Here is a 51,281-nt window from a genome sequence, read left to right as displayed (position 1 = left end):
CGTCGGTGTGCAGGCTGCCCTTCATCACCGCTTCGGCCTCGCCGGTGCGGGCCAGCGCCACGGCGGCGGCGGCGGCCGCACGGCTGTGGGCAGCGTCGACGATGCGGTAGCGAGCGATGTCGAGGCCGTTGGCGGCCGCGACCTTGCGGATGACCGCTTCCGGCCCGACCAGGATCGGGTCGATCAGGCCGGCCTGGGCGGCCTCGACCGCTCCCTGGAGCGAGCTGGCGTCACAGGGATAGGCCACGGCGGTGACGACCGGCGGCAGCTCGTCGCATTTGGCGAGCAGGGCGTCGTGCTTGTCGTGGCGGATCATCTGGATCTGCGGCAGCTCATGCGCCGGACGGATGACCTTCTGAGTGGGAGCGATCACCTCGGCCGTGCCGAGGACGACCACCTCGCCGTCCTGGTTGGTGCAGACGCAGTCGAAGACGACCACGTTCTTCGCCGGGCGCTTTTCAACCACGGTCACGGTGGCTGTGACGATGTCGCCGAGACCGACCGGGCGGCGGAACTGCAGGCTCTGGCCGGCATAGAGCGACCCGGCGCCGGGCAGATAGGTGCCGAGCACGCCGGAGATCAGCGAGCCCGACCACATGCCGGGACCGATCACCTTCTGGAAGCGGCTGTCAGCCGCGAATTTCGGGTCGAGATGGGCCGGGTTGATGTTGCCCGACACGGTCGCGAACAGCTCCACATCCATCAGCGTCAGCTGACGGGAAAGGCTGGCTGTCTGGCCGATCTGAATCTCGTCGAAGGTCACATTCTCGACCACGGCGCCGATGCCGTTGCCGAACGCTTCACCACTGGCACGCATTTTTTGAACACTCCGGTTGACCGGGTCGATCGAGCGGCCCGTTTTGGGGTCCGACAGGGCAGCGCCTGGAAAATCGGAGACGTTCCGCTGCCAGCTTGTGCCGGCTTTCTGCGCCGCGCGGGAACCTTAGATATATTAATATATTAAATGTGCATCGCAACATGGAACCAGCGGAAATCCCCGTCCTTGACACTATGCCGCAGGTCTGCGGTGCGGTTCGGCGGGGATCCCCCCTTCCCCCGGGGAGAGAGTCGGGGGAAGGGGGCACAAGGGCGAGCAATCTCAGCGATCACGACGGCTCGCCGCCCGTCCTGGAAGTCCCTTTGGGCGCGGCCCTTCCGGCCCTTGTCACTTCTCCGGGGGCGGGAGAGAGCGGGGTGGAACGGCCGCGGGGCAGGGGGCCTCCGGATCTCAGGAAATCAGGCCTTCAGAATGCCGCGGCCGGCGAAGCGGGCTGCGACGCCGAGCTGCTCCTCGATGCGGATCAGCTGGTTGTACTTGGCCAGACGGTCCGAGCGGCTCAGCGAGCCGGTCTTGATCTGGCCGCAGTTGGTGGCGACGGCGAGGTCGGCGATGGTGCTGTCCTCGGTCTCGCCCGAACGGTGCGACAGCACGGCGGTGTAGCCGGCCTTGTGCGCCATGTCGACCGCTTCCAGCGTCTCCGACAGCGTGCCGATCTGGTTCACCTTCACCAGGATCGAGTTGGCGACACCTTGGCGGATGCCCTGGGCCAGACGCTTGGGGTTGGTGACGAACAGGTCGTCGCCGACCAGCTGCACCTTGTTGCCGATGGCGTCGGTCAGCGCCTTCCAGCCCTCCCAATCGTCCTCGGCCATGCCGTCCTCGATCGAGATGATCGGGAAGCGGTCGACCAGATCGGACCAGTAGGCGACCATCTGCTCCGGCGACAGCGACTTGCCCTCGCCGGCCAGCTCATACTTGCCGTTCTTGAAGAACTCGGTCGAGGCGGCGTCGAGCGCCAGCATGACGTCGTCGCCCGGCTTGTAGCCGGCGGCCTCGATCGCCTTCATGACGAAGCCGAGCGCCTCGTCGGTCGAGCCGATGTTGGGAGCGAAGCCGCCCTCGTCGCCGACATTGGTGTTGTGGCCGGCGTCCTTCAGCTTCTTCTTCAGCGACTGGAAGATCTCGGAGCCCATGCGGATGGCGTCGGCGCCGGTCTCGGCGCCCACCGGCATGATCATGAATTCCTGGATGTCGATGGGGTTGTCGGCATGGGCGCCGCCGTTGATGATGTTCATCATCGGCACCGGCAGCAGCGAGGCGAAGGCGCCGCCGACATAGCGGTAGAGCGGCAGGCCGGCATCCTCGGCCGCGGCGCGGGCGACCGCCAGCGACACGCCCAGGATGGCGTTGGCGCCGAGGCGGCTCTTGTTCTCGGTGCCGTCCAGGTCGATCATCGCAAGGTCGATGCCGCGCTGGTCGTCGGCGTCGAGGCCGGCCAGCGCGTCATAGATCTCGCCGTTGACGGACTCGACCGCCTTCAGCACGCCCTTGCCGCCGAAGCGGCTCTTGTCGCCATCGCGCAGCTCGACCGCCTCGTGGGCGCCGGTGGAGGCGCCCGACGGAACCGCGGCGCGGCCGAAGGCGCCGCTGTCCAGCGCAACGTCGACTTCAACGGTCGGGTTGCCGCGGCTGTCCAGGATTTCGCGGGCGTGAATCTCGGTGATGACGCTCATGGGAAGGGATATCCCGTGTGTGGAGGGGTTGTTCGGTAAGCAGACGGCCGCTTCGACAGGGCTGCTTCGATTTCGGCCGTCATTCCTGCGGAAAGGGAACTCCAGGGCATGCGGAGGGAAGCCGGCGAGGCTGCCTGGAGCCCCCCGCCTTGGCGGGGATGACGGATTGAGAATGGGATGGGTGGGAAGACGATCTAGGCCCCGCTCAGCGCAGCTTGGGGCGGCGGTAGATGAACCAGTAGACGGCGCCCACCATGACCGCACCGCCGATCCAGTTGCCGATGGTGACGGCGGCGAGATTGACGAAGTAGTGGCCGACAGGGATCGAGGGCGCGGCGCGGCCGAGGTCGGCCCAGAAGCTGTCCGGCGCACCCCATTCGATCAGCAGGCCGAGCGGGACGAAATACATGTTGGCGACGCAGTGCTCGAACCCGGCGGCGACGAAGGCGGCGACCGGGAAGGTGATCGCCAGGATCTTGTCGCCGACGCTGCGCGCACCCAGCGCCAACCAGACGGCGAGACAGACCAGCACGTTGCAGAGGATGCCGAGGAAGAAGGCCTGGCTTGTCGGCAGCGAGCTTTTGGCCACCGCGAAATACAGCGCCGATGCGCCGACCGCGCCGTGCCCGAAGGTGTATTGCCCGGACAGGAAGACCAGCAGCGCCGTGCCGGCGGCGCCGACGAAGTTGCCGATCCACACCGTGGTCCACACCCGCATCATCTCGCGGGCATGCAGCCGGCCGCTGGCCCAGGCCATCACCATCAGCGCGTCGCCGGTGAACAGCTGTGCGCCGCCGACGATCACCAGGATCAGCCCCATGGAGAAGACCAGCCCGCCCAGCAGCCGGGTCAGGCCGTAGGGGAGCATGCCCTCCGCCCCCGACATGGTGACAGTGGCGAACAGGCCCCCCAGCGCGATGAAGGCGCCGGCCAGCACGGCCAGGGCGAACAGGGTGGGGGTGTCGTAATGTGCCTTCTTGACGCCGAGATTCTCGGCGGCAAGCGCGATGGCGTCGGGCATCAGCGCGTCGAGAGTCTGCGGAGTCGGCTGGCTCCAGCCCCCCACGTCCTTGCTGTCCATGTTCATCGGTCGATGTCCTTGCTGCCGCGCATCGGTGCCGGCCCGTCGGCGGAAAGCGCTCCCGGACCCTGCCGGTTTCCGCTCCCGCCTTGTAGCTTTACTACATACTCCTGTCGGGGCAGCCCGCGCAAGCGTGCCCCCTGGGTAATTCCGTCGCAGGGCGCACGCGGGCGGCAAGTTGGAAAACAAGCATTTTCAAAGGAAAGGAGGGTGATGCGTGCTTCGGTTGCGCTTCTGTAGTGTTGCTACATCATGCCTGGGAGGCGGGGCGGGGCGGAAGGCTTGGCCCGCATGGGACGAGACGCGGTGCGGTGAAGTGAGTTACCGGTAACGCGGGTGCGGCAAGGCGCCACAGACGCTATGCTGGCGCCCGTTCCAATGGCGCCCGCACCCGGCGCATTCGCAAGCCGAGGGGAGATATGCAGCCAATCATTGAGATCCGTGGGCTGGAAAAGACCTACGCATCCGGCTTCCAGGCCCTGAAGGGCGTCGATCTCGACATCCGCCGCGGCGAGATCTTCGCGCTGTTGGGGCCGAACGGCGCCGGCAAGACGACACTGATCAGCATCGTCTGCGGCATTGTCCGGGCGACGGCCGGCAGCGTTACGGTGGACGGCCACGACATCATGCGCGACTGGCGGGCCGCGCGGTCCCTGATCGGACTCGTTCCGCAGGAACTGACGACAGAGGCGTTCGAGAGCGTCTGGGCGACCGTCAGCTTCAGCCGCGGCCTGTTCGGCAAGCCGCCCGCCCCCGCGGTGATCGAGAGGATCCTGAAGGATTTGTCCCTGTGGGACAAGAAGGACACCAAGGTCATGGCGCTGTCCGGCGGCATGAAGCGGCGCGTGCTGATCGCCAAGGCGCTGTCGCACGAGCCGCGCGTCCTGTTCCTGGACGAGCCGACCGCCGGCGTCGATGTGGAGCTGCGCCGCGGCATGTGGGAGATGATCGGGCGCCTGCGCGACAGCGGCGTCACCATCATCCTGACCACCCATTACATCGAAGAGGCCGAGGAGATGGCCGACAGCATCGGCGTGATCTCCGGCGGACGGATCATCCTGGTGGAGGAGAAGGCCGCGCTGATGGAAAAGCTGGGCAAGCGGCTGCTGACGCTGCAATTGTTGTCGCCGCTGGACTCCATCCCGGCCGAACTGGCGGACTATCCCCTGACCCTGTCGGGCGATGGCCGGGAACTGGTCTACAGCTTCGACACCCAGGGCGAACGCACCGGCATCGCCGGGCTGCTGCGCAAGCTGGGCGACCACGGCATCACCTATACGAACCTGCGGACCGAGGAGAGCTCCCTGGAGGAGATCTTCGTCAGCCTCGTGAAGGAGCGGGCATGAACCTGCATGCGATCAAGGCCATCTACATCTTCGAACTGGCCCGCACCTGGCGCACGCTGTTCCAGAGCATCGCCGGGCCGGTGATCTCCACCTCGCTGTACTTCATCGTCTTCGGGGCGGCGATCGGCGGACGCTTCGCGTCGGTGGAGGGGGTCAGCTACGGCGCGTTCCTCGTCCCCGGCCTCGTCATGATGTCGGTGCTGACGGAAAGCGTGTCGAATGCGTCCTTCGGCATCTACATGCCGCGCTATTCCGGCACGATCTACGAACTGCTGTCGGCCCCGGTCTCCGCCTTCGAGACGGTGATCGGCTATGTCGGGGCGGCGGCGACCAAATCCGTCATCCTCGGCACGCTGATCCTGCTGACGGCCCGGCTGTTCGTGGATTTCTCCATCGCCCACCCGGTCTGGATGGTCGCCTTCCTGGTGATGACGTCGGTGACCTTCAGCCTGCTGGGTTTCATCCTGGGCATCTGGGCTGACGGCTGGGAAAAGCTGCAGATCGTGCCGATGCTGATCGTCACGCCGCTGGCCTTCCTGGGCGGCAGTTTCTATTCGATCGGCATGCTGCCGCCCTTCTGGCAGACCGTCACCCTGTTCAACCCGGTCGTCTATCTGGTCAGCGGCTTCCGCTGGAGCTTCTACGGCGCCGCCGACGTGCCCGTCGCACTGAGCCTTGCCATGGTCGCACTCGTGATGGCGATCTGCCTCGCCATCGTCTGGTGGATCTTCCGCACCGGCTACAAGCTGAAGAACTGATGCCGGCAATCGTGGGCCGTTGATGACTGAAGCACCGCATTTCGGTTGACGCGGCTTGCGGCGGCCCACCACTGTGGCCGGTCGGCACAGACGGAGAGCGCTTCGATGGTGATGCTGAGCGAGCAGTTCCTGATCGACTATCTGCTGATCACGGCCGGTCTGCTCACGGCCGCCAGCTGTGTGCTGGGAGGCTTGTTTCTCGGGACGGTCTACCGGCAGCCGGACATGTGGATGCGCCTGCTGCTCTGGGGGCTGCCGGCCACCCTGCTCACCACCGCTCCCTGGTCGCTTCTTCTGCCGATGCAGTCGGCGCTGCTGATCGGTGCGGCCACCGCAGCCGCACTGATCGGCGGGCTGATTCTGCTGCCCTGCCGCAGCGGACGGCCGGCGCGGGGATGGCACGGACTGATCGCCGACGGTCTGTCCGGAATCGGCCGGACACTGCTGATGCTGGCGCCGGCGGTCGTGATCGGGGAAGCCCCGGACTGGGTGCTGTGGCTTTCGCTGACCGCCCTCGTTCCGTCCCTCTATTGCGCGATCGTCCATATCCGCAAGTCCGGCGGCGGGCTGGCCCAGGAGAGCACGCTGTGGGGTGGCACCCAGGGCGCCGTTCTGGCCGGTGTCCCGGCCCTCCTCATGGTGCTGTGACAGCCATGAGGGCACGGTGCTGGGCTTCCGTCGGCTTTGCCTGCTTCAGACGGACCAAGCGCGGCCAGGTCGTCGAGGGGGCTGCGAAGAACAGTTGCACTTCAGACTAGTTCTACTGTGTCATAAAACCTGGCTGTAGTGTTGCTACATCATGCCTGGGAGGCGGGGCGGGGCGGAAGGCTTGGCCCGCATGGGACGAGACGCGGTGCGGTGAAGTGAGTTACCGGTAACGCGGGTGCGGCAAGGCGCCACAGACGCTATGCTGGCGCCCGTTCCAATGGCGCCCGCACCCGGCGCATTCGCAAGCCGAGGGGAGATATGCAGCCAATCATTGAGATCCGTGGGCTGGAAAAGACCTACGCATCCGGCTTCCAGGCCCTGAAGGGCGTCGATCTCGACATCCGCCGCGGCGAGATCTTCGCGCTGTTGGGGCCGAACGGCGCCGGCAAGACGACACTGATCAGCATCGTCTGCGGCATTGTCCGGGCGACGGCCGGCAGCGTTACGGTGGACGGCCACGACATCATGCGCGACTGGCGGGCCGCGCGGTCCCTGATCGGACTCGTTCCGCAGGAACTGACGACAGAGGCGTTCGAGAGCGTCTGGGCGACCGTCAGCTTCAGCCGCGGCCTGTTCGGCAAGCCGCCCGCCCCCGCGGTGATCGAGAGGATCCTGAAGGATTTGTCCCTGTGGGACAAGAAGGACACCAAGGTCATGGCGCTGTCCGGCGGCATGAAGCGGCGCGTGCTGATCGCNCCAACTGCGCACTTTATGACACAGTAGAACTAGACTGAAGGGTAGGCAACCGGAGGGAGTTGGCGGTGTTGACACGCTGCGGCCCTCCCGCCGCACGGTGTCACCGACCGGAGCCTTCCCACCATGTCTGCCCATCATGCTTGACGGAGTTCCCGTCGCCGATCCGTCTCCCGAGGCGCCGCCTTCCCCGCAGTCCCCGACGAGCCTGACCGTCCAGAGCGAAGGTGAACTGGCCGTCCGGCTGGCGGCGCTCGCCCGCCGTCCCGGCGGTGTCCTGCTGCTTGCGCGCAGCGACGGGCGTGCGGCCCGGCTGGCCCATCTGGCCGGCGACATCGCGCCCGACCTCCACGTCGTTCTGCTGCCCATCGACGAGACGGCTGCCGGTGACCGTGCCGCACCGTCGCGCGCCGTGCTGGGCCGCCGCGCCGCCGGGCTGATGCGGCTGGCCGACGATACGGCACCGGCCGCCGGTCGGCTGGTGGTGGCCTCGGCCGACCTCGCCCTGCAACGGCTGCCGCCGCCGCAGGCCTGGGAGGGCGCAAGGTTCCGTGTGACCCGCGGCATGGCCTATGACGAGGCGGCATGGCGCGGTTGGTTCGCCAGGGCCGGCTATGTGCTGGACGAGCGGGTCGACGAACCCGGCGAGGCGGCGATCCGTGGCGCGGTGGTGGAGGTCTTCCCCGGCGACGGCGACCGGCCGGTCCGCTGCGACATATCCCACGGGGTGGTGCGCGAGTTGCGGCTGTACGACCCGGTTTCCCAACGCTCCATCGCCTCCATCGGCGAGGTCATGCTCGGTCCGGTCACCGACCTGATCGTCGGGCCGGAGATGCTCGACCGGCTGACCGCCAACCTCTCGGATCTGGGCTATGTCCTGCCGGCGGACCTGCGTCGGGAGTTGGAGAAGGGGCGGCGGCCCTATGCCTTCGACCTTCAACTTCCCAATGTCTTCGACGATTGCCCGCTGCTGCTCGACCTGCTGCCGGACGCGCTGGTGGTTCTGGATGCCGGCGCGCGCGACCGCATCGAGGCGCGAGCCGACGATCTGGCCGGGTCCGGTCCGGACCGCCGCATCCGCCGCGACGACGCTTGCATCCTCCCGGTGCCGGCGTTGGAGCGGCGCCTGATCGATGCCGCGACCCTGGTCGGGAGGCTTGGCGCCCGCACCGTTCTGCCGGTGGAGGTGACGGCGGGACCGGCGGTGGAGGCGCCGCGCACCGAACGCACGCTGCTGCGCCGGGCGGCGGCTCTGGTCGAGGAGGGCGGCGCCGTGCTGCTCGCTCCCCGTTCCGGTGGCGGACCCGACGAGGCGGACCGGCTGGCGGAGCGGGCGGAGGCGGCGTTGGGGCGGCCGGTGCCACGCCTGGACCGCTGGCCGGATCCACCGCTCGCGCCGGGCGACTGTGCAGTGCTTGCCTTGCGGACCGGTGGGGGGTTCATCTGCGACGGCATCACCGTGCTGGTGGCGCCGCGCCATGCCGGGGACGGCGGCAGGGAGGCGTCGGCCCGGCCGCCGCTGGCGCCGTCTGAGCTGACGCCCGGTGACTTCGTCGTCCATCTGGATTACGGCATCGGCCAACTGGTCGGGCTGGAGGCCATCGCCTCCGACGACAGTGCGGGTGGGGAGACCACCGCCGACTTCCTGGTGCTGGATTATGCCCATGACGACCGGCTGCTGGTGCCGACCTCCGACTTCGACCGGCTGTGGCGCCACGGCTCGGCCGACACCGGGGCCCGGCTCGACAGCCTGAAGAACGCCAACTGGCTGGAGCGCCGCGCGGTGCTGGAGGCGGAGATCGGCGAGACCGCCAAGGGCATCCTGCGCGAGGCTCGCCGCCGCGCGCGGGAGACGGCACCGGTCATCGACCCGCCGGCCGACCGCATGCGCCGCCTCGGCGCCCGGTTCGGCTTCGATCCGACGGAGGGGCAGCATCACGCCATCCGGTCGGTGCTCGACGCCATGCGCCGGGGGCATCCGATGGACCATCTGGTCTGCGCCGATGTCGGATACGGCAAGACGGAGGTGGCCTTGCGCGCGGCGGCTGCCGTCGCCTTCGCCGGTCATCAGGTGGCGGTGATGGCCCCGACCTCCGTCCTCGCCCGGCAGCATCTGGACGTGTTCCGCCGCCGCTTCGCCGGTTTCGGCCTGACGGTGGAGCCCTTGACCGGTTCCATGACCAAGGCGGAAGCCGAGCGGGTGCGCGCCGGGCTGGTCAATGGGTCGGTGGACATCGTCATCGGCACCCATGCGCTGCTGTCCAAGGATGTCCGCTTCCAGCGCCTGGGCCTGATGGTGGTGGATGAGGAGCAGCGTTTCGGTGCCGCGCAGAAACAGGCGCTGAAGCGGCGGACCAAGGGTGTCCACAGCCTGGCGCTGAGCGCCACGCCGATCCCGCGCACGCTGCAGGGCGCGCTGGCGGGCCTGCGCGGACTCAGCATCATCGACACGCCGCCGGCCCGCCGCCGGCCGGTGCGCACCGCCGTGACCCCGCGCGATCCCACCACCGCCCGTGCCGCCCTGCTGCGCGAACTCGGCCGCGGCGGGCAGGCCTTCTGCGTCACCCCGCGCATTGCCGATCTGGGCGATCTGGAGGATTGGCTCCGGAATTTGGTGCCGGACGCGCGCATCGCCGTGGCGCACGGCCGGCTGGGGGCGGCGGCGCTGGACGATGCGGTGATGGGCTTCGTCGACGGCGAGAGCGACATCCTGCTGTCGACGCCGATCATCGAATCCGGCATCGACATCCCGCGCGCCAACACGCTGCTGCTGTTCCGTCCCGACCTGTTCGGGCTGGGCCAGCTGCACCAGCTGCGCGGCCGGGTGGGGCGTGGGGCGGTCCAGGGCTACGCCTATCTGCTGACCGATCCCGACCACCCGCTGGAGGAACGGGCGGCCCGCCGGCTCGGCTCCCTTGAGGTGATCGAAAGCCTGGGCGGCGGATTCGTGCTGAGCATGCTCGACCTCGACCAGCGCGGGGCGGGCGACCTGCTGGGCGAGGACCAGACCGGCCATCTGCGCGCAGTGGGGACGGAGCTGTACCAGCGCATCCTGGCCGACGCCCTGCGGTCGCTGCGCCACCAGCCGGACGAGCGCTGGGACCCCGAGGTGACGGTCGCGGTTCCCCATTGCATCCCCGCCGCCTACATCCCGGAGGAGGAGCTGCGCATCGGCCTGCACCGCCGCATCGCCCGCACCCGCGAGGCCGGCGAGCTGGATGCCCTGCGCGAGGAGATTGAGGACCGCTTCGGCCCGCTGCCCGATCCGGTGAAGCGCCTGCTTGCCGTGGCCTCCCTGCGCTGCCGCTGCCGGGCGCTGGGGATCGCTTCGCTCGGCTGCGGTCCGGCGGGCGTGGCGGCGACCCTGCACGGCGACCGCACCGAGAAGAGGGCGGCGACGCTCGCAAAGCGCTCCAAGGGCCTGCTGCGCGCCCAGGATGACCGCTTGACCGCCGCGCTGGAGGCCCCCGACGCCGACGGGCGGCTCGCCAATGCCGAACGGGTGCTGGACTGCATCGAGGCGATTGTCCGCAAGGCACAGAGGAGGAAGAAGGAAAGCGCAATTCGATAGCAAGCGGCAGAGTGCGCGGTGCCGTCCGCCGGCCCAGTTTGCCCCCTCAACACGTCTCGATGCCTGTATGGTTCGAGGAGGGAGAGGGACAGATGACCGTCGCACTCGATACCGCCGCACCCGCCATCGCCGCTACCGATACCGACGCCGACCGTTGGGACGCCTTGCGCCGCCGCGATCCCGCCGCCGACGGGCGGTTCGTCTATGCGGTCCGCAGCACCGGCGTCTATTGCCGTCCCAGCTGTGCCGCGCGCCCGGCCCGGCCGGAGAATGTCGTGTTCTACGACACCAACGCCGAGGCGGAACGGGCGGGCTTCCGTCCCTGCAAGCGCTGCCGTCCCGACGGACCGAGCCAAGCCGAACGCCGGGCCGACGCCGTCGCCCGCGCCTGCCGTCTGATCGAGGAGGCGGAGGAGGTTCCGCCGCTGGACCGGCTTGCCGCCGCCGCCGGGTTGAGCCCGCACCATTTCCACCGCATCTTCAAACAGACGACCGGCGTCACCCCGCGCGCCTATGCCGAGGCCCGCCGCGCCGCCCGCGTCGCCGGCACCCTGCAGGAGGCCGGCAGCGTGACCGAGGCGATCTACGAGGCCGGCTACGGCTCGTCCGGCCGCTTCTACGAGACGGCAGGGGCACGGCTGGGCATGACGCCCACCGCCTACCGCCGCGGCGGGGCGGGGGAGGCGATCCGCTTCGCGGTCGGGGCCTGCTCGCTGGGCTCCATCCTGGTGGCGGCGACGGAGCGCGGCATCTGCGCCATCCTGCTGGGCGACGATCCGGAGGCGTTGCTGCGCGACCTGCAGGACCGCTTCCCCAAGGCCGATCTGATCGGCGGTGACGCCGGATTCGAGACGACCGTGGCGCAGGTGGTGGGGCTGGTCGAGGCGCCGGGAACCGGGTTGGACCTGCCGCTGGACATCGGCGGCACCGCCTTCCAGCAGCGGGTCTGGCAGGCGTTGCAGGCGATACCCGCCGGGCGGACCGCCAGCTATGCCGAAATCGCCAGGGCAATCGGCGAGCCGGCGGCGGTGCGGGCGGTGGCGCGGGCCTGCGGCGCCAACCCGTTGGCGGTGGCGATCCCCTGCCACCGGGTGGTGCGCTCCGACGGCGGCCTGTCCGGCTACCGCTGGGGCGTGGAGCGCAAGCGCGACCTGTTGGAGAGGGAGCGGACGGAAGACCGCAAGGAGTTGGTGCGGTGACGGTGGTGGACGATCTGGACTGGACCCGCATCGGGGCGGAGCTCGATGCCGGCGGCCATGCCATGACCGGGCCGCTTCTGGATGCCGGGACCTGTGCGGCGCTGGCCGGCCTCTATGGGCGGGACACCCCTTTCCGAAGCCGGGTGGTGATGGAGCGGCACGGCTTCGGCAAGGGGGAGTACAAATACTTCACCCACCCGCTGCCGGACCCGGTCGCTGCCCTGCGGGCGCCGCTCTACCGTCGGCTGGCGCCCATCGCCAATCGCTGGGCCGAGGCGATGGGTCTCGACACCCGCTATCCGGCGGAGCATGCGGAGTTTCTGGAGCGCTGCCACGCCGCGGGACAGACGCGCCCGACGCCGCTTCTGCTGAAATACGGCCCCGGCGACTACAACTGCCTGCATCAGGACCTCTATGGCGAGACGGTGTTCCCGTTGCAGATCGCCATCCTGCTGTCGGAGCCCGGCAGCGGCTTCACCGGCGGCGAGTTCGTGCTGACCGAACAGCGCCCGCGCATGCAGTCGCGTGCCACCGTCGTGCCGCTGGGGCTGGGAGAGGGGGTGATCTTCGCCGTGGACCAGCGCCCGGTCCAGGGCAGCCGCGGCCCCTACCGTGTCCGCCACCGCCATGGCGTCAGCCCGGTCAGGTCGGGCGAACGCCACACGCTGGGCATCATCTTCCACGACGCGGCGTGAAGCGTCACCCTGCCGCCGATGGCGCCCGCGATCCCATTCCACGGGCAGGGGAATAGCCGCGCACCGCCAGCGCCGCGAACAGCAGGGTCGCGCTGGCGACCACGGCCAGCGCCAGTCCATCCAGTTGCCCGTACAGAGCGAAGCGGATCAGTTCCACCCCATGGGTGAAGGGGTTCAGGCTGCACAGCCACCACAGCAGCGGCCCGGCCTCCTCCATGCGATAGAGCGGATAGAGGGCGGAGGACAGGAAGAACAGGGGGAAGACGACGAAGTTCATCACCCCGGCGAAATTCTCCAGCTGCCGGATGGTGGAGGCCAGCACCATGCCCAGCGCGCCCAGCATCAGCCCGTTCAGCAGCAGGGCCGGCAGCACGGTCAGCGGCGCCCAGCCCGGCAGGTCGATGCCATAGAGCCGGACGATCAGCAGGAAGGCTGCCACCTGCAGCACCGACACCACCACCCCGCCCAACAGCCGCGCCAGCAGCAGGAAGCCGCGCGGCAGCGGGCTGGTCAGCAGGATGCGCATGCTGCCCATCTCGCGGTCGTAGACCATCGACAGCGAGCCCTGCATGCCGTTGAACAGCTGGATCATGCCGATCAGCCCCGGCACGATGTAGGTCTCGTAGGGGATGTAGGTCTCGTAGGGCGGAATGATGGCGATGCCGAGCGCCGCGCGGAAGCCCGCCGCGAAGACGAACAGCCAGACCAGCGGCCGGACCAGCGCGCCCAGGAAGCGTTCGCGCTGGTGGACGAAGCGCAGGACCTCCCGCGCGACGATTCCCTGGAAGGCGATCCACCATCCGCTCATGCCGCGGCCTCCGCATTCGCATCCATGCCGGCGACCGGTTTGGCGGCGGTCAGCCGGTCGAAACTCTCCGCAACGGTGGCACACCCGGTTTCGGCATTCACCGCGGCGACCGGGCCGCTGGCCCGCACCCGGCCGCGATGCAGGACCACGACATGGTCGGTGGCCGGGTCGATCTCGTCGATCAGGTGGGTGGCCCACAGCACGGCGATGCCCTCTCCCTCGCACAGCGCATGGACATGGCGGATCAGCGTGCGGCGGGCGGGGATGTCGAGCCCAACCGTCGGTTCGTCCAGCAAAAGCAGGGATGGGCGGTGCAGCAGGGCGCGGGCGATCTCCACCCGCCGGCGATGCCCGCCATTCAGGGCGCGAACCTTCTCGCCCCGCCGTTCGAACAGGGACAGGCGGGTCAGTTCCGTCTCGATCCGGCGGTCGGCCTCGCGCCGGCCGATGCCGTGCAGGGCCGCGAAATAGCGCAGATTCTGCACCACCGTCAGGTCGAGGTCGAGCGTCGGCTGCTGGAACACCACTCCCAGCCGGGCCAGTGCCTCGCCGGGTGATTGCGCCATGTCGCGGCCGTGGATGCGCACCCTGCCCGAGTTGGGCCGCAGAAGTCCGGTGGCGAGCGCGAACAGGGTGCTCTTCCCCGCCCCGTTGGGGCCGAGCAGGCAGGTGAAGGCGCCCGGCATCACGCGGAACCCGACATCCTCCAGCGCATGGCGCTCCCCGCCATAGCTGTGGCGCAGCCCCTCAACCTCCAATGCCGGCACCGTCATCCTGCTGCCCCCATTTTCCATCACCCCTTGACGACGACGCCCCAGGGATAGCGGCCGACCTTGATCGACTTCGTCACCTTCAGGCTGTCGACGTCGATCACCGACACGTCGCTGCTGACCCCGTTGGTGGTGTAGAGCGTCTTCTGGTCGGGCGTCAGCGCCAGATGCCAGACGCGGCGGCCGACCAGCAGGTAGTCCTTCACCTCGAAGGTCTTGGCGTCCACCACGGCGACATGGTTGGCCGGGCCGAGCGCCACGAAGGCATAGCGGCCGTCGTCGGTCAGCTTGACACCGACCGGCTGGATGCGGTCCTTGGCGACACCCTTGATGTGGAAGTCGATGGCCTTCTTGACCTGGCGCGTGGCGGTGTCGATGACGCTGACGGTGCCGCCGATCTCCGACGATACCCACAGCTGCGCGCCGTCCTTGGTGAACTCGGCATGGCGCGGGCGCGGGCCGACCAGGGTGTTGTCGACGACCTGCCGCTTCTCCACGTCGATCCAGTGGACCATGCTGGTGGTCTCCGACGTGTTGACGGCCCAGCGTCCGTCGGGGCTGACGTCCATCCCCTCCGGCTCCACCCCGACATCGACCTGGAAGGCGACCTTGCGGGTGGGCACGTCGACCACGGTGACGACGTTGCTGTCCTCGTTGGCGATGAACAGGCTCTTGCCGTCGGGGCTGAGCGCGAACTGTTCCGGATCCTCGCCGGAGGGCAGATTGTGGACGACCTTCCTGCTGGCGAGGTCGAGCACCTGCACCGCATGGTCGTCGCTGGCGCAGATGAACAGCTGGGTGCCGTCCTTCGACAGGGTGATGCCGCGCGGGCGCTTGCCGACCTTGATGGTGTCGACCACCGCCAGCGTCTTGCCGTCGATCACCGACAGGCTGTTGTCCTTCTCGTTCGACACATAGATCGTCTGGGCCGACGCGGCGGACGCCAGGAAGGCGGTCAGCAGGGACGCGGCTATGGGGAGCCGGGGCAGGCGGGCGGATGTCATGGCGTCTTCTTCCCTCGCGTCTTGCAGAGCGTTTCAGGTTGGTCGTAGCCCAGGCTGTCCAGTTCGGTCCGCGGGTGCAGGAACCCCTCCTGCGGCGACACCGACACGACCGAGCGGTCGGCCGCCAGCAGCACCGGCTGGCGCAACTGCCCGTCCCACGGACGCAGGGTCAGCGGTGCGCCGCGGAAGGCGGACATGGTGAAGTCGGGCGACTGGATGAAGGCGATCAGCCGGTCCGGATCGGTGGTGCGGGCGCGGGCGGCGGCCTCCCCCACCACGCGGACGGCGGTCCAGCCATTGTGGTCGCGGGCGGTCATCGGCCGCTTGGCCGCCGCCTTGAAGCGGGATTGCAGTTGCGCCGCCCCCCATTGTTCGTGGGTGCGGTGCCACACCGTGGGGACCAGCCCCTGGGTGCCGGCCACCGGGCGCGGATCGGCGGTGCGGTAGGACAGGTAGTCGCCGAACTCCCCGACCTCGTCGGCGACGATCAGCACGTCGTAGGATTTGGCCTGGGTGAAGACGGGGATTTCCGCCTCCGCCGTGCGGTTCACGTCGCTGTCGGCGGTCCACGCCTTCTCCGCCACGATCTGGGCGCCGACGCGCTTGGCGGTGCGGCGGACGGCGTCGGCATAGAGCCTGTCCTCCGGCCGGCGGCCGGTGACGAGGAACCAGCGCGGCCAGCGCTTCTTCACCAGATACTGCCCCAACGCATCGGCCAGCATCGCCCGGCTGGGCGCCACATGCAGCAGGTTGGGCGCGCAGGCCGCGCCGCGCAGGGAGTCGTCCGGCGCGTTCGCGTTCAAAAGCAGCAGGTTGCGCGCTTCCGGCAGCTTCGACAGCGCATCCACCGTGGTGCCGGGTGCGTCGACGACGACGAATCGCCCGCCGCGTCCCGCCAGTTCGCGCAGGGCCGCCGCGGCATCGCCGTCCGGCGGAACCTTCACGCTGTCCAGCACGAAGGACTGCTTGAGGAATTTGCCGGTCGTGTTGTTGTCGGCGATGGCGAGCGTTGCGCCGGCCAACCCGTCGTCCGGCGGCGGCTCGTCCGGGTTGGCGACGTAGGGCGGCGGTTCCGGCGTCTGCGACAGGAAGCCGATGCGGATCTCGCCGGCATCGGCGCCGGCAATCTGCTGGGCGGCAGCCGGCAGTCCGGCGAGCAGAACGGTGCCCAATGCAGCACCGAGTGCGGCCAGCGACAGGCTGTGGAGCAGGCGGGTCTTCGTCATCGTATCCGTCGGAACGCAAACAGTTTGGAGTGCAGCCTATCGGGCGAATCCGGTCTCCGGAATGCGACTATGGGAGAATGGACAGCCGCCCGGCGGGTCGGGCCGCCCGCAAGGTGGTCATAGCCGCGCTCCGACTTGTACGAAAGTCCAATTATTGGTATTGCTGACCAGTGGTTATCCTGGCACCCGTTCGATCAGGAAACCACTGCCGGAACCTCCGATGGCGCCCGTCACCCGTCGCCGCTTTCTCTCCGGACTTGCCGCAACCGGCGCCGCCATCGGGGCGTCGGCCGTTCCGCGGACCGCGTCCGCCCGCCCGCTCGACGAGGTGATGGAGCGCGGCCGGCTGCGCGTGGCCGTCTACCGCGATTTCCGGCCCTTCTCCTTTCAGCAGGACGGGATCCTGGTCGGCATCGACGTGGACCTTGCCCGTGCAATCGCGGGAAAGCTGGGGGTGAAGGCCGACATCGTGGAACAGATCGCCGGGGAGACCGTGTCCGACGACCTGCGCGTCGCGGTCTGGCGCGGCAGCCTGTTCGGCGGCGAGCTGGCCGACATCATGATGCACATCCCCTATGACAAGCAGTTCGGCCTGATGAACCCGGAGGCGGTGCTGTTCGGCCCCTACCATCACGAAGTGTTCGCGCTGGCCCGCAATCCGCAGCGGGTGCGTTCCGCCATGCTGGCGACCCTGCCGGAGGAGCCGATCGCGGTGGAGATCGACAGCATCCCCGACTTCTTCCTGCTGGGCCTGCAGGGCGGCCGGCTGCGCAGCCACATCATCCATTGCCCGACGCCCGAGGCCGCCGTCGAGAAGCTGACCTCCGGTGAGGCCGCCGCGGTGCTGGCGCCGCTCAGCCAGGTGCAGGCCGCCCTCGGCGCACGGGCGGAGCAGTTCCCCATCGCCACCGTGACCCTGCCGGGGATGATGACGTCGAGCTGGAACGTCGGCATGGCGACCAAGGAGAACTCCCGCGATCTCGTCTATGCCGTCGGCGACGCGGTGGCCGCCCTGACCGAGGACGGGACGATGGCGAGGATCTTCGCCAGCTACGGCGTCACCCACACCCCGCCCCCACTGGTGGAGTGAAGCTCTCGGGATCCCCTCTCCCCAGGGGGGAGAGGGGGAAGCTGCCGATTGGGAGGAGTTGCATGCGACACGCCTTGCTCGGAAGCCACCTGACCGTAGCGCTGCTGATGGCAGCCTCCCCGGCATTCTCCGCGCCTTCTCCGTCCGACCCGCTCGGCTCCGTGATGTGGGAGGCCCTGCGCGAGCAGTATTTCGCCGACGCGCCTGTGGTGTTCGATGACAAAGTGAAGGTCACCTCACCCGCCTCCGCGGAAGACACCCGCGCGGTGCCGCTGTCCGTCGACGCCACCGCCTTGGGACAGGTGGTGGAGATGCTGGCGATCGCCGACCTCAACCCCTTTCCGCTGATCCTGCGCTATCACCCCGGCACCGCCGCGCCCTACATCGCCACCCGCATCAAGATCCAGCAGGCGACCGCCGTGCGCGGCGCGGCGCGGACCGCAGACGGCGTGTGGCATGTGTCGGGCGTCCTGGTCGATGCGGCGGGCGGTGGCTGCAGCGCCCCGCCGGTGTCCTACGCGCAGAAGGATTGGGCCGACCATGTCGGCGAGGTGCAGGCGCGGCTGTGGCCGGCGGATGCGGACGGGGTGGCGCGGCTGAGGCTGCGCATCCGTCATCCCAACGACACCGGCCTCGTCGACGGCATCCCCGCCTTCTTCGTCGAGACGCTGACGGTCCAGGCGCAGACCCCCGGCGGCCCGGCCGAACTGGCGCGGATCGACAGCCTGGAGCCGGTTTCGGAAAACCCGGTCTATTCCCTCGACCTCCGCCCGCCGCCGGATGCCAGGGCGCTGGTGCTGCGCGGCCGCGACAACCAGGGCGGCGAGATCGACGCGATCATCCCGATGCCGCCGCCCGGCGCCCGGCCGGCGATGACGCTGCGCCCAACCGACCCGCTGCGGAGTGTCGGACAATGACGACGAAGCTTTTGCGCCGGCTGGCGCTTGCTGCCGTTCTTGCCGCGGGTCTCACAGCCACCGCCCAAGCCGCCGGCCCGCTGACCTACGACCTGAAGCCGACGCGCATCGCCCCGGACACCTATGTGTTCGAGGGATCGACCAAGCATTTCACCCGTGCCAACGGCGGAAACATCCTGAATTCCGGCTTCATCGTTACCGCCGACGGAGTGATCGTCATCCAGACCGGTCCGTCCCGCCGCTATGGCGAGGAGATGCGCGCCGCCATCCGCAAGGTTACCGACAAGTCGGTCCGCAAGGTCTTCGTCAGCAACCTGCACCCCGATTACTGGCTGGGTTCCCAGGCCTTCGCCGACGTGCCGGTCGCGGCGCTGCCCGGCACCATCGCCGGCATCCAGGAGGAGGGGAGCGGCATCGCCGACAACATGTACCGGCTGGTCGGCGACTGGATGCGCGGGACCGAGGTGACGGTGCCGACCGAGCCGGTCTATGGATCCACCGTCAAGTTCGGCGACCATCGGCTGCGGCTGATCCCGCTGGCGGGCCACACCGCCGCCGACCTGATGATCCTGGACGAGACGACGGGCGTGCTGTTCGCCGGCGGCGTCGTCTTCTGCAACCGCACCCCCACCACGCCCCATGCCTCCATCGCCGACTGGCTGAAGGAGCTCGACGCGGTGGATGCGCTGGACATCCGGCTGCTGGTGCCCAACCACGGCAACATCCGCCCCGACAAGGCTTGTGTCGCCCAGACCCGCGACTGGCTGACCTGGCTGGACGGCACGCTGCGCCATGCGATGGAGTCGGGCATGGACATGGCGGAAGCGCTGGAACTGCCGATCCCCGAACGCTTTGCAGTTCTCGACGTGCTGCGCGAAGAGTATCGCCGCTCCGTCGCCCATCTCTGGCCGAAGATCGAGCGCGAGAGCCTTCCCAGAGTCAATTGACGCTTGCGCCTGCTACTATCCGACAATTTACCCGACCGATCATCCGTCTACACTGCCGATATCGTGAAGCGACGCGGCCCTTGCGGCCGCCAACATCCTGATAGCCGCCCCGATTCCGACCCAGAACCGCCGGACCCGCCCGTCCTGCGGCAACGGTCGGATCTTGTCCGGGCGGTGCCGTCATCATCAGTCTTGGGAGGCAACCGCACATGAAGCGTCTGGTTACAAGTCTCGCCCTGGCAGCCTCGCTGACCGCCTTCAGCGCCACCGGCGTTCTCGCCGCCGCCAGCACCTCCAATGGCCCATCCAACGAGGATCTGCTGAAGAGCGCCACCAACACCGAAGCGGTCCTGACCTATGGCATGGGTCCGCAGGCCCAGCGCTTCAGCCCGCTGACCGACCTGAACGCCGACACCGTGAAGAAGCTGGTCCCGGTCTGGTCCTTCTCCTTCGGCGGCGAGAAGCAGCGCGGGCAGGAAGCCCAGCCCATCGTCTATGACGGCACCATCTACGTCACCGGCTCCTACTCCCGCCTCTATGCGGTCGATGCCCGCACCGGCCATAAGAAGTGGGAATACAACCACCGCCTGCCCGACGGCATCATGCCCTGCTGCGACGTGGTGAACCGCGGCGCAGCGATCTACAAGGACAAGATCTATTTCGCCACGCTGGACGCCCGCCTCGTCGCGCTGAACCGCGAGACCGGCAAGGTCGTCTGGAACAAGAAGCTGCAGGACTACAAGGAAGGCTATTCCAACACCGCCGCCCCGATGATCGTCGACGGCAAGATCATCACCGGCAACTCCGGCGGCGAGTTCGGCGTCATCGGCATGGTCGAGGCCCGCGATGCCGAGACGGGCGAGCTCGTCTGGCAGCGCCCGACCATCGAAGGCAACATGGGGACGCTGAACGGCAAGGACTCGACCGTCACCGGCAAGACCAATGCCAGCTGGCCGGGCGACATGTACAAGACCGGCGGCGGCGCCACCTGGCTGGGCGGCACCTACGATCCGGAGACCAAGAGCCTGTTCTTCGGCACCGGCAACCCGGCGCCGTGGAACTCGCACCTGCGCCCCGGCGACAACCTCTACACCTCCTCCACGCTCGCCATCAATCCGGACAACGGCGAGATCAAGTGGCATTACCAGACCACGCCGCATGACGGCTGGGACTTCGACGGCGTGAACGAGCTCGTGTCCTTCGACCTGAAGAAGGACGGCAAGGTCATCAAGGCCGGCGGCAAGGCCGACCGCAACGGCTTCTTCTACGTCATCGACCGCAACACCGGGAAGCTGATCAACGCCACGCCCTTCGTCACCAAGATCACCTGGGCCAAGGGCATCGACCTCGAGACCGGCCGTCCGATCTACATCGACGACAACCGTCCGGGCGCCCCGACCCAGGGCAGCGGCGAGGCCAAGGGCAAGTCGGTCTTCTCGGCTCCCGCCTTCCTCGGCGCCAAGAACTGGATGCCGATGGCCTACAACCCGCAGACCGAGCTGTTCTATGTCCCGGCCAACGAGTGGGGCATGGACATCTGGAACGAGCCGATCACCTACAAGAAGGGTGCGGCCTATCTCGGCGCCGGTTTCACCATCAAGCCGCTGTATGATGATTACATCGGCGCGCTGCGCGCCGTCGATCCGAAGACCGGCAAGATCGTCTGGGAATACAAGAACCCGGCTCCGCTGTGGGGCGGCGTCCTGACCACCGCCGGCAACCTCGTCTTCACCGGCACGCCGGAAGGCTACCTGAAGGCCTTCGACGCCAAGTCCGGCACGGAGGTCTGGAAGTTCCAGACCGGCTCCGGCGTGGTCGGCAGCCCGGTCACCTGGAAGATGGATGGCGAGCAGTATGTCGCCGTCGTCTCCGGCTGGGGCGGCGCGGTGCCGCTGTGGGGCGGCGATGTCGCCAAGCTGGTGAAGGACATCAACCAGGGCGGCTCGCTCTGGGTCTTCAAGCTGCCCAAGGCCTGATCGGTCCTCGACCGGCTGGAGAGGCCGATCGGGAAGGGGCGGACCGGAGCAATCCGGTCCGCTCGTTTCCATGTGCAGATACTGTATAGTTAAGCCGATCCATTGTTCAGTTTTGTCCTACCATAGTCCAATTATTTGCCTGGCATACTGCTGATAACGTCTGTCCATGCGAAGCAGAAGCCGCAAGGCGGCGAGAAACAGAGGGAACGTCTTACTCATGACTGCACGGATTCTTCGGATTGCAGCCGCTGTTGGTCTGATCGGCGCCGTGGCGCTGCCCGGCCTTGTCTATGCCCATGGCGATGTGGTGCCGCAGGCGGTCGATACCACCGGGCTGGACAAGCTGGGCGACAAATGGCGCGACAGCAATCCCTACCGCAGCAACCAGCGCGCCATCGAGATCGGCGCGTCGGCCTTCAACCAGAACTGCGCGCGCTGCCATGGGCTGGGCGCGGTGTCCGGCGGCATCGCTCCCGACCTGCGCTATCTGGAAAAGGGCGATGCCGGCGACGAGTGGTTCAAGGAGCGCGTGATCAACGGCTCCATCCGCAACGGCGTCACCTACATGCCGGCCTTCGGCGAGGCGCTGGGGCAGGAGGCGCTGTGGTCGATCCGCTCCTGGCTGGAAACCGTGCACGAGGACTGATCCCCTGCCGCCGATTGTCGGGCGCCGGTTGCCGGGCGCCGGCTCTCCGTTCCCGTTCTTCCCCATCCAAGGTGCTCATCCATGATCCGCAGAACCGCTTCCCTGGTCGCCGTCGCCGTCGCCGCCGCCCTGCTGGCTGCGCCCGCCGCCGTTTCGTATGCCGCCGACCGCGCCACCCCCGAACAGGCCAAGTCGCTGGTCGCCGACGCCGTCGCCTATCTGAAGGCCAAGGGGCCGGAGGAAGCCACCAAGGCCTTCCAGGACCCGAAGGGCAGCTTCCGCCGTGGCGAGCTGTATGTCTTCGTCTTCGATACCAACGGCCGTTACGTGGCGTCCGGCGCCAACCCGCGCCTTGCCGGTTCCGAGGCGGCCGACCTGAAGGATGCCGAAGGCAAGCCCATCGTCCAGGCGATGATCACGGAAACCAAGGACAAGCCGAGCGCCGTCATCGACTATGTCTGGCTGAACCGCCAGAGCAACAAGGTCGAGCACAAGCATTCCTACGTCACCCGCGACGGCAATTACATCGTCGGGGCGGGAACCTACGATCAGTGAGGGCGCAGGGGGGCGGGCAGTGGCGCAGGAGCCCGGCTTCTCCGCATGGTTCGCCCCACTCTCCTATCGTTGACTGTACGAACCATCTGCAATGCCCCTAGACTGAGGGCGCAACCAGACGCCGGGGATCGGACCATGTCGGCAGGCTGTACGAGACGGGCGACGCTGCTGGCCGCCGGCGCGCTTGCCGCGTCGGCGGCGCTCCGGCCCGGTTTCGCCGCCGAACGGCCGGTGGTTCGCGCCGGGGTGCTGAAGTTCGGAACCGTCAGCTGGGAACTCGACACCGTCCGCGCCAACCGCTTCGACCAGGAGGCCGGCATCGACCTGCGTCTGGTGGAGTTGGCGGGGAATCCGGCCACGCAGGTCGCGCTGCAGGCGGGCGGGGTGGAGGTGATCGTCTCCGATTGGCTGTGGGTGTCGCGGATGCGCACGAAGGGGGAGGCGTTGTCCTTCATCCCCTATTCGACCGCCGTCGGCGCGCTGGTGGTGCCGGCCGGCTCCGCGATCACGGGAATAGCCGACCTGCGCGGCAGGCGCATCGGGGTCGCCGGCAGCCCGCTGGACAAGAGCTGGCTCCTGCTGAAGGCGCTGGCCGGCGACCGGCACGGCCTTGCGCTCGACCGCGAGGCCCAGCCCTTCTTCGCCGCACCGCCGTTGCTGAACAGCAAGATCGGTGACGGCGACCTGGACGCCGTGCTGACCTACTGGCCCTTCGCCGCCCGGCTGGAGGCGCGGGGCATGCGCGTGTTGGTCACGGTGTCTGACATGCTGACGGCGCTGGGCCAGCCGGCCAACATTCCGTCCATCGGCTATGTCTTCCGCGAGGACTGGGCGCGCGCCAATCCGGCCGCCCTCGCCGGATTCCAGGCGGCCATCGGCAGGGCGAAGACGCTGCTGGCGCAATCGGATGCCGCCTGGGACCGGCTGGCTCCGCTGATGCAGGCGGAGGACGACGCCACCTTCCGCACCCTGCGCGACCGCTACCGCGAGGGCATTCCCCGCCGCTGGACCGCGGAGGAGCAGGCCGGCGCCGCGCAGCTCTATGCGTTGCTGGCCCGGCTCGGCGGTCGCGAACTGGTCGGCGACGCGGCGACGATCGCGCCCGGCACCTTCTGGGCCGGCGGGTCGTAGCCGGTGCGCCGCGCCCTGCTGCCGCTGCTGTCGGTCCTGCTGCTGCTCGCCTGCTGGCAGGCGGCGGCGCTGCTGGCCGGCGGACGCCTGCTGCCGGGGCCGTTGCCGGTCGCGCAATCCCTGCTGCGCGAGGCGGAGAGCGGCGCGCTGTTCCACCATCTCGGCGTCACGCTGCTGCGGGTTCTGGGCGCCTTCGCGCTCGCCATGTCCATCGGCACCGGGCTGGGGGTGGCGATGGGCCGCTCCCTCTTCGCCGACCGGCTGTTCGGGTCCTGGCTGGTCTTCTTTCTGAATTTGCCGGCGCTGGTGGTGATCGTGCTGGCCTATGTCTGGTTCGGCCTGACCGAGGCCGCGGCCATCGGTGCGGTGGCCGTCAACAAGATCCCCAACACGGTCGTCCTGGTGCGTGCCGGTGCGCGGGCCATCGACGAGGGGTTGATCGACATGGCCCGCGTCTATCGGCTGTCTCCGGCCGACCGGCTGCGCCATGTGCTGCTGCCGCAACTCACCCCGACCATCGCCGCTGCCGCGCGGTCCGGCCTGGCGCTGATCTGGAAGATCGTGCTGGTGGTCGAACTGCTGGGCCGCAGCGACGGTGTCGGATTCCAGATCAACCTCCTTTTCCAGACGTTCGATGTCGCAGGAATCCTGGCGTACACCGTCGCGTTCGTGGCCGTGGTCCAGCTTTTGGAATACGGCGTCCTCCAACCCGTCGAGCGGCGCTGCCAGCGTTGGCGGCGCTTGCCCGCTGACGCTTGAAATCCGCTCCAAGCGCTTTGGCGCGACGGAGGCCGTGCGCGGCCTGTCGCTGTCCGCGGCGGCGGGTGAGGTCGTGGCCCTGGTCGGCCCCAGCGGCTGCGGCAAGACGACGGCGCTCGGCATTGTCGCCGGGCTGGACCGCGCCTTCGACGGGGAGGTCAGCATCGGCACGCGCCCCGATGGCGGACCGGCGCGGCTGGGCTATGTGTTCCAGGAACCGCGGCTGCTGCCCTGGCGTACCGTGCGGCAGAATCTGGCGCTGGTCCTGCCGCGGGCGCAACGCAAAGGGCCGGCGGTCGGCGCCATTCTGGACGCGCTGGAGCTGACCCCCTTCGCCGACCGTTTCCCGACCCAGCTGTCGCTGGGCATGGCGCGGCGGGTGGCGCTGGCCCGCGCCTTCGTGGTGGAACCGGATCTGCTGCTGATGGACGAGCCCTTCGTTTCGCTGGACGAACCGACGGCGCTGCGGCTGCGCGCGCTGCTGACCGGATTGCTGGACCGGCGGCCGACCACCGTCCTGCTGGTGACCCACAATCTGCGCGAGGCGCTGGCGCTCGCCGACCGGCTCCTGCTGCTGGCTCCGTCGCCGGGGCGGGTGGTGGCCGAGGTGCCGGTGCCCATTCCCCGCGCCGCCCGCGACGATGCCACCATCGAAGCGCTGCGCCGCGACCTGCTGTCCCGCCCGGAACCGGCCTTCCGCCTGCTGGCATGAGATCTGCCGATTTTCAGTGCATTTGCCCCTCGTTCGGTTCGGACGGGTGCGCTATGGTGCCTCCGGTGCCGGTTCGGTTTGACGGTGGTGAAAGGCGGCGGAGCCGAATGGCGTTCGGTCGGTCGACAGTGGGGCAGGGACGGAGACTTGGCCTGTTGGCCGGGTTGGTCGCGCTGTTGCTGCAAGTCATCGCCTGGGGCTGGATGCCCGTTGCGACCGCCGTTGCCAGGACCGGAGGAACGGCGTCGCTGCTGATCTGTTCGGCCGGCGGCTTCGCGACGATCGACATGGATCCTGCGGAATATGGGCCGGCGGAGTATGGGTTCGACGCCATCGGCGTGGACCGGGACGCCGGGGGCAGCGATGGCGGCACTTCCGGCCCGACACCCTTCGGCAGCGGCCATTGCCCGCTCTGCCCGCTGATTGCCGGGCTCGCCTTGCCCCCGCCGCCCCTGACGGTCGGCCCGGCCATGTCAGTTGCCGGCGACACCCGCCTGCTGCCGGGCGGGCGGATCGCTGCGGGTTGGTTCCTGTCGACGCTCCAGGCCCGCGCCCCTCCGTCCTACGCCTGATCTCAGACGTCCGATTTTCCCTTTGCCACCCGACCGGGCTGCCAATCGCGTGCCGGATCCAATCCGGATCCGTGCCGTCCGCATGCCATGCCCATGTCCGTCTTCAGGAGAAGAAGTCAATGAAGCGCATTCTCGGCATCGCCACCGCCCTCGTTCTGCTCGGCGGCGGTGCCGTACTGGCCCACGGTTACAAGGCCGGTCCGATCGACATCGGCCATCCCTGGGCCCGTGCCACCGCGCCGTCGGCGCCCAACGGTGGCGCTTACCTGTCGCTGACCAACACCGGCACGGCGGAAGACCGTCTGGTCGCCGCCTCGACCCCCGCGGCCGAAAAGGCGGAACTGCACACCCATCTCAACGAGAATGGCGTGATGAAGATGCGGGAGGTTCCCTTCATCGCCGTCGCGCCGGGAGATTCGGTGAAGCTGGCGCCGGGTGGGCTGCACGTCATGCTGCTCGGTCTCAAGAAGCCGCTGGTGAAGGGAGAGCGCGTGCCTTTGACCCTGCGCTTCGAGAAGGCCGGCAGCGTCGAGGTCGAACTCGCCGTCGAGGCCGCCGGCCAGAGCGGTTCCGACCACGACCATGGCCATAACGCTGGGCAAGCTGGCAAGCAGTAAAGCAAATCCGTTCCCCACCGGCCGGATTGCCGGCAGCCTCATCCGATGGCTGCCGGCAATTCGGGCAACCGACTGCCGGATATTGCATTTAATTTACGAATGAAAAGTATCCGTGAAGGATAAGAAAATGCCATAAATAGGCTTTCCCCACAAAAAAGCGGAATTTATTGTTGGTGTCTTGAGAGAATCGGTCTCGATGTTGGCGGAGACGTCGGATAGAGTGCTGTTGGTCCGATCCCATCTCTTTCATCCGCACCAAGAGCCACGCCTTGAGCGATTTTGCCGACCATTTCCAGCATGATGTCCTTCGGGAGCTCATTGGATCCTTGCGGTTGACCGACGCTCCTCTGCTGGTTCTGTGCGGTCCGAATGGCGGCTATCTGGCGCTCAGCGATTCGACGCGCCGCTATTTCGGTCCGGTTGCCAATCAGATGCTGGGCAACGGCTGGATTTCGGCGATCCATCCCGATGACCAGCTGCTCGCCGCCGACTCCTGGCTGCGGGCGGTTTTCCACGATGCGGCTTATGACCTGCAGCTGCGATACCGGCGCTATGACGGCTGTTATCGCGCCTTCGCGGTAAGAGCCGTCCGCTTCTTCGACCAACTGGCCCATGAGACACGGTGGCTGGTGGGGTCCGAGCCGCTCGACGAGTGACGGCCCCCCGCTGCAAGGCGAAGTCCGCGGCGCAGGGGCCGGTCGATGGCCCGACGGCGCCGGTCAGCGCGGACGGTGGCGGGCCAGCGCGTCGGCGATGTCCAGGTCGCGGAAGGGCTTGCCGACCACAGGGCGCGCACGGTGGGCGTCGGGCAGCCCCTCCGCCCCATGGCCGGTGGTGAAGATGAAGGGGATGCCGGCGGCGGCCAGCCGGTCGGCCACCGCATCCACCCGCTCGCCGCGCAGATTGACGTCGAGCAGAGCGATGTCGAAACCGCCGGCCGCGATCATCTCCAGCGCCGCCGTCACCGAGCCGGCCGGGCCGAGGCAGGTCACGCCGCGGTCGAGCAGGGCATCCTCCAGGCTCATGGCGATCAGCGGCTCGTCCTCGACGATCAGGACGGTCAGGTCGGAGATATTCGCGTCGGTCACTGCGGGCTCACTCGCGACGACAGGGGAATCACCAGCCGGCATCGCACGCCTGCCGGGTCGAAAGCAAGCGCCACGTCGCCCTCCAGTTCATGCGCCAGGCCGCGTTCGATCAGGCGCGATCCGAAGCCGCGGCGGGTCGGCGTCACCACCGGCGGCCCGCCGCTCTCGCGCCAGCGCAGGACCAGGGCTCCGGCGTGACCGTCCTTGCCGGCGCGCACCGGCGGCTGGGCCGGCTTCGCGATCTCCCAATCCAGTTCCACCCGTCCGTTTTCCGCGGACAGGGCACCATATTTGGCGGCGTTGGTGGCAAGCTCGTGGAAGGCGAGGTGAAGGGACACCGCGACGCCGGTGGTCAGGTTGACCGGCGGTCCGCCGACCGTGACGCGGCCGGCATGGACATGGGGTTCCAGCGTCAAGGCGGCGATCTCGCTCAGCGAGGCGCCCTGCCACTGACGGCGGGTCAGCAGGTCATGGGCCTGGGCCAGCGCGCGCAGACGGGACTGGAAGGCATCCGGAAACGCCTCCACCGACGGCGCGGCGCGCAGGGTCTGCTTGGCGATGGACTGCACCATCGCCAGGGTGTTCTTCACCCGGTGGTTCAGCTCCTCCAGCAGCAGGAGTTGCCGCTCCTCCGCCTTCTTGCGGTCGGTGATGTTCAGCGAGACGCCGGCCAGCCCGGTCGGCGTACCGTCCCGGTCATAGACGGCGCGGCCACGCACCTGCACCCAATGGACGCTGCCGTCGGGCCAGACGGTCCGGTACTCCATGTCCAGCGGGGAGCCGTTGTTCACCGCCTGCTGCACCATCGCCTGTTGATAGTTGCGGTCCTCGGGATGGACATGCGCCAGCAGCCGGTCATAGCTGGCGAGCTCGTCCGGGTCGGACAGGCCGAGATTGGCGGCGCAGATCGCGGACACGCGCAGACGGTTGTCGGCCAGTGTCAGTTCCCATGAGCCGAGCCGCCCGGCCTCAAGCGCGAAGCGCAGCCGCGCCTCGCTTTCAGCCAGGGCCTGGCGCTTGTCGGCCAGTTCGTTGCGGTCGCGCGCCTCCACCAGCGCGCGGCGGACGACGACCTGCAGGCGCTCCATCCGCAGCTTGACCACGTAATCGGTGGCGCCCTTCTTCAGCGCCTCGATGGCGGTTTCTTCGCCGAGCATGCCGGACACGAAGATGAAGGGCACACGCGGCAGCCGCTCCCGCGCGATGGCCAGCGCCGACATGCCGTCGAAATCGGGCAGGTCGAAGTCCGACAGGATCAGGTCGTACGGCCCGCCGGCCGTGACCGCGTCCATGAAGGAGTGCCGGGTATCGACCCGCTGGATGTCGAAATCATGGTCGTCGATCATCAGCAGGTGCTCGCGCACCAGATCGGCGTCCATGCCGTTGTCCTCCAGCAGCAGGACGCGGCAGGGAACCGGCAGCCTCGGACCGTCGGGCATGCCGTCCGACAGGTCGGTCCCCTTGTGCGGGTCGAGCAGCCCGGTCATCAGTTGCCGCGCGGCCGGCGGGGGTGGCAGCCGGGCGGCGGCTCGTTCAGGATCGCCCAGAAGCTGCCGATGTCGCGGATGGCGTCGAAGAACTCCTTGAAGCCGACCGGCTTGACGACGAAGGCGTTCACCCCCAGCCGGTAGCTGCGGACCAGATCCTGCTCCTCCTTGGAGGAGGTCAGCATGACCACCGGGATGGCGCGGGTGCTGTCGTTGGCCTTGATCCGCTGCAGCACCTCGATCCCGTCCACCTTCGGCAGCTTGATGTCGAGGATGATGACGGCCGGGTATTTCGGGTCGGTCGGCTTCGACACCGCCTCCCCATCCGCGTGGAACAGGTAGGACAGCGCCTCCGCCCCGTCGCGGGCGACGACGATGTCGTTGGCGAGCTGCGCCTCGGCGAAGGCCTCCAGAGTCAGTTCCAGGTCCTTCGGGTTGTCCTCGACCAGCAGGATCGGTTTCAGCGTGGCCATTGGGCTACCTCGATTCGGCGGTTGCGGACCGCGGCAGGGAGAAATGGAAGGTCGCACCGTGATCCAGCCTGCCTTCGGCCCACACCCGGCCGCCATGGCGCTCCACGATTCGGCGGACATTGGCGAGGCCGATGCCGATGCCTTCGAACTCCTCCTCGCGGTGCAGGCGCTGGAAAACGCCGAAGAGCTTACCGGCATAGGCCATGTCGAATCCACGGCCATTGTCGCGCACATAGAACTGGTGCGTGTCGGGCGTACTGTGGCAGCCGACCTCGATTTCCGGTGCGGCACGGTCGCGGGAATATTTGATGGCGTTGGACAGCAGGTTCTGCACCACCAGCCTCAGCATCGTCGGATCGCCGGTGACGGCGGGCAGCGGATGCACGGTCCAATGGACGTTGCGCCCCCTCAGATCGGGCTCCAGCAGGTTGCGGACCTCCTCCACCAGCCGGCCGACATCGACCTCCACCCGCGCCAGCGTGGCGCGGCCGAGCTGCGAGAAGTGCAGAAGCCCGTCGACCAGCGTGCCGGCCGAACCGGCCGCCTCGATGATGCTGTCCAGATAGTGGCGTTCCCGGTCGTTCAGCTTGTCGGCGGCGCGGGCGCGCAAAAGCTCGGCATAGCTGGAGACGTGGCGGAAAGGGGCCCGCAGATCGTGCGAGACGGAGTAGGAGAAGGCGGCCAGTTCGCCGTTGCTGCGGCGAAGCTCCTCGTTCAGCGCGGCCATCTCCTCGGCCTTGCGCAGCACGATGCTGACGATGGCGTTGCGGAAGTCCCCGGCGGCTTCTATCTCGCCATGGCGCCAGGGCAGGGACTGGCCGCGCACCGTCTCCTTCCAAATCTCGAAGGAATTGCGCGGCGACAGCCTGCCGCTGCCGTCGACCGGCTTCTTGGGGTCGCCGGCCCAGTCGATGGAGCGCACGATCTCCGGCCGGAACCACAGGAGGTAGCTGGGATGCAGCTGGGAGATGGAGATCGCCAGAAGCCCGCTGGCACTGGCGTCCATTCCGGCGGCGATCTGCATCTGCGCCGGCAGCTGGTGGCTGGCGAACAGATCCTTGATGCCCCGACCGGCCAGCTCCGCGCCGATGGCCTCCACCGTTGCCTGCGGCGGGGTATGGCCGATCAGCCGGCAATCGCCGTCGAACAGGATGGCGGCGCCGTCGGCATTGACCAGCGACAGCAAATCCTCCCCATCCTCCGCCAGCCCGTCGATGAAGCGTTCCGCCGCGGCCATATGGGCGAGCAGCCGGGCCTGGATGCTCTTGGATCGGATGCGGTGGTCGGCATCCTCCGCCCGCTCCAGCGCGATCATCTGGCTGGACAGCACCTGTCCCAGCAGGTCGCAGGCGGTGCGGACGGCGAAGGACACCTGCCGCGGTTCGGCGTGATGGCAGGAGATCAGGCCCCACAGCCGTTCCCCGTCCATCACGGAGATCGACATGGAGGCCGGCGTGCCCATGTTGCGCATATATTCCAGATGCACGGGCGATGCGCTGCGCAGCACGGAAAAGCTGAGGTCGAGCGGCTCCGGATCCCGGTCCGATGCGAGGATGGGGACCGGCCGGTAGCGGGCATCGGCGATCAGCCGCAGGCGGTTCAGCGCGTAGAGGCGCCTCGCCTGCTCCGGAATGTCGGAGGCGGGAAAGCGCAGGCCGCGGTAGGAGGGCAGGCGGCCGTTGCCGTCCTCTGCGATGACGGTGCCGTTCCACAGGTCGTCGAAGCGGTAGATCAGAACACGGTCGAAACCGGTCAGCGACCGCACCTCCTCCGCCGTGCAGGCCAGCAGGGTCTCGAAACCATGGGACGCCTGCATCCGCCTGATGCCTTCGCGCATCTGCGGATAGAGGGCCTCAAGCGTGCCGATGCCGGTGGCCGCAAGATCCTCCAGCTCCAGGATCACCAACCGGCCGGACCTGTGGGCGATGGCCTGATGGTCGCTGCCGCCGCGCAGATGCAGGATATCGAACTGTACCGGTTCGGACGGGGCGCCACTCAGCCGGCGGACGAGCGAGGCCATGCCGTCGGCATCGATCAGCCGGTCGATCGGCTGGCCGAAGGCCTCGTCGAGGGGGCGGTTGAGCACAGCCCCGGCCTCCGCGCTCGCGCGCACCAGGCGCAGGCCGTCGGGTTCCAGCGCCAGGAGATGGCCGTGGGGCTGGATGCTGCCGGGAATGTGAATCGGTTCGCGCGCGCAGGCGTCGAGGTCAAAGCTGCCCGCCATGGTCTGGGGCCACGGTTCCGGTCCGGTTGCAGGCGTCACGGTCGTCCTTTGCTCGTCTCGGTCACAATCCGGCAGGCCCGCTTGAACCGGGCCCTCTTCACCAGAGTCCGCCGGAGCGGCGCCGAGAGTTCAACGGCACTCCGAACAGTCCACGATGCAAAACCCGGCTCCTACCCTGCGCGTCGCGTTGCGGCGACCGGCAAGGCAGGATATTCATCAGACCCTATACTTTCATTATCATATGGCAAGTTTTTGGCCAGTTCCCAAGATTTTGTCTGATTTCTGCTTTAATCATAGAACGAAGATCATATACCGCTTTGTCTTATGGATCAGCTTAAAAGTACGGGTACTCCGGTTGTGCCGCATGGCAGGTCGATAGAGGCGGGCAGATGACGGCGGCAAGGGCAGGGAGAGGGGAGGGGCAGACGGTATGAAGACCGCGGTGACGGGTTTGCTTGGCATCGATTACCCGATCGTGCAGGGCGGGATGCAGTGGGTCGGGTTGGCGGAGCTGGCATCGGCGGTTTCCAACGCCGGCGGGCTCGGCATCCTGACGGCGCTGACGCAGCCGACGCCGGAGGACCTGGCGCGGGAAATCCAGCGCTGCCGCGGCATGACCGACCGGCCCTTCGGCGTCAACCTGACCATGCTGCCGACGGTGACGCCGCCGCCCTACGAGCGCTATCTGGACGTCATCGTCGACAGCGGCGTGAGCATCGTCGAGACCGCCGGCAACAGCCCGCGCGCCTTCGTCGAGCGCATGAAGGCGCACGGCATCCGCATCCTGCACAAATGCACCAGCGTCCGTCATGCGCTGAGCGCCGAGCGGGCCGGGGTGGACGTCATCAGCATCGACGGCTTCGAATGCGCCGGCCATCCGGGGGAGGACGACATCCCCGGCCTGGTGCTGATCCCGGCGGCGGTGCGGGCGCTGAGGATTCCGGTCATCGCCTCTGGCGGCATCGCGGACGGACGCGGCATGGCCGCGGCTCTGGCGCTGGGCGCGCAGGGTGTCAACATGGGCACGCGCTTCCTCTGCACACGGGAGGCGCCGGTGCATGACGCCATCAAGCAGGCGCTGGTCGCGGCCGGCGAACGCGACACCAATCTGATCCTGCGCAGCCTGCGCAACACCGCCCGCGTGTTCAAGAATGCCGTGTCGGACGAGGTGGTGGCGCTGGAACGGCGTCCCGGCGGCGCCGCTTTCGAAGAGCTGCGCCCCCTCGTCGCCGGCCAGCGCGGCCGGGCCGCCCTGGCATCCGGCGATGCCCAGGGCGGGGTGGTGTCGGCCGGCATGGTCATCGGCCTGATCGACGACATTCCGACCTGCGACGAGCTGATCCGCCGCATGGTCGCGGAGTGCCGGACCCACCTGCGCCGTGCGCTGGCGATGGCGGAGGAGTAGGCGATCAGAAGATGAGCTTCAGGATGCCGGTGACGACCAGCAGGCCGATGATGAAGATGATCAGGATGGCCCAACCGAAGATTTTGAGCATGCTGGCGGTCCCCGTGTGGCTTCGTTCACGGCGTGGTGTCTCTGCGGCCCGGTGACGCCACGCCCATGCTTGGTTCAACCCGCCGGCCGGGATTCGGTTCCCGCGGGAGGCGTGTGGGGGCAGCCCGTCAACGCGCCGCGACAGGGGGCCGGGCTCCTTGCCGCTCACGCGAACCGTCTGGCCCCTGCGACGCAGAGCACCACCAGCCCAGTCACCGCGACCATGGTCCAGGCGACCGGCTCATGCAGCAGCAGCCCCGCCAGCGCAAGGCCGAGGAGGGGCTGAAGCAGCTGCAATTGACCCACGCCGGCGATGCCGCCGAGTGCCAGCCCGCGATACCAGAAGACGAATCCCACCAGCATGCTGAAGACCGAGACGTAGCCAAGCCCGATCCAGGCCGGCGCACCGACGGCGGTCCAGCCATCCGGCATCGTCAGGATCGCGGCCACTGCCATCGCCGGCGATGCCAGCACGAGCGCCCAGGAAATGACCTGCCAGCCGCCCAGCCGCCGGGAGAGGACGGCACCCTCGGCATAGCCGAGCCCGCAGAGCAGAATGGCCGCGACCATCAGCAGGCCGCCGGCAAGCGAGGCGCCTCCCCCCTGTGCCAGGGCGAAGCCGGCGACGGCGAATCCTCCGACGGTCGAGAACAGCCAGAAGGCGGGTTTCGGCCGTTCCCCCGACCGCAGCACGCCGAACAGGGCGGTGGCGAGCGGCAGCAGCCCGATGAACACGATCGACTGTGCCGAGGTGATCCGTTGAAGCGCCAGCGCCGTCAGCAGGGGAAAGCCGACGACGACCCCGAGCGCAACGACGGCCAGCGGGCGCAGGTCGCTGCGGGCGGGCCGCGTCTGCCGCAGGATCGACAGCAGCACGGCCGCCAGTGCGGCGGCGATCACCGCCCGCGCCGAGGTCAGGAACAGCGGCGGAAACCCGGCGACCGCGACGCGCGTTGCCGGCAGCGAACCGCTGAAGATGACCACGCCCAGCATCCCGCTGCCCCATCCTGCCGAAACCCACCGCATCCCCGACCCCTTTTGGTGCTTGAATGCGACGATCCTAGCGTCGGGACCGCTGGTGAAGACAGCAACAGTCCCATACAATTCCGCCAAACTGTATTGCTCACGGAAACCATACGGATGGGGACGGCGCGCATGGCGGTGGGTGCAGCGTGAACAGCAGGAGCGCCACACGGACAGGCGAGGTGATGGAGGCGATCCGCCGCAGGATGGCAAGCCGCACGCTGTCGCCGGGGGAAAAGCTGCCCTCGATCCGCAGCTTCGCCGCCATCATGGGCGTGTCCCCATCGACGGTGGTGGAGGCCTATGACCGGCTTGCTGCCGAAGGCGTGATCCGCTCGCGCCCCGGTTCGGGATTCTACGTGTCCGGCGCCCTCCCGCCGCTCGCCCTGAAGGAGGTCGAGCCCCGGCTCGACCGGACCATCGATCCGTTCTGGGTGTCGCGCCAGTCGCTCGATGCTGCGGCAGAGACGCTGAAGCCCGGATGCGGCTGGCTGCCGGCCGACTGGATGCCGAACGCCGCGATCCGCCGGGCGATCCGGCGTCTCGCGACAGCCGACGATGCAATACTGGCGGACTATGGCGGCACGCGTGGATCGCTGGCCCTGCGCCGGCTGCTCGGCCGCCAGTTCGCGGATGAAGGACTGACGGCGGGCGCCGACCAGATCCTGCTGACCGGCTCCGGAACCCAGGCCATCGACCTGATCTGCCGCTTCCTGCTGCGCCCCGGCGACGCGGTGCTGGTCGACGATCCCTGCTACTTCAATTTCCAGGCGCTGCTGCGCGCCCATCAGGCCCGGATCGTCGGTGTCCCCTATACGAGGAACGGGCCCGATGTGGCCCTGTTCACCGAAGCCCTGACGGTGCATCGGCCAAGGCTCTACATCACCAATTCGGCGCTCCACAACCCGACCGGTGCGACGATGGCGCCGCAAACGGCGCACAGGCTGCTCAGCGCCGCCGCCGCCCACGATGTCACCATCGTCGAGGACGACATCTTCGCCGGCTTCGAATCCGAGCCGTCGCCGCGTCTGGCCGTCCTCGACGGGCTGGCCCAGGTCATCCGCATCGGCAGCTTTTCCAAGACGCTGTCCGCCTCGATCCGCTGCGGCTACATCGCGGCCCGGCCCGACTGGGTGGAGGCGCTGGTCGATCTGCAGGTGGCGACGAGCTTCGGCGGCCCCAGTCCGGTTGCCGCCGAACTCGTGTTGGCGACGTTGAGCGACGGCAGCTATCGCAAGCATCTCGACGCGCTGCGCCGGCGGCTGGCGCGGAGCCGCCGCGAGGTCGCGGCCAGACTGGACGCGCTCGGCTTGCGGCCATGGCTGTTGCCGCGCGGCGGCTTCTATCTCTGGTGCAGCCTGCCCGACGGCCGGAACGCCGCCGATGTCGCCCGAGCGGCACTGCGCGAGACTGTGGTCCTCGCTCCCGGAGACGTCTTCAGCGTGTCGCGGTCGGCTTCGGCATTCCTGCGCTTCAATGTCGCCCAGATGGAGGATCCGCGCGTGTTCGACGTGCTGGCGCGCGCGATGGCGGCAGAAGGATAGACTTGCGGAGGCTCAGCCGCTCAGCCGCTCAGGCCTCCCATTCCGGGCACCCATCCCGTCCTCTATGCGACATCGCATGTGCCCGTGTCAGTGCGTCCCCGGATTGGCCCGCGCCTTCGCCACCGCGTCGGCAAGATTCGTCCAGGCCGGCTTGTCCGCCGCGAAACGGCCGCGCAGATAGGCCATCAGGTCCGCCACCTGTTTATCGGACAGGCTGTCGCGGAAAGCTGGCATATAGCCGAGATCGCGGGTCGCCGGGTTCTGGATGCCGTGCAGGATGACGCGGGCGAGATTGTCGGGGCTGTCGCTGTGGACGTTGCTGTTCACCGCCATCGACGGACTGACGCCGAACAGCGTCGGTCCATTGCCGTCGCTGTGGCAGGCCTGGCAAGCGCCGTTGAAGATGCGTTCGCCATTGGCGGAACTGACGGGGGCCGGGGTGAGCGCCGCCGTCTCCACCGCGTTTCCGCCCAGGGAGGCGAGATAGACCGCCATCGCCCGAACATCCGCTTCCGGTACGGTGGACAACTCGTGCACCACCGCCGCCATCGGGCCGGCGGCCACACCATGGCGCTGGGAGAAGCCGGTGCGCAGATAAGTGAACAGATCGTCTTCCGTCCAGGGCTTCGGCGCCTTGGACAGCGCGGTCAGGGCCGGCGCCTCCCAACCGTCGACGGTGCCGCCGGCCAGGAACGCGTCCCCCAGCTTCTCCGCCCCCAGGGCGTTGCGCGGGCTGTGGCAGGCGGCGCAATGGCCGAGCCCGTTGACCAGATAGTTGCCGCGGTTCCATTCCGCAGTCTTCTGCGGGTCCGGCTTGTAGGTCTCGCGGTTGAGGAACAGCGTGTTCCAGCCCGCCATCATCGGGCGCAGGTTGAAGGGGAAGCGCATGGTGCTGGCCGGCGTCTCTGCGCGCACCGGCTGCTGCGTCATCATGTAGGCGTAGAGCGCCTGCATGTCGTCGTCGGTCATGTTGCGGAAGGCGGTGTAGGGGAAGGCCGGGTAGAGATGCCGGCCGTCGCGGCTGATCCCCTCGCGCATCGCCCGGTCGAAGGCGGCGAAGGACCAGCGTCCGATCCCGCTGTCCGGGTCCGGCGTGATGTTGGTGCTGAAGACGGTGCCGAACGGCGTCTCGAAGGGCCGGCCGCCGGCATTGGTCGCACCATTCTCAACCGTGTGGCAGACCGCGCAGTCGCCGAGCGCCGCCAACTGCCGCCCGCGTTCGATGGTGGCCGACGACCACAGCCCGGCCGACGGCGGCGAGACCGGGGCGATTTCAGCGCGGAAGGGCAGGGCGCTGCTCGCCATGCCGATCATCACCCCGCATAAGCCGGTCAATGAGGCGCCGAGCCATGCCTTCCAGCCGCGCTTGCGCGGCTTGGCGGCTTCCGGCGGCGAAGTCGGGACCGGTTCGGATGGGCCGTTCAGCGCCTCCCGCACCCGCTCCGCGGTGATCGGCAGTTCGCGGAAACGGATGCCGGTGGCGTCGAAGATCGCATTGGCGATGGCAGCCGCGCTGGGGACTGCGGCGGATTCGCCCGAACCCAGCGGCGGCTCGGTCTCCCGCGGCATCATCAGCACGTCGATGTCCGGCACCTCGGGGAAGGTCATGATCGGGTAGCCGCCCCATTCCTTGGCGGCGACCACCGACTCCTCGAACTCGACCTGTTCCTTCAACACCCGGCTGGTCGATTGGATGACGTTGCCGTGGATCTGGTGGCGCACGCCGTCGGGGTTGATCATCTGGCCGGCATCATGGCCGACGACCACGCGGGTCACCGCGATCTCGCCGGTCTTGCGGTCCACCGCCACGTCGGCCACCCAGGCCGCCCAGGCGGCGCCGAAGCCGGGGAACTTGCTGTGGATGTAGCGGGCATAGGCGAAGCCGCGGCCGCGCAGAACGTCGCCCTCCGGCGGGGTCTGCTGCGGGGCGGTGCGCGGCTGCCAGCCGGCGCGGCCGGCGACGGCGCGGATCAGGTCGGCGGCGCGTTCGTCGTCGCGCAGGTGGCGCAGGCGGAATTCCACCGGATCGACCCCGGCGGCGAAGGCCAGTTCGTCGATGTAGCTGTCATGGGCGAAGCTGTTGGGCATCGCCGACACACCGCGCATCCAGGAGGCGCGGACGATGGGGGCCATGTCGTTGATGACCACCCGCATGTTCTCGTAATCATAGGGCGGGATGGAGGTGCGGTCCCCCATCTCGAACACCGCGGCCACCGGATCGACCCGTCCCGTCAGCAGCAGCGCCAGCGTCGGTGCGCCGTTCGACGGATAGCTGGTGGCGAAGTCGTAGGCGACGATCCCGCCATCGGCGCTGATCCCGCCATCGACCTCCATCAATTGCGCGGTGCCCTTCGGCTCCCACAGATGCTCCTGCTCGCGGGTCAGCTGGACGCGGACCGGACGGCCGACCGCCTGCGACAGCAGCAGCGCATCCGCCGCCACGTCGTCGGCGCAGTTGCGGCCATAGCAGCCGGCGGCCTCCATCCGCACCACGTCGATCCGCTCCTCCGGCCAGTCCAGCAGCCAGGCGAGGTCGGCGCGCAGCAGGTGCGGATTCTGGGTGCCGGACCAGACGGTGGCGCGGTCTGCTCCGCAATCGGCGACGGCACAGGACGGGCCGATGGAACCGTGCATCTGGTAGGGCCAGACATAGGTGCGCGTCATCCGCTGGTCGGCGGCGGCGAGCGCTGCATCGACGTCGCCCTTGTCCAGCACCTTGCGCGGCGTGCTGGGATTTTCGCGCAGGGCCTGGGCGAGGTTCGACAGGTCGGGCAGCTTGCGGGTCCAGGGCCTCCAGGTGACTTTCAGTTCGCGCGCCGCCTTGATCGCCTGCTCCTCGCGTTCCGCCACCACGCCGACGAAGTCGCGCAGCACCACCACCTTGATGACGCCGGGGATGTGGGCGATGGAACCTTCGTCGATGCTCTCCAGGCTGTTGCCGACGAACTCGCCGCTGTCGATGCCGGCATAGGGTGGGCGGACCACGCGGCCATGAAGCATCCCCGGCAGCCGCAGATCGTGAACGTAGGAGAATTCGCCCGTCGCCTTCGCCGGGATGTCGACGCGCGGCGCCCCCTTTCCGACCAGCTTGTACTGTTCGCGCGCCTTCAGCGGGGCGTCGCCGCTGATGCGCAGTTCCACCCGCTCACTCCGCACAAGTTCGCCGTAGGAGATCCGGCGGTTGCCGTCGCCTGCGATCACCACGCCCTCCTCGACGCGCAATTCGCCCACCGGCACGCCGAACAGGGCGGCGGCGCGCTCCAGCAGCCAGCGCCGCGCCTCCGCCGCAGCGTTGCGCAGGGGCACGGCGGAGATCTGGATGGTGGCGCTGGCGATGGTGGCGCCCTGATTCGGTGTGCGGCCGGTGTCGCCAAGCACCATGCGCAGCTGGTCCATGCGCAGATCCAGCTCCTCTGCGACGATCTGGGTCAGCGCCGTCCGGATACCGGTGCCGAGATCGACATGGCCGTTGAAGGCGAAGACCTGCCCGTCGTCGCGCACAGCCAGGAACAGCGCGGTTTCCGGCGGCTTCGGCGTCGCGGTGGCACCCTTGGCGACCGGGCCGGAGGGTGGCTGGATCTTGTCAACGATCAGCAGGACGCCGGTCGCCGCCATCAGCTCCGCACGGGTCGGCGCCGGCTGGGACTGCGGGGCGGGCGTCGGGCCAAGCGTCGGATCGGTCGTCATGATGTGCTCCGGAGGAGGAGAGAAGCCGCGCAGCCCGCATGACGGCGCGCAGGATTTCGACATGCGTGCCGCAGCGGCACAGATTGCCGGACAGGGCGCGGCGCACCTCGTCCATGGTCGGGGTCGGGTTGCGGTCGAGCAGCGCCTTGGCGGTCATGATCATGCCGTTCATGCAATAGCCGCACTGGGCCGCCTGCTCGTCGATGAAGGCCTGCTGGACCGGATGCGGCGCGCTGCTGCTGCCCAGACCTTCCAGCGTCACCACCTCGCGCCCCTCCGCCCCGGCCAGCGGGATGACGCAGGAGCGTGCGGCGACGCCGTCGAGGATGACGGTGCAGGCCCCGCATTCGCCGAGTCCGCAGCCGTATTTCGGCCCGTTCAGGGCCAGATCGTTGCGCAGGATGTAGAGCAGCGGCGTGTCGGCCATCGCCGTCACCGAGACGGCGCGGCCATTCACCCGCAGCGCGATGGTTTTTTCCATAATGCGTCCGTCCGGTGCGATAGGTCCCGCAAGCCCGCTGCCAAAGCGGGGTGTAATGGCCGCAAAGCCATCCTGCGGTGGGTTACTCCTCCCCGTCCTGCGCGATCATCTTCTGCAGGACATGGGTGACCGCCAACCGTTCCGCCGGGTTCAGCTGCCCCATGGTCAGCTCGCTGATCCGCTTGGCGCAGGGCACCATGTCCTCAAGCAACCGCCGCCCGTCGTCGGTCAGGCAGTTGATGACCTTGCGCCGGTCCTGCGCGTCGGAGGTCTGGCGGATCAGCCCGCGCGCCTTCAACCGTTCGACAATGCCGCGGATCGTCGCCTGATCGATGGCGGTGGATTTCACCAGCTCGATCAGCGAACTCGGCCCGTTGTCGCGGATGGCGCAGAGCGTGACGAACTGCACCGAGGTCAGTTGCGGGTCGCAGGCGTTGCGCTGGAAGATCGCGAGGTGCCGCTGATAGGCCCGCCGCAGCAGATGGCCGATCTGGTCGGAAAAGACGTAATCGGCTTTTCCGGGGCCAGTGTCGGCGCCGTCTTCGGGCAGCAGGTCTTGGGACATCGGGGACAACATGCGGTGGACCTGGGGAGTGGCGAAAGATAGCAGCGGCAGCAGGGGCAGGGAAGGGCGGCGGGCTTTCACCGCCATGCCGCCCCAGGATGCCCCGTCATGCCCGCGACGCTTCCGGCGCCACCACGTCGCCGGCCAGCACCACCGGTTCGCCGTCCAGCAGGATGTCGCAGCCTCGAAGCGGGATGTCCATGTGGCAGGGGGTCTTGCGGCTGCCGCCGACCTCGGTGTTCGGGCCGGTGGAGAACAGGAAGTTGCCGTAGAAGGCGCGGGCGTCCATGCACATGCCGTCGTTCTTGTCGTGCAGGCCCATCGCCGTCCATTGCGCCCGCGGCTGCAGGCCCCAGCCGATGTGCGAGATGCCGTAAACCTCCGGATCCTTGAAATAGGCCATGTAGTCGCGCAGGTATTCCGCCTCGAACCCGCCATGGATGCGGCGGATGAAGCCCTCCTCGATCTCCAGTGTCACTTTCTCACGCACATAGGTCTTGAAGGGCAGCAGGATGTCGCCGACGTCGAGCACCAGCGTGCCCTCCGCACTGCCCTCGTCCGGCCAGGAGAACAGGAAGCCGCTCGGCCAATGGTCCCAGCGGCCGGGCTCGTCGGCGAATCCGTATTCCGTCACCGTCGGATACTGGCCGAGCGTGGCGCGGAAATCGCTTCCGGCCTTGGAGGTGACGGCGATGGAGCGGGCGCGCTTCAGCCGGTCCGCCGCGGCGTTGACGCGCAGTTTGTCCTCTTCGGTCGGCATGATGCGGGCCAGGACCTCCGGCGGCTCCACCGCCAGCAGGATGCGGGTGCCGGTCTTCAGGATCTGCTCCTGCTCCGGCGAATGCAGCAGCATCATGGTGTCGACGATCAGGTCGGCCGCCTCCAGCGCGCGCTGGGCGGCGAGGTTGCCGGTCAGGGGCGTGTCGCCGCAATAGGCGGTCATGTCCATGCCCATGGCGCGCGGGTGGTTGAAGGCCGGCAGTTCGACCCCGTAGACGTTCGCGCCCAACCGTTGAGCCGCGTCCATCGCGGCGCGCACGATGCGCGGGTTTGAATAGTCGCTTTTCAACACAGCGACGCTCTGGGTCTTGTCCACCTTCGACAGGGTCAGAACCCGTTCGAACATCTGCGTCAGTTCGCGGTCGCTCACCGGCATCTCATCTCTCCCAATCTTGGTGGCCACGGTCGCGGAATGCGCGATCCAGGCCGGATTCCCGGGTGGACATCCGCCGATCATAACGGCGGGCTGACCAATGCATATAGAGTGTATAGGCTTAATTCGGCCCCGAACAGTGTGGGGGGTAATCCCTTCGCCGCCGCTGTGCCGATATGAACGTAAAATAGGCATCCGTGATTTAAAATGAGGCTTGGCAAGGCTATTTTGCGGTCAGTTCGAGCCGTAAGCGGCCCGCCTGGCTCCGCAAAGCCCGAGTAGCCTTGTATGACGAATTGTGTTGCGTGGCAAGCCGAAACAGCGTACACACTCCATATCGAGTTCAACGCAACGGTCTGCGGCCGGAGCCGGGGCGAGAAGCCCCCGGACACTCCTCCCGCGCCCTTGCAGCCGGTCGCGAGCCCTTCGGCGGCACCGACCGAACACCCCCACGTCAGCAAAGGGCCATATCCATGGGAAAGACTCAGAGAATCGCTATCGTCGGGGCTGGCCTGGGCGGAGCCGCCGCCGCCGGTCTTCTGCAGCAGGCCGGGTTCCAGGTGGATGTCTATGAACAGGCCCCTGAATTCTCCCGGCTGGGTGCCGGCATCCATGTCGGTCCCAACGTGATGAAGGTGTTCCGCCGGCTCGGCATCGAAAAGCCGCTGGAGGCGATGGGCTCCAAGCCGGACTTCTGGTTCAGCCGCGACGGCTTCACCGGCGATTACCTGTCGCGCATTCCCCTGGGCGACTTTGCCAAGCGCGAATACGGCGCCGCCTATGTCACCGTCCACCGCGGCGACATGCATCTGCTGCAGATGGACACGCTGGCCCCCGGCTCCGTCCACTTCGACAAGCGGCTGGAGACGATCACCGACAGCGGCGACGACGTGCATCTGACATTCGCCGACGGGACCGAGGCGCGCGCCGACATCGTCATCGGTGCCGACGGCATCAACTCCCGCATCCGCGAGGCCCTGCTGGGGGTGGAGGCGCCGAACTACAGCGGCTGGGTCGCCCACCGTGCGCTGATCCGCGGCGACCAGCTGGCGAAATACGACCTGACCTTCGAGGACTGCATCAAGTGGTGGACCGAGGACCGTCACATGATGGTCTATTTCACCACCGGCAAGCGCGACGAATATTATTATGTCACTGGCGTGCCGCATCCCGCATGGGACTTCCAGGAGGCCTTCATCGACAGCAGCCGCGAGGAGATGTTCGAGGCCTTCCAGGGCTATCACCCGACCGTCCAGGCGCTGATCGAGTGCACCGAGGAGGTCACCAAATGGCCGCTGCGCAACCGCAACCCGCTGCCGCTGTGGAGCCGCGGCCGGCTGGTGCTGCTGGGTGACGCCTGCCATCCGATGAAGCCGCACATGGCGCAGGGCGCCGGCATGGCGATCGAGGATGCGGCGATGCTGACCCGCTGCCTGTCCGAGACCGGCCTGAGCGACTACCGCACCGCCTTCGCGCTGTACGAGGCCAACCGCAAGGACCGCGCGACGCGGGTGCAGGCGGTCTCCAACGCCAACACCTTCCTGCGCACGCAGGAGGATCCGGCCTGGGTCTTCGGCTACGACGTCTATGAGCAGCCGCTGCGCGAAGGCATCGCGGCATGACCGCCTCGACCTTCCTCTTTGGGGCCAACGTCCACGCCAACGGCATCCGCCAGCATTACCTGCGCTATGGCGGGGGGCGGCATGCCGGGCGCCCGGCCATCCTGCTGATCCCCGGCATCACCAGCCCGGCCGTCACCTGGGGCTTCGTCGCCGAACGGTTCGGCCGGCAGTTCGACACCTATGTGCTGGACGTGCGCGGACGCGGGCTGTCGGAAAGCGGGCCGCATCTGGATTACGGCATCGATGCCTGCGCCGACGACGTGAACGCCTTCATCGCGGCGCTCGGCCTGACCGACTGCATCCTGATCGGCCATTCCATGGGCGCCCGCTTCGCCATCCGCGCCTCGGTGCGTGGCGGGGGGGAGGGCCTGCGCCAGCTGGTGCTGATCGATCCGCCGGTCTCCGGCCCCGGCCGCCGGCCCTATCCCAGCGGCCTGCCCTGGTACGTCGACTCTATCCGCCAGTCCTTGAAGGGCATGGACGCCGACGCCATGCGCGCCTTCTGCCCGACCTGGACGGAGGAGCAGCTGCGCCTGCGCGCGGAATGGCTGCACACCTGTTACGAGCCGGCCATCGTCCGGACCTATGAGGGCTTCCACCAGGACGACATCCACGCCGACCTGCCGAAGCTGCCGGTCCCGGCCCTGCTGATCGTCGCCGGCCGCGGCGGCGTCATCCAGCCGGAGGACGAGGAGGAGATCGTCCGCCTCCAGCCATCCATCCGCATCGCCCGCGTCCCCAATGCCGGGCACATGATCCCCTGGGACGACCTCGACGGCTTCTTCGCCGCCTTCGGCGACAGCCTCGGCCATCCCCTCGCCTGATCGATAGGAACCACCCGTATGTCTTCGCTGTACCGCATCGGCCAGATCGTCCCCAGCTCCAACGTCACCATGGAAACGGAAATCCCGGCCATGCTGACCGCGCGTCAGGCGATCCGCCCGGAACGCTTCACCTTCCATTCCGCCCGCATGCGGATGAAGACGGTCAGGAAGGACGAGTTGGCGGCGATGGACGCCGAATCCGACCGCTGCGCCGTCGAGCTGTCGGACGCCCGCGTCGATGTGCTGGGCTATGCCTGCCTCGTCGCCATCATGTCGATGGGGCTCGGCTATCACCGCGAGTCCGAGGCGCGCCTTGCCCGCAAGACGCTGGAGAACGACGCGCCGGCCCCGGTGGTCACCAGCGCCGGCGCCCTGGTCGACGGGCTGAAGGTGATGGGCGCCAAGCGCATCGCCATCGTCGCCCCCTACATGCGCCCGCTGACCGAACTGGTGGTGGATTACATCCGCGCCGAGGGCTTCGAGGTGCAGGACTGGCGCGCGCTGGAGATCCCCGACAATCTCGACGTCGCCCGCCACGACCCCAACAACCTGCCGGACATCGTGCGCGGCATGAACCTGGACGGCGTGGACGTGGTGGTCCTGTCCGCCTGCGTGCAGATGCCGTCGCTGCCGGTGGTGCCGCGGGTGGAGGCGGAGACCGGCAAGCCGGTGCTGACCGCCGCCATCGCCACGACCTACGCCATGCTGAAGGCGCTGAAGCTGGAGCCCATCGTGCCCGGCGCCGGCGCCCTGCTGTCCGGCGCTTACTGAGGAGCGGCCACATGACCGACGGGCAGAGCGCATCCGACAATTACAAGGGCGTCTGGGGCAACCGGATCGGCTTCGGCGAGCGGCCGGCCCTGCTGGTGATCGACTTCATGCAGGGCTACACCACCGAAGGCGCGCCGCTCTACGCCCCCGGCGTGGTCAGCGCGGTGGCGGAGACGGTGGAACTGCTGGACACCGCACGCCGCCATGGCGTCCCGGTCGTCCACACCAACATCCGCTATCATCCCGGCCATTTCGCCGATGGCGGCATGTGGGTGCGCAAGGCTCCGGTGATGAAGGACATGGTGGAGGGCAACCCGCTCGCCGCCTTCTGCCCGGAGGTCGCGCCGCAGCCCGACGAGGTTGTGATTTCCAAGCAGTATGCCAGCGCCTTCTTCGGCACCAGCCTCGCGCCGATGCTGCATGCCATGGGGGTGGACACGGTGGTGCTGACCGGCTGTTCGACCAGCGGCTGCATCCGCGCCAGCGCCGTCGATGCTGTCCAGCACGGCTTCCGCACCATCGTGGTCCGCGAGTGCGTCGGCGACCGTCATGACGGTCCGCACGAAGCAAACCTGTTCGATATCGACAGCAAGTATGGCGATGTCGTGAGCAAGCGGGAGGCGCTCGACCGGTTCGGCCGGTGAGGCGCCGGCAGAAATCCTCTCTCCCCCGCGGGGAGAGAGGATAGGCACTACAGGACCAATCAATAACAAAACTGGGACCGACAACCGGCACCGTACCCGAGACAAGCGGCGCCGGCATGAAAAAACAGGACGGGTTCACAACGCGATCAGCGTAAGGAGACAGACGACATGTCCTATGCCCAGACGACAACAGCGAATGCCGCACCAGATATGGCACTTGGCGCGGCGCAGGCCGTCGATGCGGACCAGCTCTACAAGAAGATCACCTGGCGCCTCATTCCCTTCCTCTGCTTCTGCTATCTGGCTGCCTATCTCGACCGCATCAACATCGGCTTCGCCAAGCTGCAGATGATGGGGGACCTGCAGTTCAGCGAGGCCGCCTACGGTCTGGGCGCCGGCCTGTTCTTCGTCGGCTATATCCTGTTCGAGGTGCCGAGCAATCTCGTGCTGACCAAGGTCGGCGCGCGGCTGTGGATCGCCCGCATCATGATCACCTGGGGCCTGTTGTCCGCCGCCACCATGCTGGTCACCACGCCGACGCAATTCTACATCGTCCGTTTCCTTCTGGGCGCCGCCGAGGCCGGCTTCCTGCCCGGCGTGCTCTATTACCTGACGCTGTGGTTCCCCACCTACCGCCGCGGCCGCATCATGGCGCTGTTCGTCATCGGCCTGCCGCTGTCCAGCGTGATCGGCGGCCCGCTGTCGGGCTGGATCATGAGCCATTTCGACCAAGTCCAAGGCCTGCGCGGCTGGCAGTGGCTGTTCCTGCTGGAAGCGCTGCCCAGCGTGATTTTGGGCTTTCTGACCTTCGTGGCGCTGCCGAATTCCTACAGGGATGCCAAGTGGCTGTCGGAGGATGAGAAGGCCCGCCTTGCCGTCGACCTGCGCGGAGACGATGCCGAGGCCAAGAATGTCGGCCACAGCTTCAAGGAAGGGCTGCTGAACCTGAAGGTGTGGATGCTGGGCGGCATCGACTTCGCCATCCTGCTGACCGCCTATGCCATCGGCTTCTGGCTGCCGACCTTCATCCGCAAGACCGGGGTGATGGATCCGTTCCACATCGGCCTGCTGACGATGATTCCCAACATCGTCGCCGTGATCGGCATCCTGCTGATCGGCGCCAGTTCCGACCGGATGCGCGAGCGCCGCTGGCACATCATCGTCCCCTTCCTGGCCGCCTCCGCCGCCATGGCGACCAGCACCTTCTTCGCCGACAACCTCGTCGCCACCGTGGCGCTGTTCACCGTCGCGTCGGTCGGCGTGCTGGGTCCTCTTCCCGCCTATTTCAGCCTGCCGGCCACCTTCCTGAAGGGCACGGCGGCCGCCACCGGCTTCGCCATGGCGATCTCGCTCGCCAGCATCGCCGGTCTGGTCAGCAACTCGCTGATCGGCATCGTCATCGACCTGACCGGCAGCAGCAGCGCCGCCTTGTGGTTCTTCTCCGGCTGTCTCGTGATCGGCGCCCTGCTGGTCTATGCGCTCCCGCCCAAGGTGGTGAACCGCTGAGCGCGATGATTCAGCGTGTAAACCATCTGTGAAAGATCACGCGATATGAGTGTGTAAACGGTTCGGCCGGCGCCGCCCCAGGGGTGCGGCGCCGGTCGGCCGTTCCGGCGGGTCCGGCCACGGCGCGGCCGAGACGCACGCCTCAAAGCCAGTCGCCGGGGGACAACAGAGACATGATTTCCGCATTGCGTGGCATCCGGGGGCGCCTTCTGCTGCTGCCCCTGATCACCGTCCTGGCGCTGGTCGGCGCCGGGGCCATGACCGCAAGGTCGCTCGGCACCGTGATGATGGAGGAGCGCCAAGCCCGCGCCCGTGTCGCGGTGGAGATGGTGACCTCCATCATCGAACGCTTTGAGCAGCGCGCCGCCTCCGGCGAGCTGCCGGTCGCCGAGGCGCAGAAGCTGGCGCTCGACATCGCGCGGTCGGCCCGCTACGACGGGACGGAGTACGCGCTGATCCTCGACCGCAAGGGCAACATCCTGGCCCACCTGAACCCGCAGGTCGAAGGCAAGGCGATGTGGGACAGCACCGACAAGACCGGCCGTCTGTTCGTGCGCGACGAGATCGCGGCGGCCGAATCCGGCGGCGGCTATTCCTCCTTCTTCTTTCCCAAGCCGGGATCCAGCGATCCGGTGGAGAAATCGGCCTATTCCAAGCTGACCAAGGGCTGGGGCTGGGTCGTCAGCTCCGGCGTCTATCTCGACACCGTTGCCGCCGCGCGCCTGCAGACCATGCTGAACATCGCCGCGGTGATCGCGGTGCTGGCCGCGGTCAGCCTTGGCCTCGCCGTTTGGATCGGCCGGCGCATCACCACCCCCATCCTGCAGCTGACCCAGGCGACCAACCGCATTTCCACCGGCGACCTGTCGGTCGCCATCGGCCACCAGGACCGCGGCGACGAGGTCGGCACGCTCGCCCGTGCGCTGGAGGAGTTCAAGCGCAACGGCCTTGAGGTGCGCCGCCTGCAGGCGGAGGCCGAGGCGCAGAAGGACCGCACGGAGGCCGAACGCCGCGCCGCCCTGCTCGACATGGCCGCCCGCTTCGAGGCGCGCGTGCTGGGCGTGGTGGGCGCCGTCGCCGCCGCCGCACATCAGATGGAAAGCACCGCCACCGGCATGGCCGGCGCCGCCGACCGGTCCGGCACCCAGGCACATGCGGTGTCGCTGGCTTCCGAGCAGGCGAGCAGCAACGTCAACACCGTCGCCGCCGCGACCGAGGAGTTGTTCGCCTCCATTGCCGAGATCGGCCGTCAGGTGACGATGTCCACCACCGTCGCCGGCCGTGCGGTGGACGAGGCGGCGAAGATCGACGGCATGATCCAGAGCCTGGCCTCCGCCGCCNGGCTTCGCCGTCGTGGCGTCGGAAGTGAAGGCGCTCGCCAACCAGACCGCCCGCGCCACCGACGACATCCAGGCCAAGGTGTTGGAAATCCAGCAGTTCACCGGCAGTACGGTGACAGCGGTGCAGGGCATCGGCGCCACCATCACCTCGGTCAGCGACATCGCCACCGCCATCGCTTCCGCAGTGGAGCAGCAGAGCGCCGCCACCAAGGACATCGGTGCCAACATCCAGCAGGCCGCCCGCCACACGGCGGAGGTCAACAGCAACATCGCCGGCGTCGCCCAGACCGTCGGGCAGACCGGCACCGCCGCGTCAGGCGTGCTGGAGGCCGCCAGCGGTCTGGTGCGCGAGACCGTCAAGCTGCGCAGCGAGGTCGAGGATTTCCTCTCCACCGTCCGCGCCGCCTGAGCAGGGAACGTGCCGTCACGGTGCCTGGATCGTCCGGAAGGCGATGGGCACCGCGACGCGCATCGCCTCGATGAAGCGGCGCAGGCGCGCTGGCTGGTGGCGGGCGGGCGGATAGACCAGATGCACCGGCAGCGGCGCCGCCCGCCAGTCCGGCGCCAGATGCACCAGCCGTCCGGCCGCCAGATCCTCCACCAGCGCCCATTGCGATCCGATGGCCGCGCCCAACCCGCGAAGTGCCGCGTTGCGGATCGCCTGCAGCCCGTCGGTGGACAGGCGCGGGCGAATGGGGAAGGTCACCGCCTCGCCGGTGTCGGCATGGGTCAGCGTCACCTCGTCGCGATAGAAGGTGCGCAGAGCCAGCCAGGGCAGCTCCGCCAGGTCCGCCGCATGCGCCGGAACCGGCCGCCCGTCGAGCAGGGCGGGGGAGGCGACGGCGATCCGCGGCACCTCCGCCAGCCGCAGGGCGATCACCGACGGGTCGCCGACCTCGCCGACGCGGATGGCGCAGTCGATGCCCTCGCCAATGAAATCGGGCATGCGGTCGTGCAGCAGCCATTCCACCGTCATCCGCGGGTAGCGTTGCAGATAGTCGGCGACCGGCCCGATCAGCTGCTGCTGCCCGAACGCATGCGGCGCCACCACCCGCAGATGCCCCGACGGCTGGTCGTCCGCGCCGCGCACGTCGCTTTCCAGCATCTGCCAGCCGGCGAGCAGATCCTTGGCCCGCTCGTAGCAGCGCGATCCGTCGTCGGTCAGCGCCATCCGGTGGGTGGAGCGCTGCAGCAGGCGGACGCCCAGCATCCGTTCCAGCTGTTGCAGGCGGCGGCTGACCGTCGGCTGGGTGCTGCCGAGCTGCGCCGCCGCGGCCGACAGGTTGCCGGCCTCCACGATGCGGACGAAGGTTTCCAACAGGGCGATGCGGTCGCTGCCGGCCGCGGGAAGATCGGTGTTCATACGCACAACGTATAGCAAATCTACACCTGATCCGGCTACCGTCCCATCAACCCCGCGGCCATAGTCCCTCTCGATCAGTTTCTTGAGAGGGTCTCACGATGACGACCATTCAAACCGCGCATAGCGCCGCAGCCGCGATGCCGGCATCGGAGGATGCCGGGCTCAGCCGGCCGCTGGTTTTCCTGCTGGCCGCCGGTGCCGGTCTGGCGGCGGCATCGCTCTATTACAGCCAGCCTATGCTGGGCATCCTCGGTCCCGACATCCAGGCCGACGGGCGGTCGGTCGGCTGGGTGCCGACGCTGACCCAGCTCGGCTATGCCGCCGGCATCCTGTTGCTGGCACCGCTGGGCGACCGCTTCGATCGGCGCCGCATCATCCTGGCGAAGGTCGCGGTGCTGGTTGCCGCGCTGCTGGCAGCGGGATTCGCGCCGTCCATCGCCGGCCTTCTGGCGGCGAGCCTGGTTCTCGGTTTGTCGGCGACGCTGGCGCAAGACATCGTGCCCGCCGCCGCGACGCTGGCCCCGGCGGAGCATCGTGGCCGGGTGGTCGGCACGGTGATGACCGGCCTCCTGCTGGGCATCCTGCTGTCGCGGGTGGTCAGCGGCCTCATCGCCGAGCAGTTCGGCTGGCGTGCCGTGTTCGTGGCGGCGGCTGGCAGCATCGCGCTGCTGGGGGTGGCGCTGTGGCGCGGCCTGCCGCGCTTCGCTCCGACCACCAGCCTCGGCTACGGTGAACTGCTGGCATCGCTGACCGTGCTGTGGAGCCGCCATCCGGCGCTGCGCCGGGCCGCGATGGCGCAGGGGCTGCTGTCGCTGGGCTTCAGCGCCTTCTGGTCGACGCTGGCGGTCATGCTGCATGGCGCGCCGTTCCATCTGGGCGCCGCGGCGGCAGGCGCCTTCGGTCTGGCCGGTGCGGCTGGTGCGCTGGTGGCGCCGGTCGCCGGACGGATCGCCGACAGCCGCGGACCGGAACTGATGACCCGGCTGGGTGCCGGTCTGGCCGCGCTGTCCTTCGCCTCCATGTTTCTGTCGCCGCTGGTGCCGGAGGGCGGCCGCCTGTGGCTGCTGGTGGCGAGCGCAGTCGGTTTCGACCTCGGCGTCCAGGCGTCGCTGATCGCCCACCAGACCATCGTCTACGGCATCGACCCGGCCGCCCGCAGCCGGCTGAATGCGGTGCTGATGGTCGGGATGTTCATCGGCATGGCGGTGGGCGCCACGCTGGGCAGCCAGGCTCTGGCGATCTGGGGTTGGAACGGCGTCGTCGCCGTTGCAACCATCGCCTCCATCGGCGCATTGATCCTGCGGCTTTCGACCCGGCCGGATCGGTAACTCGGCCTCACTCACCACAAGGTTCAGGATCGTTTCTCCACAGGTCCCAAGGCTCATGCGGCGTCACATGAGCCTTGGGCATCTTCTTATCTTTATTTCCATAATGATAATTATGCGTTGTTTATGACTGCTGCGGGTAGGTTCTATTCTGAAGGGGCGCGGATTGCGTCGCTGCCGACACCCTGCTCCACAAAGTCGCCGCCGCCGATCTGATCCATGGCGACAAGGGTTACGACACCAACGCCGTGCGCCGCAACCCGATACGACAGGCTCGCCACCAACTTCCATGCCGCCGTCTGCATCGCCGCTACCGTATCCTACCGGTTATGAGTCCCAGCCCTAGTTCTACTGTGTCATAAAACCTGGAA

44 protein-coding genes and 5 pseudogenes are annotated in these 51,281 nt (G+C 68.2%); 31 read left to right on the top strand and 18 right to left on the bottom strand.

Going from position 1 to position 51,281, the window contains the following annotated elements; translation table 11 throughout:
* The 3 genes from A6A40_RS15080 to A6A40_RS15070 form a co-directional block, all read right to left on the bottom strand.
* Positions 1-817 (bottom strand): bifunctional enoyl-CoA hydratase/phosphate acetyltransferase (locus A6A40_RS15080; protein WP_146191584.1); only part of this gene is annotated, 817 nt, incomplete at its 3' end.
* A 419-nt stretch (positions 818-1,236) separates the two neighbouring features.
* On the bottom strand, positions 1,237-2,514 hold the full coding sequence (gene eno, locus A6A40_RS15075; protein WP_108546757.1) for a phosphopyruvate hydratase: 1,278 nt from the start codon (positions 2,512-2,514) through the stop codon (positions 1,237-1,239).
* A 205-nt stretch (positions 2,515-2,719) separates the two neighbouring features.
* Positions 2,720-3,601: a formate/nitrite transporter family protein gene (locus A6A40_RS15070; protein ID WP_108546756.1), complete on the bottom strand. Its 882-nt coding sequence runs from the start codon at positions 3,599-3,601 to the stop codon at positions 2,720-2,722.
* Between the two features lie 413 nt (positions 3,602-4,014).
* On the opposite strand from A6A40_RS15070, the gene A6A40_RS15065 reads away from it, so the two are divergent.
* The 7 genes and pseudogenes from A6A40_RS15065 to A6A40_RS15035 all read left to right on the top strand — a co-directional run bounded on the left by A6A40_RS15065 (position 4,015) and on the right by A6A40_RS15035 (position 12,565).
* Positions 4,015-4,941 (top strand): ABC transporter ATP-binding protein, encoded by a 927-nt coding sequence (locus A6A40_RS15065; RefSeq protein WP_108546755.1) that lies wholly within the window; start codon positions 4,015-4,017, stop codon positions 4,939-4,941.
* The gene (locus tag A6A40_RS15060; protein ID WP_108546754.1) at positions 4,938-5,699 is read left to right on the top strand and encodes an ABC transporter permease; all 762 of its coding nucleotides are present in this window, start codon (positions 4,938-4,940) and stop codon (positions 5,697-5,699) included. The genes A6A40_RS15065 and A6A40_RS15060 overlap by 4 nt, the downstream gene beginning before the upstream one ends.
* A gap of 105 nt (positions 5,700-5,804) precedes the next feature.
* Positions 5,805-6,347 carry a hypothetical protein gene (locus A6A40_RS15055; RefSeq protein WP_108546753.1) on the top strand — a complete coding sequence of 181 codons (543 nt, stop codon included), beginning with the start codon at positions 5,805-5,807 and terminating at the stop codon, positions 6,345-6,347.
* Between the two features lie 318 nt (positions 6,348-6,665).
* Positions 6,666-7,102, top strand: a pseudogene (locus A6A40_RS15050) (ATP-binding cassette domain-containing protein); the annotation flags it as partial.
* Between the two features lie 137 nt (positions 7,103-7,239).
* The gene (locus A6A40_RS15045; RefSeq protein WP_108546752.1) at positions 7,240-10,671 is read left to right on the top strand and encodes a DEAD/DEAH box helicase; all 3,432 of its coding nucleotides are present in this window, start codon (positions 7,240-7,242) and stop codon (positions 10,669-10,671) included.
* 92 nt (positions 10,672-10,763) lie between these two features.
* Positions 10,764-11,870, top strand: a complete 1,107-nt coding sequence (ada, locus tag A6A40_RS15040; RefSeq protein WP_108546751.1) for a bifunctional DNA-binding transcriptional regulator/O6-methylguanine-DNA methyltransferase Ada — start codon at positions 10,764-10,766, stop codon at positions 11,868-11,870.
* Positions 11,867-12,565 (top strand): 2OG-Fe(II) oxygenase, encoded by a 699-nt coding sequence (locus A6A40_RS15035; RefSeq protein WP_108546750.1) that lies wholly within the window; start codon positions 11,867-11,869, stop codon positions 12,563-12,565. Before ada ends, A6A40_RS15035 begins: the two co-directional genes overlap by 4 nt.
* Positions 12,566-12,569: 4 nt before the next feature.
* On the opposite strand, the gene A6A40_RS15030 is transcribed toward A6A40_RS15035, so the two are convergent.
* The 4 genes from A6A40_RS15030 to A6A40_RS15015 are packed head-to-tail and all read right to left on the bottom strand — an operon-like array spanning position 12,570 to position 16,373.
* On the bottom strand, positions 12,570-13,373 hold the full coding sequence (locus A6A40_RS15030; RefSeq protein ID WP_108546749.1) for an ABC transporter permease: 804 nt from the start codon (positions 13,371-13,373) through the stop codon (positions 12,570-12,572).
* A complete protein-coding gene (locus A6A40_RS15025; protein WP_108546748.1) occupies positions 13,370-14,146 on the bottom strand; it encodes an ABC transporter ATP-binding protein in 777 nt (258 codons plus the stop codon). The genes A6A40_RS15030 and A6A40_RS15025 overlap by 4 nt, the downstream gene beginning before the upstream one ends.
* A 20-nt stretch (positions 14,147-14,166) precedes the next feature.
* On the bottom strand, positions 14,167-15,147 hold the full coding sequence (locus tag A6A40_RS15020; protein WP_108546747.1) for a YVTN family beta-propeller repeat protein: 981 nt from the start codon (positions 15,145-15,147) through the stop codon (positions 14,167-14,169).
* Positions 15,144-16,373 carry an ABC transporter substrate-binding protein gene (locus A6A40_RS15015; protein WP_108546746.1) on the bottom strand — a complete coding sequence of 410 codons (1,230 nt, stop codon included), beginning with the start codon at positions 16,371-16,373 and terminating at the stop codon, positions 15,144-15,146. Before A6A40_RS15015 ends, A6A40_RS15020 begins: the two co-directional genes overlap by 4 nt.
* A 220-nt stretch (positions 16,374-16,593) precedes the next feature.
* Here A6A40_RS15015 and A6A40_RS15010 point away from each other — a divergent pair, with 220 nt between their 5' ends.
* The 12 genes from A6A40_RS15010 to A6A40_RS14955 all read left to right on the top strand — a co-directional run bounded on the left by A6A40_RS15010 (position 16,594) and on the right by A6A40_RS14955 (position 26,951).
* Positions 16,594-17,463, top strand: a complete 870-nt coding sequence (locus A6A40_RS15010; protein ID WP_108546745.1) for a transporter substrate-binding domain-containing protein — start codon at positions 16,594-16,596, stop codon at positions 17,461-17,463.
* A 62-nt stretch (positions 17,464-17,525) separates the two neighbouring features.
* A complete protein-coding gene (locus tag A6A40_RS15005) occupies positions 17,526-18,380 on the top strand; it encodes a quinoprotein dehydrogenase-associated SoxYZ-like carrier (protein ID WP_108546744.1) in 855 nt (284 codons plus the stop codon).
* A complete protein-coding gene (locus tag A6A40_RS15000) occupies positions 18,377-19,327 on the top strand; it encodes a quinoprotein relay system zinc metallohydrolase 1 (protein ID WP_108546743.1) in 951 nt (316 codons plus the stop codon). The genes A6A40_RS15005 and A6A40_RS15000 overlap by 4 nt, the downstream gene beginning before the upstream one ends.
* Before the next feature lie 209 nt (positions 19,328-19,536).
* On the top strand, positions 19,537-21,303 hold the full coding sequence (locus A6A40_RS14995; RefSeq protein ID WP_108546742.1) for a methanol/ethanol family PQQ-dependent dehydrogenase: 1,767 nt from the start codon (positions 19,537-19,539) through the stop codon (positions 21,301-21,303).
* Between the two features lie 217 nt (positions 21,304-21,520).
* On the top strand, positions 21,521-21,949 hold the full coding sequence (pedF, locus tag A6A40_RS14990; protein ID WP_108546741.1) for a cytochrome c-550 PedF: 429 nt from the start codon (positions 21,521-21,523) through the stop codon (positions 21,947-21,949).
* Between the two features lie 81 nt (positions 21,950-22,030).
* Positions 22,031-22,504: a cache domain-containing protein gene (locus tag A6A40_RS14985; protein WP_108546740.1), complete on the top strand. Its 474-nt coding sequence runs from the start codon at positions 22,031-22,033 to the stop codon at positions 22,502-22,504.
* Positions 22,505-22,639: 135 nt separating this feature from the next.
* Positions 22,640-23,635, top strand: coding sequence for an ABC transporter substrate-binding protein (locus A6A40_RS14980; RefSeq protein ID WP_108546739.1), 996 nt, complete (start codon positions 22,640-22,642; stop codon positions 23,633-23,635).
* A 3-nt stretch (positions 23,636-23,638) separates the two neighbouring features.
* On the top strand, positions 23,639-24,394 hold the full coding sequence (locus A6A40_RS14975) for an ABC transporter permease (RefSeq protein WP_108546738.1): 756 nt from the start codon (positions 23,639-23,641) through the stop codon (positions 24,392-24,394).
* Between the two features lie 34 nt (positions 24,395-24,428).
* On the top strand, positions 24,429-25,106 hold the full coding sequence (locus A6A40_RS14970) for an ABC transporter ATP-binding protein (RefSeq protein ID WP_236783808.1): 678 nt from the start codon (positions 24,429-24,431) through the stop codon (positions 25,104-25,106).
* Positions 25,107-25,261: 155 nt separating this feature from the next.
* Positions 25,262-25,678, top strand: a complete 417-nt coding sequence (locus A6A40_RS14965; protein WP_236783807.1) for a DUF2946 family protein — start codon at positions 25,262-25,264, stop codon at positions 25,676-25,678.
* Positions 25,679-25,797: 119 nt separating this feature from the next.
* The gene (locus A6A40_RS14960) at positions 25,798-26,295 is read left to right on the top strand and encodes a copper chaperone PCu(A)C (protein WP_108546736.1); all 498 of its coding nucleotides are present in this window, start codon (positions 25,798-25,800) and stop codon (positions 26,293-26,295) included.
* 332 nt (positions 26,296-26,627) lie between these two features.
* Complete coding sequence (locus tag A6A40_RS14955) at positions 26,628-26,951, top strand: PAS domain-containing protein (protein WP_236783806.1); 324 nt, start codon at positions 26,628-26,630, stop codon at positions 26,949-26,951.
* A 63-nt stretch (positions 26,952-27,014) separates the two neighbouring features.
* Here the strand turns inward: A6A40_RS14955 and A6A40_RS14950 are convergent, their stop codons facing one another.
* Genes A6A40_RS14950 through A6A40_RS14935 form a run of 4 tightly spaced genes read right to left on the bottom strand, consistent with a single transcriptional unit; the run spans position 27,015 to position 31,567 of the window.
* Positions 27,015-27,383 carry a response regulator gene (locus A6A40_RS14950; protein ID WP_108546734.1) on the bottom strand — a complete coding sequence of 123 codons (369 nt, stop codon included), beginning with the start codon at positions 27,381-27,383 and terminating at the stop codon, positions 27,015-27,017.
* Complete coding sequence (locus tag A6A40_RS14945) at positions 27,380-28,870, bottom strand: sensor histidine kinase (protein WP_108546733.1); 1,491 nt, start codon at positions 28,868-28,870, stop codon at positions 27,380-27,382. Before A6A40_RS14945 ends, A6A40_RS14950 begins: the two co-directional genes overlap by 4 nt.
* Positions 28,870-29,343, bottom strand: coding sequence for a response regulator (locus A6A40_RS14940; protein WP_108546732.1), 474 nt, complete (start codon positions 29,341-29,343; stop codon positions 28,870-28,872). Before A6A40_RS14940 ends, A6A40_RS14945 begins: the two co-directional genes overlap by 1 nt.
* Positions 29,344-29,347: 4 nt before the next feature.
* On the bottom strand, positions 29,348-31,567 hold the full coding sequence (locus A6A40_RS14935; RefSeq protein ID WP_108546731.1) for an ATP-binding protein: 2,220 nt from the start codon (positions 31,565-31,567) through the stop codon (positions 29,348-29,350).
* Positions 31,568-31,997: 430 nt separating this feature from the next.
* Between A6A40_RS14935 and A6A40_RS14930 the strand changes: the two genes are divergently transcribed.
* Entirely contained in the window at positions 31,998-32,972 is a 975-nt protein-coding gene (locus tag A6A40_RS14930; protein ID WP_108546730.1) for an NAD(P)H-dependent flavin oxidoreductase, read from the top strand.
* 4 nt (positions 32,973-32,976) lie between these two features.
* Here the strand turns inward: A6A40_RS14930 and A6A40_RS30400 are convergent, their stop codons facing one another.
* Together A6A40_RS30400 and A6A40_RS14925 are read right to left on the bottom strand one after the other, a co-directional pair.
* Positions 32,977-33,231 carry a small membrane protein YohP gene (locus tag A6A40_RS30400; protein ID WP_146191565.1) on the bottom strand — a complete coding sequence of 85 codons (255 nt, stop codon included), beginning with the start codon at positions 33,229-33,231 and terminating at the stop codon, positions 32,977-32,979.
* Positions 33,228-34,088: a DMT family transporter gene (locus A6A40_RS14925; RefSeq protein ID WP_108546729.1), complete on the bottom strand. Its 861-nt coding sequence runs from the start codon at positions 34,086-34,088 to the stop codon at positions 33,228-33,230. Before A6A40_RS14925 ends, A6A40_RS30400 begins: the two co-directional genes overlap by 4 nt.
* A 182-nt stretch (positions 34,089-34,270) precedes the next feature.
* Between A6A40_RS14925 and A6A40_RS14920 the strand changes: the two genes are divergently transcribed.
* Positions 34,271-35,629 (top strand): aminotransferase-like domain-containing protein, encoded by a 1,359-nt coding sequence (locus tag A6A40_RS14920; RefSeq protein WP_108546728.1) that lies wholly within the window; start codon positions 34,271-34,273, stop codon positions 35,627-35,629.
* An 87-nt stretch (positions 35,630-35,716) separates the two neighbouring features.
* On the opposite strand, the gene A6A40_RS14915 is transcribed toward A6A40_RS14920, so the two are convergent.
* From A6A40_RS14915 to A6A40_RS14900, 4 genes and pseudogenes are all read right to left on the bottom strand, one after another.
* A complete protein-coding gene (locus A6A40_RS14915; RefSeq protein WP_108546727.1) occupies positions 35,717-39,316 on the bottom strand; it encodes a molybdopterin cofactor-binding domain-containing protein in 3,600 nt (1,199 codons plus the stop codon).
* A 28-nt stretch (positions 39,317-39,344) separates the two neighbouring features.
* Positions 39,345-39,797 (bottom strand): annotated as a pseudogene (locus A6A40_RS14910) ((2Fe-2S)-binding protein); the annotation flags it as partial.
* An 82-nt stretch (positions 39,798-39,879) separates the two neighbouring features.
* Positions 39,880-40,362: a MarR family winged helix-turn-helix transcriptional regulator gene (locus A6A40_RS14905; protein WP_236783805.1), complete on the bottom strand. Its 483-nt coding sequence runs from the start codon at positions 40,360-40,362 to the stop codon at positions 39,880-39,882.
* A 106-nt stretch (positions 40,363-40,468) separates the two neighbouring features.
* Positions 40,469-41,518 carry a 2,5-dihydroxypyridine 5,6-dioxygenase gene (locus tag A6A40_RS14900; protein ID WP_108546725.1) on the bottom strand — a complete coding sequence of 350 codons (1,050 nt, stop codon included), beginning with the start codon at positions 41,516-41,518 and terminating at the stop codon, positions 40,469-40,471.
* 470 nt (positions 41,519-41,988) lie between these two features.
* Here A6A40_RS14900 and A6A40_RS14895 point away from each other — a divergent pair, with 470 nt between their 5' ends.
* From A6A40_RS14895 to A6A40_RS31120, 7 genes and pseudogenes are all read left to right on the top strand, one after another.
* A complete protein-coding gene (locus A6A40_RS14895) occupies positions 41,989-43,137 on the top strand; it encodes an FAD-dependent monooxygenase (RefSeq protein WP_108546724.1) in 1,149 nt (382 codons plus the stop codon).
* Complete coding sequence (locus tag A6A40_RS14890) at positions 43,134-43,961, top strand: alpha/beta fold hydrolase (RefSeq protein WP_108546723.1); 828 nt, start codon at positions 43,134-43,136, stop codon at positions 43,959-43,961. Before A6A40_RS14895 ends, A6A40_RS14890 begins: the two co-directional genes overlap by 4 nt.
* An 18-nt stretch (positions 43,962-43,979) precedes the next feature.
* On the top strand, positions 43,980-44,732 hold the full coding sequence (locus tag A6A40_RS14885; protein ID WP_108546722.1) for a maleate cis-trans isomerase family protein: 753 nt from the start codon (positions 43,980-43,982) through the stop codon (positions 44,730-44,732).
* Between the two features lie 11 nt (positions 44,733-44,743).
* Positions 44,744-45,376 (top strand): N-carbamoylsarcosine amidohydrolase, encoded by a 633-nt coding sequence (locus A6A40_RS14880; protein ID WP_108546721.1) that lies wholly within the window; start codon positions 44,744-44,746, stop codon positions 45,374-45,376.
* 210 nt (positions 45,377-45,586) lie between these two features.
* Positions 45,587-46,882: an MFS transporter gene (locus tag A6A40_RS14875; protein WP_108546720.1), complete on the top strand. Its 1,296-nt coding sequence runs from the start codon at positions 45,587-45,589 to the stop codon at positions 46,880-46,882.
* Positions 46,883-47,055: 173 nt separating this feature from the next.
* A pseudogene (locus A6A40_RS14870) lies at positions 47,056-48,222 on the top strand (cache domain-containing protein); the annotation flags it as partial.
* Position 48,223: 1 nt separating this feature from the next.
* Positions 48,224-48,631, top strand: a 408-nt coding sequence (locus A6A40_RS31120) for a methyl-accepting chemotaxis protein (RefSeq protein WP_236783804.1), incomplete at its 5' end; no start/stop codon positions are given.
* A gap of 15 nt (positions 48,632-48,646) precedes the next feature.
* Here the strand turns inward: A6A40_RS31120 and A6A40_RS14865 are convergent.
* Positions 48,647-49,585, bottom strand: a complete 939-nt coding sequence (locus tag A6A40_RS14865) for a LysR family transcriptional regulator (RefSeq protein WP_108546718.1) — start codon at positions 49,583-49,585, stop codon at positions 48,647-48,649.
* A gap of 98 nt (positions 49,586-49,683) precedes the next feature.
* Between A6A40_RS14865 and A6A40_RS14860 the strand changes: the two genes are divergently transcribed.
* The 3 genes and pseudogenes from A6A40_RS14860 to A6A40_RS32420 all read left to right on the top strand — a co-directional run.
* Positions 49,684-50,913, top strand: coding sequence for an MFS transporter (locus A6A40_RS14860; protein ID WP_108546717.1), 1,230 nt, complete (start codon positions 49,684-49,686; stop codon positions 50,911-50,913).
* Between the two features lie 158 nt (positions 50,914-51,071).
* Positions 51,072-51,167 (top strand): annotated as a pseudogene (locus A6A40_RS32425) (IS5/IS1182 family transposase); the annotation flags it as partial.
* Positions 51,166-51,243 (top strand): annotated as a pseudogene (locus A6A40_RS32420) (IS5/IS1182 family transposase); the annotation flags it as partial. The pseudogenes A6A40_RS32425 and A6A40_RS32420, both read left to right, overlap by 2 nt.
* Positions 51,244-51,281 lie beyond the last annotated feature (38 nt).

The sequence above is a fragment of the Azospirillum humicireducens genome, assembly GCF_001639105.2.
Lineage (GTDB): Bacteria > Pseudomonadota > Alphaproteobacteria > Azospirillales > Azospirillaceae > Azospirillum > Azospirillum humicireducens.
Note: the sequence above shows the minus strand (reverse complement) of the source record. Positions and strands in the feature narration are given on the sequence as shown.

Bases quoted from the DNA above. Each gene is read 5' to 3' on its own strand.
- A6A40_RS14940 (WP_108546732.1), bottom strand. From the start codon at position 29,343: ATGGCCACGCTGAAACCGATCCTGCTGGTCGAGGACAACCCGAAGGAC.
- A6A40_RS14875 (WP_108546720.1), top strand. From the start codon at position 45,587: ATGGCACTTGGCGCGGCGCAGGCCGTCGATGCGGACCAGCTCTACAAG.
- A6A40_RS15025 (WP_108546748.1), bottom strand. From the start codon at position 14,146: ATGACGGTGCCGGCATTGGAGGTTGAGGGGCTGCGCCACAGCTATGGC.
- ada (WP_108546751.1), top strand. From the start codon at position 10,764: ATGACCGTCGCACTCGATACCGCCGCACCCGCCATCGCCGCTACCGAT.
- A6A40_RS15070 (WP_108546756.1), bottom strand. From the start codon at position 3,601: ATGAACATGGACAGCAAGGACGTGGGGGGCTGGAGCCAGCCGACTCCG.
- eno (WP_108546757.1), bottom strand. From the start codon at position 2,514: ATGAGCGTCATCACCGAGATTCACGCCCGCGAAATCCTGGACAGCCGC.
- A6A40_RS14865 (WP_108546718.1), bottom strand. From the start codon at position 49,585: ATGAACACCGATCTTCCCGCGGCCGGCAGCGACCGCATCGCCCTGTTG.
- A6A40_RS15020 (WP_108546747.1), bottom strand. From the start codon at position 15,147: ATGACATCCGCCCGCCTGCCCCGGCTCCCCATAGCCGCGTCCCTGCTG.
- A6A40_RS14860 (WP_108546717.1), top strand. From the start codon at position 49,684: ATGACGACCATTCAAACCGCGCATAGCGCCGCAGCCGCGATGCCGGCA.
- A6A40_RS14905 (WP_236783805.1), bottom strand. From the start codon at position 40,362: ATGTCCCAAGACCTGCTGCCCGAAGACGGCGCCGACACTGGCCCCGGA.
- A6A40_RS14920 (WP_108546728.1), top strand. From the start codon at position 34,271: ATGGAGGCGATCCGCCGCAGGATGGCAAGCCGCACGCTGTCGCCGGGG.
- A6A40_RS15065 (WP_108546755.1), top strand. From the start codon at position 4,015: ATGCAGCCAATCATTGAGATCCGTGGGCTGGAAAAGACCTACGCATCC.
- A6A40_RS15005 (WP_108546744.1), top strand. From the start codon at position 17,526: ATGCGACACGCCTTGCTCGGAAGCCACCTGACCGTAGCGCTGCTGATG.
- A6A40_RS14995 (WP_108546742.1), top strand. From the start codon at position 19,537: ATGAAGCGTCTGGTTACAAGTCTCGCCCTGGCAGCCTCGCTGACCGCC.
- A6A40_RS15055 (WP_108546753.1), top strand. From the start codon at position 5,805: ATGGTGATGCTGAGCGAGCAGTTCCTGATCGACTATCTGCTGATCACG.
- A6A40_RS14890 (WP_108546723.1), top strand. From the start codon at position 43,134: ATGACCGCCTCGACCTTCCTCTTTGGGGCCAACGTCCACGCCAACGGC.
- A6A40_RS14930 (WP_108546730.1), top strand. From the start codon at position 31,998: ATGAAGACCGCGGTGACGGGTTTGCTTGGCATCGATTACCCGATCGTG.
- pedF (WP_108546741.1), top strand. From the start codon at position 21,521: ATGACTGCACGGATTCTTCGGATTGCAGCCGCTGTTGGTCTGATCGGC.
- A6A40_RS14895 (WP_108546724.1), top strand. From the start codon at position 41,989: ATGGGAAAGACTCAGAGAATCGCTATCGTCGGGGCTGGCCTGGGCGGA.
- A6A40_RS15060 (WP_108546754.1), top strand. From the start codon at position 4,938: ATGAACCTGCATGCGATCAAGGCCATCTACATCTTCGAACTGGCCCGC.
- A6A40_RS14985 (WP_108546740.1), top strand. From the start codon at position 22,031: ATGATCCGCAGAACCGCTTCCCTGGTCGCCGTCGCCGTCGCCGCCGCC.
- A6A40_RS14945 (WP_108546733.1), bottom strand. From the start codon at position 28,870: ATGACCGGGCTGCTCGACCCGCACAAGGGGACCGACCTGTCGGACGGC.
- A6A40_RS14885 (WP_108546722.1), top strand. From the start codon at position 43,980: ATGTCTTCGCTGTACCGCATCGGCCAGATCGTCCCCAGCTCCAACGTC.
- A6A40_RS14915 (WP_108546727.1), bottom strand. From the start codon at position 39,316: ATGACGACCGATCCGACGCTTGGCCCGACGCCCGCCCCGCAGTCCCAG.
- A6A40_RS15030 (WP_108546749.1), bottom strand. From the start codon at position 13,373: ATGAGCGGATGGTGGATCGCCTTCCAGGGAATCGTCGCGCGGGAGGTC.
- A6A40_RS15015 (WP_108546746.1), bottom strand. From the start codon at position 16,373: ATGACGAAGACCCGCCTGCTCCACAGCCTGTCGCTGGCCGCACTCGGT.
- A6A40_RS14960 (WP_108546736.1), top strand. From the start codon at position 25,798: ATGAAGCGCATTCTCGGCATCGCCACCGCCCTCGTTCTGCTCGGCGGC.
- A6A40_RS14980 (WP_108546739.1), top strand. From the start codon at position 22,640: ATGTCGGCAGGCTGTACGAGACGGGCGACGCTGCTGGCCGCCGGCGCG.
- A6A40_RS15045 (WP_108546752.1), top strand. From the start codon at position 7,240: ATGCTTGACGGAGTTCCCGTCGCCGATCCGTCTCCCGAGGCGCCGCCT.
- A6A40_RS14935 (WP_108546731.1), bottom strand. From the start codon at position 31,567: ATGGCGGGCAGCTTTGACCTCGACGCCTGCGCGCGCGAACCGATTCAC.
- A6A40_RS14925 (WP_108546729.1), bottom strand. From the start codon at position 34,088: ATGCGGTGGGTTTCGGCAGGATGGGGCAGCGGGATGCTGGGCGTGGTC.
- A6A40_RS15000 (WP_108546743.1), top strand. From the start codon at position 18,377: ATGACGACGAAGCTTTTGCGCCGGCTGGCGCTTGCTGCCGTTCTTGCC.
- A6A40_RS15010 (WP_108546745.1), top strand. From the start codon at position 16,594: ATGGCGCCCGTCACCCGTCGCCGCTTTCTCTCCGGACTTGCCGCAACC.
- A6A40_RS14900 (WP_108546725.1), bottom strand. From the start codon at position 41,518: ATGCCGGTGAGCGACCGCGAACTGACGCAGATGTTCGAACGGGTTCTG.
- A6A40_RS14880 (WP_108546721.1), top strand. From the start codon at position 44,744: ATGACCGACGGGCAGAGCGCATCCGACAATTACAAGGGCGTCTGGGGC.